This is a genomic window from Pseudomonas sp. GW823-FHT02C05 (assembly GCF_058797595.1).
The window spans coordinates 625,728-680,962 of sequence record NZ_JBXAJU010000005.1 but is presented as its reverse complement, the minus strand read 5'-3'; the positions used below and the strand labels follow the sequence as shown (position 1 = coordinate 680,962).

The following is a 55,235-nucleotide window of genomic DNA, read 5'->3' as shown; positions in this document are numbered from 1 at the left end:
TCAGCAGGCTGACGTTGCCGCCAAAGACCGCACTCTGCCCGTAGAAGAAGGCCATGACCCCGCCGCCGAGCAAGGTCACGATGCACACCGGCTTGCGCCCCCAGCGCTCCACCAGCCAGGCCGCCATGAGGAACCCGGGAATCCCGCCCAGGGAAATCAGCACCGTGTAGTACACCGACTGGGTCACCGCGAAACCGGACTGCTGGAGCAAGGCGCTGAGCCAGGACGTCAGGCCGTAGAAGCCCAGCAGGGCGAAGAACCACAGGCTCCAGATCATCATCGTGCGCTGGCGATAGAGCGGCGACCAGATCTGCTTCAGTGCCGAGAAAAAGTGCCCCGGCGCACTGTCGATACGCGGCAGGCGCAGCGGCTCCGGCAATTGCGCCGTGCCCAGGGAAGCGCGCACCTTGTCTTCGATGCCACACAGCACCCGATCCGCATCGGCGCGGCGCCCGGCCTGTTCCAGCCAGCGCGGTGACTCGGGAATGAAGAAGCGGATCACCAGCACGAACACCGCCGGTATCGCCAGCACCAGGAAGATGTCACGCCAGCCGATCAGCGGCAGGAGGAAATACGAGAGCACCCCCGCGGCGACGAAACCCAGGGGCCAGAAGCCGTCCATCAGGGCGATGTAGCGCCCGCGACGCTGGGCCGGAATCATCTCCGAGAGCATCGACTGGGCGATGGGAAACTCCATGCCCATGCCGATCCCCAGCAGCACCCGGAACAGGGTCAGGCTGTCCACGCTCTGGGCGGTGGAACACAGGTAACTGGCCACGCCCCAGAGCACGATGCTCCACTGGAACACCGGCTTGCGCCCATAGCGGTCGGCAAGCATGCCCGACAGCGAGGCACCCAGCACCATGCCGAAGAAACTGGAGCTGGCCAGCAGGCCGGCCTGGGCCGAACTCAGGCCAAACTCGGTTTTGATCGAACCGAGGAGGAAAGTCATCATCGCCAGGTCCATGGAGTCGAAGAAAAACGCCAGGGCGATGATGATGAAAATCACCCGGTGATAGCCGCTGATGGGTAGCCGTTCCAGGCGCTCTGCGGCGCTGTATTCCTGTATGCCCATGCCCGTTCCCCCCGGTTGAATGCTTGACCGCCCGAGTGTGCGGGATCGAGGCTGGGGCTGATTGCCGAGGGCGACCTGTTCGCGTCCACCAGCGACGCCGAGGGCACGGTGCCCAGGCTCGCCGGCAAGCCGGCTCCTATCGCGGGCGTTGCGCGCTGATCTGCGCGCAACGCTCCTGGAGCAGGTCACGCAGTAGTTTCACCGGTTTGCTCAGGTGCGCCCGGTGGGTGCACAGCAGGTTCAGCGACGCGCCTTCGCAGCGCAGTTCCGGCAGCAGTATCTGCAGGCGGCCGGCCAGCACATCGGCGGCCACATCCAGCCAGGACTTGTAGGCAATCCCCTCACCGGCCACGGCCCAGCGCCGCACCACATCGGCGTCGTCGCTCAGGCGGTCACCACTGACGGTGAGGCTCACCTCGCGCTTGCCGTCATGAAAGCTCCAGAGGTCATGAGCCCGGCTGTCGAGCATGTACAACAGGCAGTTGTGCTGGGCCAGTTGCTCCAGCTGGCGCGGCTCGCCGTAGCGGGCCAGATAACGGGGGGCGGCGCACAGCACCCGGCGGTTGTCCGGAGCCACTGGCAGCGCCACCAGGCTGGAGTCCTCCGGTTCGCCGTAACGCAGGGCAATGTCCACCGGCTGGCGGAACAGGTCGGCAATCCGGTCCCCCAGCAGCAGGCGCACGCTGAGCTTGGGATGTTCACGCTGGAACTCGTCGAGCCAGGGCAACAGCAGATTGCGGCCAAAATCCGAAGGGGCAGAAAGCTGCAACACGCCACTGACCTGATCCTGACCGCTGGCCAGCAGGCGCCGGCCTTCATCCAGGTTGCTCAAGGCCGCCCGGGCGTATTCGAGAAAGCCCTCGCCCTCGGCGGTGAGCCGCAGGCTGCGGGTGGAACGGGCCAGCAGCCGTGCGCCCAGGTGTTCCTCGATGCGCTTGAGGGCAGCGCTGGCCACCGCAGGCGAAAGGTCCATGACCCGGGCCGCCGCCGACAGGCTGCCCAGGTCTGCGGCACGCACGAACAACTGCAGGTCATCGAATCGCAGCATGAGGCTTTCCTGGATTATCAAAAAAATATTGAAAGAGCCTGCTCTTTTAGCCGGTTTTATCCTCGGGAGAAATAGCCAATCATCCCTCCCATCGCCCAGCACCTGAGGAAACCCACATGTCCCAAGCCTTCACCGCGATTGCCACACTGATCGCCAAGCCCCAGCAGCAAGACGTTCTTAAGCGCGAGCTCAGCGCCCTGGTCTCGCCCAGCCGCGAGGAAAGCGGTTGCCAGTACTACGAGCTGCACCAGGATGCCGAGCAACCGGGCACCTTCTACGTGCTGGAGCGCTGGGACGATGAAGCAGCCCTGGAGTTTCACAACAACACCGCGCACTTCCGGCATTTCCTCCATCAGACCCGCGAGGCGATCGAGCACTTCGAGCTCAAGCGCCTGCAGTTGATTGTCTGAGCCTTTTTTCCCTACTCATCATCAGGAACTCAACATGAAAGCCATCGCTTATTACGCTTCCCTGCCCATCGACGATCCCAAGTCCCTGCAAGACATCGAGCTGCCCGAGCCCGTGGCCGGCCCTCGCGATCTGCTGGTGGAGGTCAGGGCCATCTCGGTCAACCCGGTGGACACCAAGGTGCGCCAGAACGTCCAGCCCGAAGGTGGCGCGGCCAAGGTGCTGGGCTGGGACGTGGCCGGGGTGGTCAAGGCCGTGGGCAGCGACGTCAGCCTGTTCAAGGTCGGTGACCGGGTGTTCTACGCCGGCTCCATCGCCCGGGCCGGCGGTAACAGTGAGCTGCACACTGTGGATGAACGGATCGTCGGCCACATGCCCAAGAGCCTGGACTTCGCCGCGGCCGCCGCCCTGCCGCTGACCGCGATCACCGCCTGGGAGCTGCTGTTCGAACGCCTGCAGATCAGCCAGGAGCCGGCTGACAAAGGCCAGAGCCTGCTGATCGTCGGCGCTGCCGGCGGGGTCGGTTCGATCCTCACCCAACTGGCCCGTCAGCTCACCGGCCTCAAGGTGATCGGCAGTGCCTCCCGCGAACAGACCCAGGCCTGGGTCCGCGAGCTGGGCGCCCATGCGGTGGTGGACCACAGCCAGCCACTGAGCGCCGAACTCCAGCGCATTGGCGCAGGCCAGGTGACCCACGTCGCCAGCCTGACCCAGACCGATGCCCACCTCGACCAACTGGTGGAAGCCCTGGCACCCCAGGGCAAACTGGCGCTGATCGACGATCCGAAAAGCCTCGACGTGACCAAGCTCAAGCGCAAGAGCCTGTCGTTGCACTGGGAGTTCATGTACACCCGTTCGCTGTTCGAAACCGCCGACATGCAAGAGCAGCACGTGCTGCTCAACCGGGTCGCCGAACTGATTGACGCCGGCACCTTGAAGACCACGGTGGGTGAGCACTTCGGCCAGATCAACGCAGCCAACCTGCGCCGCGCCCACGCCCTGCTGGAGAGTGGCAAGGCTCGCGGCAAGATCGTCCTCGAAGGTTTCTGAGGCGTTAACGAACGGCAGCCGGCACCGGTAAAAGGTGCTGGCTGCCGTCAGTCCGAGAGTTGATTCCGGTCATATTTGTGACCGTATTCGGGTCTACACTGGGGGCCCTTGCAGCGCAGTCTTTTACCGTTAGGAGGTCAGCAATGAAGATCCTGATAAAAGAATTGGCACACCCCCAGGGCTCTCAATGGCAGGTACGGCTCGACCAGCATGTGGTGACGTTCCGCAGCGAGGCCGAAGCCCGGGCCTTCACCCAGACCCTGCAAAGCCGCCTGCAAGCCCCCCACCCGATTCCCCAGAGCCAGCGCGCCACCGGCTGACTCAGAGCTCGGCAGCCTTCAGCGCCCGGGCATTCTGCAAGCGCCGGGTCATGACCGCCATGCTCACCGCCAGCACACCGCACAGGCTGATGACCATGGCCATCGGCATGGCGCTGCCGTCATGCAGCACACCCACCAGGTACGCCGCCCCTGCCGCCACGCTGAATTGCAGGCAACCGAGCATCGCCGAGGCGCTGCCGGCCCGTGCGCCCTGACCATTCATGGCGCAGGCTGCGGCATTGGGAATGATGCAGCCCAGGCTGGCGATACACACGAACAGCGGCAGCAGCAGCGGCCAGAGCGCACTGGTGTGCAAGGCGCTGACGCCGAGCAGGGTCAGGCCCGCTGCCAGGTAGATCCACACGGTGCGCGCCAGCAGGAACGCCGGGCCACGCTTGGCCAGCAGGCGCGCATTGATCTGCGCCACCAGGATGAAGCCCCCGGCATTGATCCCGAAGAACCAGCCGAAGTGCTCCGCTGGCACGCCGTAGAGTTTGATGAAGACAAAGGGCGAACCGGCAATGTAGGAAAACATCCCGGCAATGGCGATCCCGCCGGTCAAGGCGTGGCCGAGAAATACCCGGTCCGACAGCAGCAGGCCATATTGGCGCAGCGCCCCGGACAGAGGCAGGCGCGGGCGGGTGGCCGGCATGCTTTCCGGCAGGCCCAGCGCCACTGCCAGCCCGGACAGTGCACTGAACACCGTGAGCATGATGAAGATCGACTGCCAGCCGTAGAGGTTGACCAGCAGGCCGCCCAGCATTGGCGCCAGGATCGGGGCCAGGCCCATCACCAGCATCAGTTGGGAGAAGACCTTGGCCGAACCCACCGCATCGCACTTGTCGCTGACCACGGCCCGGGAAATCACCATCCCGGCGCATCCGCCCAGGGCCTGGACAAAGCGTGCGCCGATCAGCCATTCCAGGTTCGGCGCATAGGCGCAGGCCAGGGAGGCCAGCGTGAACAGGCCCACCCCCGCCAGCAGCGGCAGACGCCGGCCAAAACGATCGGCCACCGGGCCATAGGCCAACTGGCCGATGGACAGGCCGAGGAAGTAGGCGGCCAGGGTCAGCTGAACGTGTTTTTCATCGGTGCCGAAAGCCAGGGCCATCGAGGGGAAGGCCGGCAGGTAGAAGTCGATGGCCAGCGGGCCGAAAGCGCTCAGAGCGCCGAGAATCAGGATTGTGCGGAGGTTCATGGCATCCAAACGAGCGTTGGTCAGCGGTCGCACAGTCTAGCCGCGCTTGGACGCCTTGAACATTCCGATAGGTCGCTAACTATATAAAAAGGCTCAGGCAACCTTGACCGCGTAGCCTTCCTCGCTGATCAGGCTGATCACCTCATCGCTGGACAGGCGGCTCTCGACTCCGACTTCCTTGGCCGCCAGATCCACCCGCACGGTGGCCGCCGGGTCCTTGCTTTGCAGCGCCTGGGTGATGGCACGCACACAGTGACCGCAGGACATGCCTTGAACGTTGAATACTTGCATTGCGCTTCTCCTGTATTGGGTTGGAGCAAGTCTTGTCCTTGCCACCGTGGCAAGGTCAAGTTCCGGATTGATCTGCCGGGCTGGAAATCGGCGGCGCGCTCGGCCAAGCTGCACGTCTTACGACATCACAGCGGGAGATTCAGCCATGCGCTGGTCAACTTTCAGCCTCGTCGGCCTCCTGGGCCTGTTCGCGGCAACCCCATCGGCGCTGGCCGCCGGAGAGGACTACGGCGTGCTGATCATTTCCAGGGAGCGGCTGGAAGTCGCCACGTCCTGCGAGATCGGCCTGTACATCCAGGACCAGCTCGCCGGCCGGCTGTTCCAGGAACAGAGCGCCTCGTTCAACCTGCCGCCGGGCAAGGTTTCCCTGCGCCTGAAACTGCTGCCAGGCCAGGCCCCGGGCTGCAATGCCGGGCTGCTTGCCCCGAGTTCCCAGGACATCAGCCTGCGGGCTGGCGATGTGCTGAAGTTCCGCATCGCCATGAACGCCTCGGGCATGTACCTCAAGCCCGCCGCCCTGGAATACTGACACCCCGCCCCCTGCCGAGCTCCCGGGGCCTGCTGTTCGCGCACTGCGAGCAGCCCCTGGGACAAAATGAAGCACCCGTACAATGCCCCCTTGACCTTGCCTGCGTGGCAAGGTTGATCCTGTAGGCAACATTCACAGGGAGCGTCGCCATGCCTGAATCAACCACTTTCGACCTGCCGATTGCCGGCATGACCTGCGCCAGTTGCGCCGGGCGCGTAGAGCGTGCCCTGGGCAAGGTCGCCGGCATTCGCACGGTCAGCGTCAACCTGGCCACGGAACAGGCTCGGGTCGAAGCACCGCAAGACAGCCTGCCGGCCCTGCTGGAAGCCGTGGAAAACGCCGGCTACAGCGTGCCGGTGCAAGCCGTCGAACTGAGCATCGGCGGCATGACCTGCGCCACCTGCGCCGGGCGAGTCGAACGCGCCTTGAACAAACTCCCCGGCGTCCGCAGCGCCAGCGTCAACCTGGCCACCGAGCGTGCCCATGTCGAACTGCTGGGCCAGGTCGACCCGACGCTGCTGGTCAATGCCGTGACCCAGGCCGGCTACTCCGCCAGCCTGTGGCAGGCCGAGCAGAAACAGGGCGACGAGCAACAGCAGAACCTGCGACGCGAGCGCTGGAGCCTGGTGCTGGCCATCCTCCTGGCCCTGCCCCTGGTGCTGCCGATGCTGGTGCAGCCGTTCGGCCTGCACTGGATGCTTCCGGCCTGGGCCCAGTTCGCCCTGGCCACCCCGGTGCAGTTCATCTTCGGTGCACGCTTTTATGTCGCGGCCTGGAAGGCCGTGCGCGCCGGCAGCGGCAACATGGACCTGCTGGTGGCCCTGGGCACCAGCGCCGGCTATGGCCTGAGCCTGTACGAATGGGCCACCGCCGCCGCGGGCAGCATGCCGCACCTGTACTTCGAGGCCTCGGCGGTGGTAATCGCCCTGGTGCTGCTGGGCAAATACCTGGAAAGCCGCGCCAAGCGCCAGACCGCCAGTGCCATCCGCGCCCTGGAAGCCCTGCGTCCGGAACGGGCGATCCAGGTTATCGACGGCCGCGAACAGGAAGTCGCGATCAGCGCCTTGCGCCTGGGTGACCTGGTGCTGGTCAAGCCCGGCGAGCGCTTTCCGGTGGACGGCGAAGTCATCGAAGGCCAGAGCCATGCCGATGAAGCGCTGATCAGCGGCGAGAGCCTGCCCGTGCCCAAGCAACCCGGCGACAAGGTCACCGGTGGCGCCATCAACGGCGAAGGCCGGCTGCTGGTGCGCACCCTGGCCCTGGGGGCGGAAACCGTGCTGGCGCGGATCATTCGCCTGGTGGAAGACGCCCAGGCCGGCAAGGCACCGATCCAGAAACTGGTGGATAAAGTCAGCCAGGTGTTCGTGCCCACTGTCCTGGTACTGGCGCTGATCACGCTGGTGGGCTGGTGGCTGTACGGCGCACCGCTGGAAACCGCGGTGATCAACGCCGTGGCGGTGCTGGTGATCGCCTGCCCTTGCGCCCTGGGGCTGGCCACGCCCACGGCGATCATGGCCGGCACCGGCGTGGCGGCCCGCCACGGCATCCTGATCAAGGATGCCGAAGCCCTGGAGCGGGCCCACGAAGTCAGTTCGGTGGTTTTCGACAAGACCGGCACCCTGACCTCCGGCACCCCGCGCATCGCCCATATGCAGGCGGTGGAAGGCGATGAAAACAGCGTGCTGCAACTGGCCGGTGCCCTGCAGCGCGGCAGTGAGCACCCTCTGGCCAAGGCCGTGCTGGACCTGTGCCAGGAACGCCAACTGCCGGTGGCTGACGTCAGCGCCAGCCAGTCCCTCACCGGGCGAGGCATCGCCGGCACCCTGGAGGGCCGCCAACTGGCCCTGGGCAACCGCCGCCTGCTGGAAGAAAGCGGCCTCAACCCCGGCGACCTGGCCCAGGCGGCCAGGGACTGGGAACACGAAGGCCGGACCCTGTCCTGGCTGATCGAGCAGAGCCCGCAATCCCGGGTGCTGGGCCTGTTCGCCTTTGGCGATACCCTCAAGCCCGGCGCGTTGCAGGCGGTGCAGCAACTCAATGCACGGCATATCAGCAGCCATTTGCTGACCGGCGACAACCGCGGCAGCGCCAAGGTGGTGGCCGACGCCCTGGGCATCACCGACGTGCACGCCGAAGTGCTGCCGGCGGACAAGGCGGCCACGGTGGCCGAGCTGAAAAAGACCGGCGTGGTGGCCATGGTCGGGGATGGTATCAACGACGCCCCGGCCCTCGCGGCGGCGGACATCGGCATCGCCATGGGCGGCGGCACCGACGTGGCCATGCATGCGGCCGGCATCACCCTGATGCGCGGCGATCCACGGTTGATCCCGGCGGCCCTGGAAATCAGCCGCAAGACCTACGCGAAGATCCGTCAGAACCTGTTCTGGGCCTTCGTCTACAACCTGATCGGCATCCCGCTGGCGGCCTTCGGCCTGCTCAACCCGGTGCTCGCCGGGGCGGCCATGGCGCTGTCCAGCGTCAGCGTGGTCAGCAATGCGCTACTGTTGAAAACCTGGAAACCCAAAGACCTGGAGAACGCCGAATGAACATCGGCCAAGCAGCCCGAAAGAGCGGCCTGAGCGCCAAGATGATCCGTTACTACGAGTCCATCGGCCTGCTCAAGCCCGCCCATCGCAGTGACAGCGGCTATCGCCTGTATGGCGATGACGACCTGCACAGCCTGGCCTTCATCAAGCGCTCCCGGGACCTGGGGTTTTCCCTGGAAGAGGTGGGCAAGCTGCTGACCCTGTGGCAGGACCGGCAGCGGGCCAGCGCCGATGTGAAGGCCCTGGCCCGCCAGCATATCGACGAGTTGAACCAGAAGATCCGCGAGCTGGCAGGGCTGCGCGACACCCTGCAGGACCTGGTGGAGCACTGCCAGGGCGACCACCGCCCGGACTGCCCGATCCTCAAGGAACTGGCCTCGGGCAGTTGCTGCGGATCCTGAGCCTGCGACCTGCCGCCCCATGTAGCCGCTGCCGAGCCCTGGGCGAGGCTGCGAAAAGGCCCGCAGGACCTTGCTTGGCCATCTCCCGCCAGACCTCGGCGCCCTCAAGATCCCTGCGTCCCTTCGGGCCGTGCGCAGCCTTCGGCAGCGGCTACAAGGTGCAAGGGGCCAAGGGGCCAAGGGGCCGGGTAGATTGCGGGAATGAAAAATCCGGCCAAGGCCGGATTTTTTTATGGCATCACTGCATCCAGGGCGGAGGCGGTGGTTCTTCGGATTTGCCCGGCGACGCATCATCCGCCGCGCGTACTGCCTGGCGACGCTCCTCGTCCAAGCGCGCCGCTTCGATCTCGCGGATCACGCTGCCGACATCCGCCAGTTCTTCGGGGTCGTCGAACTCGCCGGTCAGCACGCTGCCCGGATGCAAGGTGCCAGCCTCGTACAGGGCCCACATTTCCTTGGCATACCGAGTGCCCTTGAGTTCCGGGGCAAAACGCCCGAAATAGGATGCCATGTTGCCGACGTCACGCTCCAGCATGCTGAAGGCATGGTTGTTGCCGGCAGCATCCACCGCCTGGGGCAGGTCGATGATCACCGGGCCATCCGGAGTCAGCAGCACGTTGAACTCGGAAAGGTCACCGTGCACCAGGCCGGTACACAACATCAGCACGATCTGGGAAATCAGGAAGGCGTGATATTCACGGGCCTGGTCCGGTTCCAGCACCACATCGTTGAGCCGCGGTGCCGCATCGCCGTACTCGTCGGCCACCAACTCCATCAACAGCACACCTTCGAGGAAGTCGAACGGCTTGGGCACCCGCACCCCGGCATTGGCCAGGCGGAACAACGCCGCCACTTCGGCGTTCTGCCAGGCGTCCTCGGTTTCCTTGCGCCCGAACTTCGAGCCCTTGGCCATGGCCCGCGCCTGACGGCTGTTACGAACCTTGCGCCCCTCCTGATACTCCGCCGCCTGACGGAAACTGCGTTTGTTCGCCTCCTTGTAGACCTTGGCGCAACGTAGCTCGTTGCCGCAGCGCACCACATACACAGCTGCCTCTTTACCACTCATGAGTGGGCGCAGCACCTCGTCTACCAGACCGTCTTCGATCAGCGGTTCAATGCGTTTTGGAGTCTTCATCAGCTTTTATTGTGGGTCCCTTGTTACCAAACACGCGAAAGTCACTCGTTATACGGCAATCCTCCCACGACGGGAAAGGGCTGCCGACCACCGAGCGACAGCAATGCACTCAATGTGCCAGATCAATCCATCGACGCCGCCAAGGATCATAGCCGAGACGGCGTCCGCAACCGTCCATCAGTGGCACTCAGGCCAGCCCCTTCGCGGGCCTGCCCGCGGAAGTTTTTTTCTGCCTGCGGCTCAATATTGCCCGGCGCCAGCCGAAGCCCTCAGAGAGACAGGGAGTTTGTCCGACAATCCAATAAAGACGTCAGCCACCGGCCAAGGTTCGATCGCCGCGGGCTCGACTTCACCCCAGGGATGCAATCAGCGTCATCTTTCAAGCTGCCGATAAATCCGCGAGTCGCCTGCACTTCGTGGTCTTACAAAAAACTGGAGCGCGGATGAACATCAAACAGAAATTGACCTGGGCCTTTGCCGTCATCGCCAGCCTGCCCGTGGTGCTGGTAGCCACGCTGGTGGTGATCAACCTGCGCAGCGAGGCCGAAAACACCTTCGTCGACGGCAGCGGCCGCGAGATCCGCCAAGTGGCCAACGCCATGCAGCTGTTCTTCGAAGGCATCAGCCAGAACATCGATTACCTGGCCGCTCAACCCTTGATCACCCAGGCCGGCGACAACCTCAAGACCTGGATGAGCGCCGATGCCGCGAAGGCCCCGGAAGGCGAGCAGGACAAACGAATCTTCGAGCTGTTCGCCGCCATGGCCGCCAGCCATCCTGCCTATTCCTATGTGTCCTATGGCGTGAGCAACGGCGGATACGTCTCCTGGCCCGCCGACCTGAAGCTGGCCAACTACGACCCCCGCGTACGCCCCTGGTACAAGACCGCCCAGGCCAACCCGGGCAAGACCCTGCGCACCGAGGCCTATTACTGGGCCAGCGACGATGCGGTGCTGGTCAGCACCGTGCGCTCGCTGGCCAACCAGTTGGGCCCCCAGGGCGGCGTGGTCGCAGTCGACGTGTCGCTCAAGCAGCTCACCGAGATCGTCAAACAGATCAAGCTGGGCGAATCGGGCTACCTGATGCTGATGGAAAACAACGGCACGGTGCTGGTGGACCCCAAGCAGCCGGAGCACAACTTCAAGGCCCTGGGCAGCCTCGGCGAGGGGTACGCGCAACTGGCCAAGGCCGGCAAAGGCCTGGTGCAGGTGGAACTGGGCGGCGAGCACTACATGGCCAACGTCTGGCCTTCGGAGCAACTGGGCTGGACCTTCATCGGCCTGATCAAGCAGAACGAAGTCATGGGCGCGGCCACCCAGCTGACCTGGATCATTGCCGGTATTGCCGCGATCCTGGCGGTGCTGTTCGCAGTGCTCGGGGCGAGTTTCGCCAGCCTCATCGTGCGGCCGATCCGCGGCGTGGCCAGTGGCCTGGAAGGCATTGCCCAAGGCGAAGGCGATCTGACCCGCAGTCTGAATATCCGTGGCAGCGACGAAACCGCGCAGTTAGCCAACTGGTTCAACCAGTTCCTGGCGGCAATCCGCAACCTGATCCAGAGCATCGGCCAGGCCGCGCAGAAGATCCTCGCCACTTCCCACAGTTCGACCCAGGTCTCCAGCGACATGGCCGAAGCCGCCGGGCGCCAGCGCGAAGCGGTGGACATGGTGTCCACCGCCTTCCACGAAATGGTCGCCACCGCCAACGAAGTGGCCCGCTCCTGCAGCCAGGCCGCCGAGTCGGCGGACAGTGGCCAGCGCCAGGCCCGGGAAGGCCAGCAGCAGATCGATGACGCGGTGCACAGCGTCGATCGCCTGAGCCAGGAGATCGAACAGTCGGCGCAGTCGATGCAGCAACTGGAACGCGACAGCACCGACATCCAGTCGATCCTCGGCACCATCCGCTCGATCGCCGAACAGACCAACCTGCTGGCGCTGAACGCGGCCATCGAGGCCGCCCGGGCCGGGGAGCAGGGTCGCGGTTTTGCCGTGGTGGCCGACGAGGTGCGGGCCCTGGCCAAGCGTACCGCCGACTCCACTGCCGAGATCGACGGGCTGCTGGGCAACCTGGCCAAACGCACCAGCGCCGTGACCCAGCAGATGCACGCCAGCCTGGAAGTGTCCCAGCAGTCGGTGAACCGCATCGGCCTGGCGCGCAACAGCTTCGGGCAGATCCGCGAATCGGTGGACGTGATCCGCGACATGAACACCCAGATCGCCACCGCCGCCGAAGAGCAGCATCAGGTGGCGGAAGACATCAACCGGCACATCAGCCAGATCCATGGCGATGCGCAACTGGTGGCGGAACTGGCGAACTCGGCGCGCCTGGACTCCCAGAGCCTGGCGGGGCTATCCAATGAGCTGGACGCCCTGGTACGGCGCTTCAAGACCTGAAGACGCCTTCGCCGGCAAGCCGGCTCCTACGGATGGGCGGCATTTCTGTGTAGGAGCCTGCGTGCCGGGGAAGGCCACGAACCTCAGCGCTCGATGATCGCCGTCACACCCTGGCCGCCCGCGGCACAGATGGAAATCAGCCCGCGCCCCTGCCCCGCCACACTCAGCAGCTTCGCCAGGTTGGCGACGATGCGCCCGCCGGTGGCGGCAAACGGGTGCCCTGCCGCCAGGGAACTGCCTTTGACGTTGAGCCGGGCGCGATCGACGCTGCCCAGAGGTGCCTCCAGGCCCAGCCTGACCTTGCAGTACTCGGGGTCTTCCCAGGCCTTGAGAGTGCACAGCACCTGGGCGGCGAAGGCTTCGTGGATCTCGTAGTAGTCGAAGTCCTGCAGGCTCAGGCCATTGCGCGCCAGCAAGCGCGGCACGGCGTATACCGGGGCCATCAGCAGCCCCTCTGCGCCGTTGACGAAGTCCACCGCCGCGGCCTCGCCGTCGCGCAGGTAGGCAAGAACCGGCAGGCCCCGCTCCCTGGCCCACGCTTCACTGCCCAACAGCACCAGCGAGGCGCCATCGGTCAGGGGCGTGGAGTTGCCCGCCGTCAGCGTGCCGCTGGCGCTACGGTCGAAGGCCGGCTTGAGGCTGGCGAGCTTTTCCAGGGTCAGGTCCGGGCGCAGGTTGTTGTCCCGGGTCAGGCCGAGGAAGGGAGTGATCAGGTCGTCCTGCCAGCCTTCGGCGTAGGCGGCGGCCATTTTCTGATGGCTTTCCAGGGCCAGTTGATCCTGATCGGCGCGGGCAATGTTCCAGGTCTTGGCCATCTGCTCGCAGTGCTCGCCCATGGACAAGCCGGTGCGCGGCTCGCCATTGCGCGGCAGTTCCGGCTTGAGGTGATGGGGCCGCAGTTGCAGCAGGGTCTTGAGCTTGTCGCCGGTGCTCTTGGCGCGGTTGGCCTGCAACAGGATCTTGCGCAGGCCTTCGTTGACCCCGATCGGCGCATCCGAAGTGGTATCCACCCCGCCGGCGATGCCGCAGTCGATCTGCCCCAGGGCGATCTTGTTGGCCACCAGCAGCGCCGCTTCCAGGCCCGTGCCGCAGGCCTGCTGGATATCGTAGGCCGGGGTGGTGGGCGAAAGCCGCGAGCCGAGGACGCATTCGCGGGTCAGGTTGAAGTCCCGGGAATGCTTGAGCACCGCACCGGCGGCCACCTCGCCAAGGCGCAGGCCGTGCAGGTTGTAGCGCTCGATCAGGCCCTCCAGGGCGGCGGTGAGCATCGCCTGGTTGCTGGCGGTGGCATAGGGGCCGTTGGAACGGGCGAAGGGGATGCGGTTGCCGCCGATAATCGCGACGCGACGCAGCTGTGTCATGGAAAGCTCCCTATTCTGTGAGTGCGACTGCGGTGGGTACCTCCTCCAGCGTAGGAGGGATCTGGCCGATCGAACGACCCAGGGCCATTCATGGTCCACACTTTGAACCCCAACCTTCGGAGTGCGTTCCATGTCTGACCGTTATATCGACTTCGCCAACTCGTCCATCGGCCAGCGCCTGGTCGGGGCTCTTGGCCTGCCGTCGCCGGTACGCCTGGAGCGCTGGCAAGCCGGTCGCCTGCGGCCTATCGAAGGTGCGCTGTTGCTCGGCGGCGGCGCGCTGGCACAACAGGTGGCCGCCCTGGCGCCGCGCCTGACCGATGGCATCTACAGCTATGGCGCCGACCCGTCCCTGGCCACCCCCTGGATTCCCGGCCACGGGCCCAGGCTCAAGGCCGTGGTGTTCGACGCCAGCGAGCTGCTGCACACAGACCAGCTCAAGCAACTGCGGGAATTCTTCCAGCCACTGCTGAGAAACCTCGAGCCCAGCGCCCACCTGGTCATCCTCGGGCGTGCCCCGGAAACCCTTGACGAGCCCTTCGCCGCCAGCGCCCAGCGCGCCCTGGAAGGCTTCAGCCGCTCCCTGGCCAAGGAACTGCGCAACGGCGCCACCCTGCAATTGCTGTATGTGGCAGCCGGAGCGGAAGAACAGCTGGAAGGCGCCTTGCGCTTCTTTCTCTCGCCCAAGAGCGCCTACGTTTCCGGGCAGGTGATCCGCTTGCAGCCCTGCGCGACCCAGGTCCAGGACTGGAGCCGCCCGCTGGCCGGGCGCAAGGCCCTGGTCACCGGCGCCGCCCGCGGCATTGGTGCGGCCATCGCCGAAACCCTGGCCCGGGACGGCGCCCAGGTCCTGCTGCTGGACGTGCCCCAGGCCAAGGCCGATCTGGAAGCCCTGGCGGCCCGTCTCGGCGGCCGCGCCATCTGCCTGGACATCTGCGCCGAAGACGCTCCGGCACAGTTGATCGAGCAACTGCCGGAGGGCATCGACATCCTGGTGCACAACGCCGGCATCACCCGGGACAAGACCCTGGCCAACATGACCCCGGAATACTGGGACGCGGTGCTGGCGGTGAACCTCAATGCGCCCCAGGTGCTGACCCAGGCCCTGCTGGACAGCGCACGCCTGCACGACCATGGCCGGGTGATCCTGCTGGCCTCCATCAGCGGCATCGCCGGCAACCGCGGGCAAACCAACTACGCCGCCAGCAAGGCCGGGCTGATTGGCCTGGCCCAGGCCTGGGCGCCGCTGCTGCACGCCCGGGATATCAGCATCAATGCCGTGGCGCCGGGCTTCATCGAGACCCAGATGACCGCCAAGGTGCCCTTCGCCCTGCGCGAAGCTGGAAGGCGCATGAGTTCCCTGGGCCAGGGCGGCCTGCCCCAGGACGTTGCCGAAGCGGTGGCCTGGCTTGGCCAGCCGGGCAGCGGCGCCGTCAGCGGGCAGGCCCTGCGGGTCTGCGGACAAAGTCTCTTGGGGGCCTGAAAATGACTGCACACTGGCACGAACTGAACCTGCCCGCGTCCCTGCCGCCGCTGTTTCTCAAAGCGGCAATGCGCCGACGGATCAACGGCACGCAGTTACCCGAATACGGCCTGCGCTGCTGGATCAGCCTGACCCCCGGGCAACTGGCGGGCTACCGCAAGGTCTGCGGCTTTGCCGATAACGGCCTGCTGCCCGCGACCTACCCCCATGTACTGGCGTTTCCCTTGCAGATGCAGCTGCTCACTGCCCGGGACTTTCCATTTCCGCTACTGGGGCTGATTCACCTGGGCAACAGGATTCGTGTGTTGCGCCCCATGGGCAATGTCAGCAGCGTTCGAATCGGGGTCCAGGTGTGCAACCTGCAACCCCACGCCAAAGGCGCAACATTCGACCTGGTGACCACAGTGGACGATTTGCTGGGCCCCCTCTGGGAAGCGCAAAGCCGCATGCTCTGCCGTGGAGTCAAGTTGGCGGGAGAACCTTCCAGCCAACACTTGCCCAACGCCGACAACCTCGGCGAAGTCGCCTGCTGGCGCGCCGAGCGCGATATCGGCCGGCGCTACGCCAGGGTTTCCGGCGACTACAACCCGATCCACCTGAGCGCCTGGAGCGCCCGGCTGTTCGGCTTTCCCCAGGCCATCGCCCATGGCCTGTGGAACAAGGCGCGCACCCTGGCAGCCCTGAGCGAGCATCTGCCAGCAGCGAACATCGAAGTGACGGTGCAGTTCATGAAGCCCGTGCTGCTGCCCGGCGAAGTACGCCTGCTGGCCAGTGCCGGGGGTTCAAGCGGAGAACTGCAGTTGCTGGGCAGCGGCGAGTTGCAGCATATGCTGGGCAACTGGCAGCCCATCGCCTGAGGGGCCTCAGCCCCGGCGGATCAACACCACCCCGACGACGATCAGCAGCAATCCGGCAATCTTGCCGAGGCTGACCGGCGCTTCCCGAAACCCTACCCAGCCAAAGTGGTCCAGCGCCAGAGCCATGCTCAACTGGCCGGCCAGCACCAGCGACATGAACAGCAGGGCGCCGACCCGCGGCCCGGCAAAGGCGGCCGTGGTAATGAAGAACGCCCCCAGCAGGCCGCCGCACCAATGCCACCAGGTCAGGCCCTTTAGGGCACCCAGGGTCGGCATTTCGCGCTGCAGCACTACCAGCACCAGCAGCGCCGCGGTGCCTACGAAAAAAGAGATCAGGGCCGCAGCCAGCACCCCGCCGACCTGCTTGGCCAGTTGACCGTTGATTCCGGCTTGCAGGGCGAGAAAGGCTCCGGCAACAAACGGCAGGCACAGCAGCCACCAGACGGGCGTCAGCATATTGAGCTCCAGAGAGTTTTGGGCGGCGCAGTATAAACCAGGCCACCATCCCATCCCCCTGCCAGCCATTAAACGCCAGCGAAAAAGTGCAAGTACCGCGAGCTCAGCACAAAAACTGCCTATTAATTGTGTATATATAACTTTAGTTGAACGAGCACTTTCCAAGGACACTACAAAACATCAAATCATTGTTTTAAAACAATTCATCACACACTAGGAGCGCCAACCAATACTTTGAGACTAGCTACTTGTAAATCAATTAACCGAACAAAATAAGTCATTAATACCAAGTTCATAATTGTTCAATTTATTCCCTGCGCCTTTTATGTAGACAACGGACGAAGGTATCTCCAGCGCAAGAACTGGAGAGCTATCGAAAACAACGAACGTTGTAACAGGTGCAAGGAATACCAGACATGAAAACTCAATTCGGATGGAAAGCGTTAACGGCAATAACCATGATCCTGACCCTCAGCCTGGCAGGCTGCAGCGGCGGTGGTGGCGGTCATAAAAGTGGTGGCAGCAGTTCGCCAGCCAGTGCCAGCGGCGGTACTGACGGCACCGGTGGCACTGGTGGCGGCACCGGCGGAACAGGAGGCACTGGAGGTGGCACTGGTGGTACCGGTGGAGGCACAGGTGGTACCGGCGGCACTGGCGGAGGCACAGGTGGCACAGGTGGCACAGGTGGAACTGGCGGCACCGGAGGAACTGGCGGTACCACCACTCCCCTGACGACCAGCAGCCTGGTCTCGGATCTGGGTACCACCCTCAGTGGCGTCGGTACCGGTGTCAGCGGCCTGGGCACTTCCCTGGCCACCGTACCCGTGGTTGGAGGCGTGGTACAAAGCGCCGTCAACACCACCGGCAACGTGGTGGACACCGTCGGTGACGGCCTGACCAACGGCCTCGGCACTTTGGGCACCGATCCCAAGGCCCTGAGCAAGACCACCGCCACCGTCGGCAACGTGGTCAGCGATGTGGGTACCGGGGTCACCGACCTCAGCGGCAAACTGGCAACCACCACCCAGAGCGTTCCGGTAGTGGGTGGCCTGGTGACCAGGGTGGCTCCGGTAGTCGGCGGCGTAGGCACCCGGGTGACCATGCTCGGTAATACCCTGAGCACCGTCACCAGCAGCGGACCTCTGGGAACACTGACCGACAATGTCGGCGATAAGGTACTGGTTCCAGTGGTCAGCCTGGCGGAAGACGTGACCGGCAATATCGGCGGCGCCACCGGTCTTGGCTCCCCTGTAAAAGGTCTGCTCAATGGCGTAGCTCAGGCCGTGGACAGCACCGGTAACAAGATCACTGACGCTGGCAACGGCAACCCTGTAACAAATCTGTTGGGCAACACCCTGAGCAACGCAAGTACGGCCGTGGGCACTGCCGGCGGCTATGTGAGCAACTCGGGTAGCGGAACCGGGAATGGCAGTGGCCTCGGCGGCAACAACGGCCTGCTGGAAACTGTCGGCGGTGCAGTGGCCAACTTGAGCAACGGCCTGAATGCCGGCAATACCAACGGTACCGTTAGCGCAGGCGGGGTCACCGGAGCGGCAGCCGGCAACCTGATCGCCTCGGTAGGCGGCGCTCTGGGCGGCAGCGGTACCCCTAACCTGGTAGTCACTGCACCATTGGCCAGCGTCGGAGTGAGCCTGGGTTCGGCATTGAACCCCGTCACCAGTTCGGTTGCCGGCCTGACTCAGCAAGTAGGTGCAGCTACCGGCCTGGGTAGCCCGACCAGCAGTCTTCTGGGCCAGGTGGGCGGCGCAGTCAGCAACGTAGGCGCGGGCGTGGCCAGCAATAGTGGCGCCAATCCGATAGGTACCGCCTTGGGCGGCACCCTTGGAGCCGTGGGCAACACCGTGGCTTCGGTTGGCGGCCTGGTCAACGGCGGCACAGCGCCCAGTGGCGGCTTGCTCGGTGGCCTTGGCGTAGGCGCCAACGCCAGCGCCAGTGGCAGCGCCTCTGCCGGTGCGGGCCTCAATGGCGGCCTGGGTGGCGTGCTCGGCGGCCTGACCGGCGCCCTGGGCGGCAACAAGAAATAATTTGCACCTGGCCGATTCGACGGCCTCACCTGCAGCGCCTACGCTTGGTTGAGGGCGAGAGATTCCCATGAGTCTCTCGCCTTTTTGTTTATCCAGAGACAAGCATCCAGAGCCAGATCGTGGCCAAGACCCGAGCGGCAACTGGAGCCAGGAACTTTCTACACCGCTGCGGCTCGACCATGGAGTGTCCTATGCGCACGTTGGCCAGTTTGTTGTTAGTTGGATGCTGTACCTCCGTTTACGCCGACTCCCTTCCGCGCTTTCTCAACAGCAATGACAGCATCAACAACCTGCCCCAACCCAACCTGCCGGTGGATGCCTACCGCCCGGCAACCCCGCAACCGCAACTGCCCGAGCAACCCACTGCGCCGCAAGGCCAGCAGCCGCTGATGATGGGCACCAAGGTCACGGTGCGCCAGGTGCAGATCGAGGGCGGCACGGTCTACCCCCTGGAAGAACTGGCAGCGATCTACCAGCCACTGATCGGCCACGAGGCCAGCTTCGGCCAGTTGATCGAAGCCACGCGCAGCATTACCCGGCGCTATCAGAAGGACGGCTACCTGCTGTCCTACGCCTTCATGCCACAGCAGAACTTCGACCAGGGCGTGCTGCGGGTAGTGCTGGTGGAAGGCTACATCCGGGACTACCAGCTGCAGGGCGACATCGGCCCGGTATCCGCCTACCTGGACAAACTGGTGAGCAAACTCAAGGCCGAGCGCCCGCTGACCCGCAAGACCTTCGAACGCTACACCACACTGATGAGCAAGGTTCCCGGGGTCACCCTGCAGGCGGTAGTGCCGCCACCGGGCACTACCGACGGCGCAACCCAACTGGTGGCCGTGGCCAGCCGCAAGGCCATCGCCACCACCCTCAACAGCACCGACGACAACCGCAACGGCCTGCAGGCCCTGGTGGGCATCACCAGCAACTCGCAGACCGCCTGGGGCGAACAGCTCAGCCTCAGCGGGCTGTTCCCGCCGGGCCACGACAAGGAACACTACTACCGCCTGGACTACAGCCAGTTGCTGGGTTCGGAAGGCACGCAACTGAGCCTCTACGGCGCCCGCTACCGCGCCGACCCACGGAGCAACGTGCAGCTGGACAACGGGATCGAGCTGGAGCCCCATCGGGAGAACGACCGCTTTTCCATCGGCGTCAGCCACCCTTTCATCGCCTCGCCCAATGAAATGCTCACCGCCGGCACACGCCTGTATGCGGTAAATGACAAGACCCGTTACCGGGTCAGCAACAGCCCGCTGACCCTGGAAGAAAAAACCGACATCCGCGCCCTGGCGCTTGAGGCGGACTGGAGCAAGTCCGATCCGCGCCAACTGCGGATTCTCAGCGCCGGCCTGTATCGGGGCCTGGACAGCATGGGCGCCGAGACCAACAACAGCCTCTATGATCTGGATTTCTTCCGCCTGCGCCTGGCCGGGGTACAGAGCGATCGTTTCCTGGACAATTGGCAAGGCGTGCTTTCCGCCGCCTGGTACTGGAGCAAAGACAACCTGCCCGACAGCGAGCGGGCGTCCTTTGGCGGGCAGAACTTCGCTCGCGGCTACCCCGATGACCAGGCGACCGGGGACAAGGGCTGGGGCGTGGCCTACGAAGTGAACTACAGTTTCAACCGCGAGGGGCCCTGGGTGCGTGTGCTGCAGCCCTATGTGGTGCTGGACCGCTCCAAGACCTGGTTCAACCAGCTGCCGGTCAGGGGCAGCAGCCTGTCATCCGCCGCGGTCGGTTTGCGTTTCGGTGATGCCAAGCACTACAACATCGCCCTGGAAGCGGCCAAGCCAATGTCCGATGAAGCCCTCGACACCTACAACCGCAAGCCACGCTATACCTTGAGCTTCAGCTATCAACTTTGAGCATCCGGATGACTGAGACCCGCTTTCGAGCGGGTCTTTTTTTGCCGCCAGGACAGCACCGGCCAACCCTGGGGTCAGGGGCCAACGACATGCAGCCGGGGTTCGGGAAACAGATTGTTGAGGGTTTCCAGCAGGCGCACGTGGTAGATCGGCTTGCGAAACAGGTCCAGGACCTGCAGCCGCAGCAGGTCGCTGACGTCATCCATGTCGGCATGCCCCGACATGACGATCACCGGCAGGTGCTGGCGCGCGGTGTGCTCGCGCAGGCGCTTGATCAGCGACAGGCCGCTTTCCTCGGGCATGCGCAGGTCAGTGATTACCAGGGCGATATCCGGATGCCGGGTGAGGTGGTCCAGGGCAAGTTTCACCGAGGTGGCAGTGAAGCAGCAGAAACCCTCGCCTTCGAGCAGTTCGGCAAGCTCCAGCAATGCATCCTCTTCGTCATCGACCAGAAGAAGTTGCTGACGTGAGGATGGGGAAGTCATGGACGGTACCCTGGTGTGAACTTCATGCAAGTGGGTGAACGCAGCCAATGCACAGCCGGCCGGGCGCAACCCAACCATCAGCAGGCCTTTGGTTAGGCAAACCGCAGGCCTGCACGAGACCCGGAGGGCTGGAAGGTCGGGCGATCACAGCCCAGCGGCTGCTCAGCTGGGCCCCTCCATGCTCAAGGGGTAGGACGGGTGACGGTGGTGCCTCCGAGGTTAGTCAGGATGTTGTTGAAAATGGCCAGAACACGATCGCCCAGGGGGGTGACGAACGCCACGACCACAACGGCCACCATGGCCACGACAATGGCGTACTCGATGGCGGATGCGCCTTCGGTGCGGTCAAAAAACTGGCGCGCCCTGAGCAACAAGTATTGGAAAATCATCCTAGCTCTCCTTGCGCCGCAAGGCGCCGTTGGAACAGCACCGGGCAAATTCCCCGGTGCCACCTGAGCATTGTCAACAAAGACCGGCCCAGCAACTGTAAGAACTGATTAGTCAGTAAGTATTAATTGGAAGGTAGGCGCCAAAAAACCTGCCCATGTGGACAGACTCATCCCTTTGTTAGCTATTTTTGGGTGAGTTAATGGCATTTCGTCCTAGCTCTACTACCTTCACATAGCGAAATAGTTGCATGTTCATAGCTGCCTGATTGCGAAATTAACTCGTTTGGAATCACGGGCTGGTAGTGCAGCAGGAAAGGGAGAGCCTTCATGAACAGTCGCCTCACCATGGGTCTGGCCGGACTTCTTCTGGTAGGTGCGGTGTTTTTCGGTTACTGGGGCCTGGTTCTCAGTCGTAAACCCGAACCAGCACCACCGGTTCAACCCGTGGCGCCCAGTGTCGTCGAACCAGCCACCACCAGCGCAGAAGACCAGACCCGCCAACCGGTGGTCGTGCTGGTGCGCGATGTGCCGCCCTTCGTGCCCCTCGCCGCCGACGATCTGGCGCTGGAAAAACTGCGTACCGCGCCGGCCGGCAGCCTCAGCGCCATCAGCCAGGCGGTGGGCCGTACACCCTGGCGGCAGTTGAATGCCGGCACCTGGCTCAATGAGCAGAGCTTCAGTACCGGCGGTGCCCTGGCGCGGATGATTCACAGTGACGAACGAGCCCTGGCGGTCGCGGTCGACGAGGTGATCGGCGCCGCCGGGCAACTGAGCCCGGGGGACTATGTCGATGTCGTGCTGTTCCTGCGCCAGGACACCAGCAACCCGCAGCAGTCGGCACAGATCGCCGTACCCGCCATGCGCGTGCTGGCTGTGGGCGAACAGCTGGGCCTGGCCAATGACGGGCAGCCCGCCTCCCCCGGGTTGAGCAACGAAGAAAAGCTCAAGCAGGACCAGCGCCGGCTGAATGCGCGCACGGTGGTCCTGGCCGTCCCCGAACAGCTCTTGAGCCGGCTGATGCTCGCCACCCAGGTCGGAGTGCTGCGCCTGGCCGTGCGCAGCAGCGAGGAACAGCGCCTGGCCCATTACTGGGCCGGCAACGAAGAAGCCCGCGAGCACCTCGATGCCGCCAACAGCAACCTGTTCCAGTTCACCCAACTTGCCCTGGGCAGCGCCCCGCGCGCACCGGCCGCCCAAGGTGGCGCCGCACGGTCGGCGGTGGAAGTGATCCGGGGCAACCAAGTCACTCAACAAACTCCCTGATTGAGCAAGGATGCACTACATGCGCAGTCGTTCCATGCCACTGTTCTCCGCACTGCTGACCCTGAGCCTGGGCCCGCTGCTCTGCACCCAGGCCCTGGCTGCGGCGGTGGCAGGCTGTTCGAGCCTGGCACCGTTGCCCGCAGCGCTGGAGATCGGCGAAGGCTTGCAGCAGGAGCTGCAATCTGCTGTGGCCATCACCCGCCTGGCGGTGGGCGACCCGAAGATCGCGGACGTCCAGACCACCGGCAACAAAGCCTTCCTGCTCACCGGCATGGCGCCCGGCGCCACCAGCCTGATGGTCTGGACCGCCTGTGCCAGTACCCCACGCCAGAGCATGGTGTTTGTCCAGGGCCGGGCCACCGCCGACATGAGCACCGGCCGCCTGCCGGCCAGTGACGATCCACTGCTGCCCAGCCAGGTGCAGACCGACATCCGTTTTGTCGAAGTCAGCCGCACCAAGCTCAAGGAGGCCAGCGTTTCGATCTTCGGCCGCGGGCACAACTTCCTGTTCGGCGCGCCCGGCACCGCCCCCGTCACCGGTGGCACCTCCGGCAGCGTGACCCCGACCTTCGGCGGCCGCCGGACCAACATCCCGCTGGACAACGGCACCTTCAACATCGGCTTCGGCAACGGCCGGGTGCTGACCCTGATCAACGCCCTGGAAGGCAGCGGCTTCGCCTATACCCTGGCAAGGCCTTCCCTGGTGGCCCTCAGCGGCCAGAGCGCAAGCTTCCTGGCCGGGGGCGAAATCCCCATCCCGGTGCCCAGCACTGGCAGCAACAGCGTGACCATCGAATACAAGGAGTTCGGTATCCGCCTGACCCTCACGCCCACTATCGTCGATCGCGGGCGTATCTCCCTTAAGGTTGCCCCGGAGGTCAGCGAACTGGACTACAGCAACGCCGTGACCATTGCCGGGACCCAAGTCCCGGCGCTGACCGTACGCCGCACCGATACCAGCATTTCCCTGGCCGACGGCGAAAGCTTCGTCATCAGCGGCCTGATCAGCACCAACAACAGCTCTCAAGTGAACAAGTTTCCAGGGCTGGGGGACATTCCGGTGCTCGGTGCCTTCTTTCGCGACACCACGATCAATCGCGAAGAGCGTGAACTGCTGATGGTAGTGACTCCGCACCTGGTCCAGCCCCTGGCCGCGGACGCCAAGCTGCCGGCCCTGCCCGGCGAACGGCTGCGCAACTACGACCCGAACTTCTACCGCATGTTCTTCCTCGAGAACGGCAACTTCGACAAGCGCAGCGGGTTGTCGCAATGAACCAGGACCTGAGCCAGACGTTTCTCGCCATCACCCGCAACAGCACCGACCTGGAGTGGCTGCAAGGCGCCCTGGCGCCCCTGGGCCAGGTCGTGGGTGCCGATGGCAGTCTCGACGAACTGCTGGCACTGGTGGATGTGACCTTCGCCAACCTGGTGTTCGTCGGCCTCGATCGCGAACACGTGGTGGCCCAGGCGGCCCTGATCGAAGGCGCCCTGGAGGCCAAGCCGATGCTGGCGATCGTCGCCCTCGGTGATGGCATGGACAACCAGCTGGTGCTCAATGCCATGCGCGCCGGCGCCCGCGACTTCGTCGCCTACGGCTCGCGCTCCAGTGAAGTCGCCGGGCTGGTCCGGCGTCTGAGCAAACGCCTGCCGGCAGTGACACCCAACACGCAACTGGGCGGCCTGACCGTGCTCTATGGCGCCCAGGGCGATGGCGACGGCGCCCTCCTGGCCAGCCACCTGGCGCTGGTGGTGCAAAAGAGCGGCCAGCAGACCCTGCTGCTGGACCTGGGCCTGCCCCGGGGCGACAGCCTGGCGCTGCTGGGCCTGGAAAGCTCGTTCCACTTCGGCGACGCCCTGCGCCACCTGCGGCGCCTGGATGCCACGCTGATCGACAGCGCCTTCACCAGCGCCGAGGCGGGCCTGCGGATCCTCGCCTACGCCAGCCACGACGCGCCTCTGGAGCACACCAGCGCGGCGGAGCTGTACATGCTCCTCAGTGCCTTGCGCCAGCACTTCCAGCACATTGTGGTGAACCTTGTCGGCCAGCCGGACAGCGAGGCCCTGCGTACCTTCGTCAGCCATTGCGACAAGCTGCTGTGGTGCACCGACCAGAACGTGCTCGACTGCCGGCGCAACCTGGCCGTACTCAATCACTGGCGTGAAAAAGGCATGAAACTCGAGCATGCGCGCTTGCTGGTCGACCGCTACCTGCGCACCGTGGCACCGGATTCCGAAACCCTGGGCAAGACCTTCGGCCTGGAGGTGATCGCGGTGCTGGCCTACAGCCCCGAGGTGCGCCTGAACGCCAAGAACCAGGGCGTTACCCTGTTCGAACTGGCCCCGCGCGAGGCCCTGACCCAAAGCCTGCGTACCCTGGGCGAGCGGCTGGCGAAACGCTCCCAGGGCCTGCCCAAGCCCAAGGCCGGCTGGCTCAATCGCATCATGGGGGGCAGATGAGCGGCGAAAAACTCTTTGGCGCCCCACCCCGCGCAGGCGCCGGCAACAGCGACCACGAAGGCCTGAAGCTGGTGCTGCATCGCTACATCATCGATGCCATCGAAGAGTCGGGGAAAAACCTGCTGGAAAGCTCCCGGCAGAACCTCTCGCAATTCGTCACCGACAAGGTGGCGGAGTACATCGCGCGCATGCACCTGGCGATCTCGCGCTATGAAATGGAGCGGCTGGCCGAAGAGATCGTCGACGAGCTGACCGGCTTCGGCCCCCTGGAAGTGCTGTTGCGCGATCCGGCGGTGACCGAGATCCTGGTGAACGGCCCGCATCGGGTGTTCGTCGAACGTGAAGGCGTGCTGCACCAGAGCGACCTGCGCTTCATCGACGCCCACCATGTGGAGCGGGTGATGCAGCGGATTCTCGCGCCCCTGGGCCGACGCCTCGACGAGTCCTCGCCGATGGTCGATGCGCGCCTGCCGGACGGCAGCCGGGTCAACGCGATCATCCCGCCCATCGCCCTGGACGGGCCCTGCCTGTCGATTCGAAAGTTTCGCAAGGACATGCTCAAGAGCAGCGACCTGATTGCCATGCAGACCATCGACCTGGCGATCTTCGAATTCATCCAGGAAGCGGTGGGCAAGCGCTGCAACATCCTGATCAGCGGCGGCACCGGCACCGGCAAGACCACCCTGCTGAACATCCTCAGCCAGTTGATCAACCCCCATGAACGGCTGGTCACCATCGAGGACGTGGCCGAACTGCAGCTGGGCCACCCCCACGTGGTCCGCCTGGAAACCCGCCCGCCCAATGCCGAGGGGCACGGCGAGGTGAAGGCTAGCGACCTGATCCGCAACGCCCTGCGGATGCGTCCGGACCGGATCATCCTCGGCGAGATCCGTGGTGTGGAAGTACTGGACGTGCTGACCGCAATGAACACCGGCCACGACGGCTCCATGAGCACCGTGCACGCCAACAACGCCCAGGATGCCCTGCTGCGCCTGGAAACCCTGGTGGGCCTGACCGGCCGCCAGATCGCCGAGCGCACCCTGCGGCAGATGATCTGCGCCGCCCTGGATGTGGTGATCCAGTTGACCCGGATGCCCGATGGCCGGCGTTGCGTTAGCGAAGTCGTGGAAGTGGTGGGCATACGTGACGACATCTACGTCACCAATACCCTGTTCCGCCTGGATCGTCGTACCGGCTTCGGCTTCCTGCGCGAGGCGATGAACCCTGCGGGTGACAAACTGCGCCGCGAAAGCGGGCTGGGCGTCAATTGAACCGGCGAGGTGGCCCATGATCGGTCTGCTGTTTACCTTGATCTGCCTGCTTCTGCTGGGGCTTTCCGGCTGGCTGTTCTACCACGGCGTGCACAAGACCGAGCGGGAACGAGTGCTCAACCGCCTGGCCGAAGGGCAGCCCGACCTGACGCCGCAACGCACCTCCTGGGGTGGCCTGGAGCGCGCGTTCGCCCGGGCCGGCCTCGGCCAGCCCAGCGAGCGCCTGGGCCTGTGGCTGGCGGTGTGGGTGGTGCTGGTGCTGCTGGGCTATGTGCTGGCGAGCTGGCTCGGCCTGTTGGGCGGCATCCTCCTGCCACCCCTGCTGCTGCGGCTGTATATCGCCTGGCTGTATCAGCGCCGGCTCAAGCGCATGATCGAACAACTGCCGGCCTTGCTCGATCACAGCGTGCGCAGCCTGAAGTCCGGGCGCACCCTGGCGGACGCCGTGCTGGGTGCCATCGAGGCCAGCAACGACCCGCTGAAGAACGCCATGGGCCGCATCCAGCGCAACGTGCAACTGGGGGTCAACCTGCCGGACGCGGTCAGCGATTTTGCCGAGTTCTACGAGCAGGACGAACTGCGCATGTTCGCCCTGGGCCTGAAGGTCAATCATCGCTACGGCGGCAACGCCAGCGAGTTGCTGGAAAACCTGATCAAGCTGATCCGCGAGCGCGAGCAAGGGGCGCGGCAACTGAGCGCGATGACCGGGGAAACCCGCATGACCGCCTGGGTCCTGGGGACCCTGCCGCTGTTGCTGGTGGGCTACTTCATGCTGACCAACCCGGGCTACATGCTGGGCATGTGGCACGACTCCGCGGGGCAGAAAATGCTGATCACCGCGGTGTGCCTGCAGATCTTCGGCTGCCTGGCCCTTTGGCGCATGTTGAGGAGCATCTGAAATGCTGGTTCTGGCCGCTGCACTGATGTTTCTCGGGGCGTTGCTGCTGCTTGGCAACGGTGTGCTGGAACAGCGCCGGCGCGAGCGCCAGATCGCCCAGCGCTTGCAGGGCAACATGACTCGCGACAGCCGCCTGGGCAACTGGCTGCGACTGCTGGGCGACAGCCGCTTCGGGCAGCGCGCGGTGAGCATGGACAGTGAAACCCAGACCCTGCTCAACCGTCTGGGCTGGCGCCGCGCCAGAGAGCGCTCACTGTTCGCCGCCAGCCAGATCGCCACGCCGGTGCTGGCCGTGTGCCTGGTGATCTTCATCCAGGAAGTGGCCTTTGCCCAGGCCCAGAGCAAGTGGCTGGTACCCATGCTGGCACTCGGTGCCGGCTACCTGCTACCCAAGCGCGCGCTGGCCTACGCCGCCAAGCGCCGGCAGAAGCACATCGCCCTGGAGATCTCGACCTTCATTCCCCTGCTGCGCATCCTGTTCGAGTCGGGCATGGCAGTGGAACAGGCGTTACGCGTACTGAGCAGCGAAGCGCAAAAGCTGCTGCCGGAACTGACCCAGGAACTGCGCCTGATCCTGGCCCGTGTCGACTCGGGGCTGGAGCTGGGCCATGAACTCAACCAGACCGCCACCCTGCTGGCGGTGGACGAGTTCACCGACACCTGCGTGATTCTCCAGCAACTGATCCTGCAGGGCGGCGGGGCAATGAAATCGCTGCAGGCGCTCAAACAACTGCTGGACGACCGGCGCCTGACCCGCCTGCAGGAATACATCTCGAAAATGTCCGCAAAAATGTCGGTGGTGATGATGCTGTTTCTCTTCCCCGCCCTGTTGATCGTGCTGGCCGGGCCAGGCTTCACCGCCATCGCCCGGGCCTTCGCTTCCTAAGAGGGAACCTGATGAAAGCCATGATTGCCGTTGCCAGCCTGTTGCTGCTCGGAGGATGCGCCAGCAACGGCCAGACGCCCTGGGCGGCCCTGACCAACTCCAGCAGTTGCGCCAAGCTCAGCTCCGAGCAGGAACTGGCAGTGAACCTCGCCGACGAAATGGCCACCGATGGCAAGCTGCACGCCAGCCTGGCCAACCTGCAGAACCTGCCGGACAACCTCGCCGAGGTGCGCGTACGCAAGGCGCGAGTCTATCGGTTGCTGGGCCGCAGTGAGGCCGAACCCTTGTACCGCAGCCTGCTGGGCTCGTGCCTGGCCGCCGAAGGCGAGCACGGCCTGGGGCAGTTGGCGGCGGCCAGGGGCGACAACGGCCAGGCCCAGGCGCACCTGCAACGGGCCGCGCGCCTGGCGCCGACCAATGAAAGAATCCGCAATGACCTGGGGGTGGTCTACCTCAACCAGTTGCGCATCGAGGATGCGCGCTTCGAGTTCCTCACCGCCATCGAACTCAAGCAGTCCGAGCCCCTGGCGGCCATCAACCTGGTGACCCTGTTGCTCTACCAGGACAACTGGCAGCAGGCCGCGCAAGTGGTCAGCCAGGCGAGCCTGAACCCGCAGCAGTTCGCCCAGGCCCAGGCCCGCGCCGAAGAGCTCAAGGCCCCGACCGCCCCACGCGCCAAGGTGACCCAGGTCGCCAGTGGCGCTACCACCTTGCAGCCAGACGCCGCACCCGCCAAGGAGCGCTGATGATGAAACTGCCGATGTTCTATTGCACTGCCCTGCTGGCGCTGCCCCTGGCCGCCCAGGCCATCGAGGCCGGCCCTGCTTCACCCCAGCAACAGGAAACCGAAGCCTGGCTACTGTTGCAGAACCGCAACCTGGCGTCCTCGCCCCAGCCTCAGACGGCCACGCCCACCGAACGCGAGCTGGCGCTGCAGCGCTGGCTGAAGAAATACAAATACGAGATCCCGGACCTGTACGACCCGGACGCCGGCGGCAAGGTGGAAACCAAGTAGGAGAAAGCCCGCAACCGGCGGCGAACGGCTCGCCGCCGCAGGCTCAGTGGGCAGTCACCCGCTGGCGCAGCCCGGAATTGCTCGGCGACAGGGCCAGGGCCAGCTGTGTGCGGTTATGCATGTGGGTCAGGCGCAGTACCTGGGAGACATACAGCTTGACGGTGTTTTCGGTGATCCCCAGCTCGCAGGCAATCTGGTAGTTGGTCTGGCCCTTGCCCACCAGTCGGGCCACATCCAGCTGCCGTGGCGACAGCTGGTTGAAGATGGCCGGGATCTCGATGGCATCCCCTTCGCCGGCGCCTTCGCCCCGGGCCTCTTCGCTGCGGCTGGTAGCCGGGCTGCGCCGGACCTTGTCCAGGTCCTGGTACAGGTCATCGATGGATTCGGAAAGAAACTGCAGCTTCTGGTTGAGGTGCCCCAGGTGCAGGTTCTTCTGCCGTTCCTGCAAGGCGACCTCCTGACGCTGCAGGCCTTCGAGGAGCTCGTCCAGGTCGATGGGCTTCTGGTAGTAGTCGGCGATGCCGGCGCGCAGGGCCTTGATCACGTCCTGCTTGTCGGACTGCCCGGTGAGCATGATGGCTTCGAACACCCGCTGCTTGCCGGCCATCCGTTGCAGTTCCTGGACCAGCTGAATGCCGTCCATATCGGGCATGTGCAGATCGCAGAGCACCAGGGAAATTTCCGGGTCCCTGTTGAAGCACTCCAGCGCCTGGCGGCTGGATTGGCAAGGGACACAACGGTAACCGCTGCTTTCGAGGAACTCGCAAAGCTCTTCGACAATCAGGGGCTGATCGTCGACCACGAGCACCTTCATCTGTGAGGTGAGCTTGTTCACGTGCTACTCCGTGCGGGCCAATCGCCGATTGGCCACTCCTGTGCTGCCACGCATGATCCGGGCAGCCACGACTTAAAACCTAGACCTACTTTCCGACTATGTACATAGCATTAATGGGTCCGGCGACTAGTGGATCACGCTCACAGTTAAGACCATTCCAGCCAGGACAAAGGGGGCAAAAGGGTATTTTTTTGACCCCCTCCCAACGCGCCCTGCCACGGGGGTATCAAGTGCTTGTTTCTGCTGGGGCCAGAGCCTGAGCACAAGCAGCCAGAGCAGGCTGCACAGACCGGCGGCGATGAACGTCCCCAGCAGATACAGGGGGCCGGAGGCCAGCCCCAGGGCCGCCATCAACTTGACGTCGCCGGCGCCCATCCGTCCGCTGGCGTAGCCGGGCAAGGTGAACAGCAACGCCAGCAACAACGCCCAACCGCCCTGGCTCGCGCCGGCCCCCAGCCAGGTCGTGCCGCTCCACAGCAGGTAGACCGTCGCCAAGAGCGCGGCGCCAAGAGTCAAGCCATTGGCAATATGCCGCTGACGCAAATCCTGCAGCGCACAGATTGCCAACCAGACCCACAAAACCCAGAAATGCATCAGCCAGAACGGTCCCTTTTGCCGGAATGGTCCTATGCTCAATGGACATAGTGGTTGTCAGGGTAGACGCACTCATGAAACCGGGCCTCCCTAGAAAGCAGAAAGGCGCTGTGGCGATCGAATTCGCCGCGGTGTTCGTGATCTTTTTCGCGGTGTTCTACGGTCTTGTCAGCTACAGCCTGCCGCTGCTGATGATGCAGTCGTTCCACCAGGCCACTGCCGAAGCGGTGCGGCGCGCGGTGATGGTCGACCCCAATACCCCGAACTACGCCACCACCGTGCAGAACCTCGCCAACAGCGTGGTGCAGACCCAGACCCAGTGGATTCCCCCGCCCTTCAACTTCGCCGCCACCGACTACAGTGCGGTGTACAGCGCCGGGGTGCTGACGGTCTCGGTGAACTACCCCACCAGCAAGCTGAACCAGGTGCTGCCGCGGCTGGTGCTGCCGGGAATCGGCCCGGTACCCAGCCTGCCCACCACCCTGACCGCTAGCTCGAGTCTGCAATTTTGACCTCTGGCGACAAGCTGCTCGGACGTCTACTGGGCCGCCAGGCGCTTCCCGCCGCACAGCCGCACAGCCCGCTGCCGCCCCAGGCGGTGGGCCTGCAACTGGTGCTCGATCAACAGGGGCGCATCCTCAGCAGCCACGGCCCGCTGCGCCACAGCCTGATCCAGCTGCCCCCCTCCCGGGAGCCACCGCACCTGCTGGACTACGTATTGCCCGGCAGCGTCCTGGCCCTTGAGGGCGGCCCTGCCGACTGGAGCGGCCAGGTGCTGGACCTGGACCTGCGCGGCGCCGGCGGCCAGCCCCTGCACCTGCGCGGCTGGGTCCAGCGCTGTGGGCAGGAATGGCACCTGCAACTGCTGGATATCGGCGACCTGGTCCAGCAGCGGCAACAGGCCCTGGGGCGCGAGCAGTGCCGGGTGTTTGCCGCCCAGGCCAGCGAACAGTTGCGCCTGTGCAACCTGACCCGCCTGCCGGACGTGCTCCACGACCAACTCACCGACCTGGCCCGCTATTGGCACATTCCCTGTCTCGGCCTTGCCCTGCTCGACGAGCAGGAGCAGGGCTGGGTGATCCACAGCTGCTACAGCGCCCATGACGCCCCGCGCCTGTGGCAGGAAGGCCAGGCCCTGGGGGCCGGCCTGGACAGCCTGAGCGGCAACACCCCGCAGCACCTGAACCAGATCCAGGGCCTCAACGAACACCCGCGACTGCAAGGCATCTTCGGCCATCGCGAAGGCTTCCTGGTGCCGTATCGGGATGATCACGGCGTCGCCGCCTGGCTCTTGTGCGGCTGCTACGCGGTCCAGCAGCATGCCCCGTACCTGCTGGATCGCGACTGGCTGATGCTCGCCGCAGCCCTCGCCGGGCCCTTGCTCAGTCGCTTGCGGGAGCATCGCCATCACCTGCATCTGGAACGCCTGGAGGCCCTCCAAGGGCTGCTGGGCGCCGGCTGGTGGGAGCTGTGCCCGGACACCGCCGAAGTAGTGCTGGCCAGCCGCCTGGCCGCCAGCCTGCACCTGCCCGAGGATGGCGCTCGCCTGAACGTGCAAGCCTGGCTGGAACTGATTCATCCCGCCGACCGCGGTGAACTCAGCAGCCGCCTGCAGGAACTGAAACTGGGCAAGCCGCTGCTGCTCAATGTGCGCCTGCACGAGCCCGACCCCAGCGCCCCCCAGCGCTGGTATCGCTTGCAGGGCCAGGCCCTGGGCCGAGGGGAAAGCCAACGCCTGGTGGGTTTCATGCTGGACATCAGCGACATCAAGAACCAACAGCAGCAGGCCGCCGCCGCCCATGCCCGGCTGGACAACCTGATCGCCAGTTCACCGGCGGTGATCTACGTCCAGCGTTACCAGGAAGGCGCCTTGCAGCCGAGCTTTTTCAGCGCCAGCCTGCAACCCATGCTGGGCTGGAGCCTGGCGGACTGCACGGCGCAGCCCCTGGCGGAGTGGGTGCACCCCGACGACCGCGACCTGTATTTCCAGCGCTGCCGCCAGTTGCTGCGCGAAGGCAGTGTGCATACCCGCTATCGGCTGCGCGATTGCCACGGGGCATACCACTGGGTGCTGGACGAAGCCAAGCTGCTGCGCGACGACCTGGGGTTGCCGGTGGAAGCCGTCGGCCTGTGGCTGGACGTCACCGAGGCAACCCTGGCCGCCGAACAGGTGCGCCAGAGCGAAGAGCGCTATCGGATCCTGGTGGAAGATTCGCCGGCGATGATCTGCCGCTATCGCCCGGACCTGACCCTGACCTTTGGCAACCGGCCGCTGGCGGCCTACCTGGAATGCGCCCCCAAGGAACTGCCGGGCAGCAACCTGGGGCAGTGGCTGTCCGCCGAACAGCGTGAAGGCTTCGAGCGCCGGCTCAAGCTGTTGAGCCCGGAATATCCCGTGAGCACCGCCGAGATCAACCTGCAATTGCCCGGGCGCGAACATGCCTGGTGGGTGTGGTCGGATCGCGGAGTGTTCGATGAACAGGGGCAACTGCTGGAAATCCAGGCCGTGGGCCGCGACAACACCGAAGTCCGGCGCGCCCAGCAGCAGCTCACGCAAAGCGCGAAAATGGCCACCCTGGGGGAAATGGCCACCGGGCTTGCCCACGAGATCAACCAGCCGCTCAACGTGATGCGCATGGCCATTGTCAACGTGCTCAAGCGCCTGGGCAATGGCGACGTGCAGATCGACTACCTCACCGACAAGCTCAAGCGCATCGACGCCCAGGTCCAGCGTGCGGCCCGGGTGGTGGACCACATGCGGGTGTTCGGCCGACGCTCGGAAGTGGAACAGCAGCCGTTCAACCCGGCCCACGCCATCGAAGGCACCCTCTCGCTGCTGGCCGAAGGCATGCGTGGCAAGGGTCTGGAGTTGCGGATCAGCGAGCTGGGGTTCGAGGTCCAGGTGCTGGGGTTTGTCGACCAGTTGGAGCAGGTATTGATCAACCTGCTGGTCAATGCCCGGGACGCCCTGCTGGGCAAACAGGAAAAGCAGCACGACTTCAAACCCTGGATCGCCGTGTACGGCCAGCGCGACGAGCAGTGGGTACGCCTGTGGGTCGAGGACAATGGTGGCGGCATCGACCCGCGCCTGCTGGAGCGGATCTTCGAGCCGTTCTTCACCACCAAGCCGGTGGGCATCGGCACCGGGCTCGGGCTGTCGGTGAGCTATGGCATCGTGCAGAACATGGGGGGCCGCCTGAGCGTCAGCAACAGCCAGGACGGCGCACGCTTCTGCATCGAACTGCCGATCGCCGAGGCGGATCAGATCACCAGGTAGGCCTTGCCGGTCTGCCCGCAGGTGAGGTTGGCCCCCACTTCCACGTCCATCAGGTTGATCCCCAGCCCCGACAGCAGGTTATTCAGCAGAGGGTCCAGCAGCGGGCTCAGGAGCCCGGTGATCAACGGCGTGAGCAGGTTGCTGACCCCGCTGATGGCCGAAGCCAGCCCCGTGACAATGGCTCCCAGCGGGTTGTTGTTGACCGGCTTGTAGACGATCAGGTTGATGCCGGCCAGGGTGCCCGCCAGGCTGTTGACGATGTTCGTGGTCGGGGCCGCCGTCTGGTAAGTCGGGGTCTGGTTGACGTTGGGCGGTATCGGAAACGGCGACGCCGAGCTGGAGAACACCAGGTCCTGGGTATTCTGCGCCACGCTGGTGTTGACCATCACCGCGATGCCGCCGCCCGCGTAGTGCACCACCGGGTCGCAGCGCCCCGGCAGGACCAGGAACTGGTAGCAGGTGCGTATGCCCAGGTCCACCAGCGGCAACGGCTTCACCACGGGCTCGGCGGCAGACGAAAAGGCATTGGCCGGGTCGATCTGGCCGACCTTCAAGTCGGCGATGGAACTGATGGCATGGGCGGTCAGGCTTTTGCTCCCGCTATTGTTCACCGGGCAGCTGTAGTCGGTGACATAGGCAATCGCGCCCCCCGCGTCCAGGCTCAGGTCGATCTCCGATGAGGAGGCGATGGCCGGGTATAGCTGTTCGCACCCCGCCCCCAGCAGGCATAACGCCGAACCCAGGGTCGCCACCAGGTTCAGGCTCAGCAGGCTGTTCAACACCGGGGTCAGCGGCGCCACCAGGTTGCCCACCGCGGTGCTCAACCCGGAAACCAGCGGCAGGGACAGATTGACCCGCACCAGGGTCCGTACCTGCGCAGTGCGCACATAGATCCGATTGGCGCCCGTGGGATCGGCCTTGGCCAGCGCCGGATTGCCGATGGCCGACAACTGCGGCGGCTCGATGACCTTGGCCTGCACCGTGATATTGGCCAGCCCCAGCACGTTGATCGGCAAGGTCGCCGCCACCGCGCTGTTGCTGTTGGACAACTGGATCACCGCCTGCAACAACTGGAACAGTTGCAGGTTGGCATCCAGGGCGGTGCTGGGCAGGCCGGTCTGCAACTGCAGGATATCTCCCAGCTTCAAGGGCGCGGCATTGATCGCGGCAACCTGCAGGTTGCCCAGGGCGGTCAGGATGTCGGCGGTGGCGCCATTGGCCTGGACCACGGTGATCGCCGCCTGGATCAGTTGTGTCACGCTGGTGGTGGTGTTGAGCAACTGGGTGTAATTGCCAGCGGCCACACCCAGATTGATCGCCAGTTGGTTGAGGTAGCTCAGCAGGTTGATGTTGGTGTTGAGCAAGCCGTTCCAGCCCACTGCGCTGAGGCTCAGGCTGCCCCCCAGCATCCCGCCCACCAGTGGGTTGAGAATGCTCGATTGCGCGGTACTGACGGTGCCCAGGGTGCTGCGAATGCTCAACTGCGCCACGGTGGGCGTCGGCGCCGCGGCAACGGCCGTGGCGCTGAGCTGGGTGGTGAGGTTGATCGGCCCCGGTGTGAACAGGGCCGCCACCCCCGATGCCACGCTGATGGGCACGGTATGGGTGGCGATCACCCGTATCGCCACCGCTTGTGCAGGGTTGGCAGTGAAGGTCCGCAGGCCGTTGGCCCCGGTGGTCAGGGAACCGCAGGAAGTGCTCAGGCTACTGCCGGTGGCTACGGTGAAGCCGTTGCGGGTGGCGTTCTGGCCGGCGTAGGCAGCGGCCGTCAGGCCGGCCTGGCAGGTGCCGCCACGGCTGACGGCCTCCAGCGCGGCGTTGTCCGCCACGCGCTGCAATTTGCGCTGTTCCATGTAGAGCCGGCCGCTGTCCACTACCAGCAACATCAGCAACAACGCCAGGCCGAAGGTCACCGCCGCCATCAGGCCAATGGCCCCGCGCTGACGGGCCGGGCCGTAAAACCGCTTCAGGGGAGACATCGGGGCACTCCTTTACCGGCTCGCAGCCGAGCGCTATCTCCATCGATGAAAGCAGTGTAGTCAAAGGCCGTGGCAGACGCCGGCCGGGGCGCAGGGGCGCCGGACTGGCGGCATCAGGCAGGGCCGCACAACCTGTGCCGCCCTGCCCGGTCGAAGGTTTCAGTGGGGCGGGTAGTTCTGCAGGATGCGCATCACCGTAGTGCGAACCGCGGCGCTGCGATCTGCCGGGTTGGGCGAGCTGCTGAGCATCTGCTCGTCGCTGCCGCGCCACACCAGCTTGCCGTCCTTGCCGTCCAGTAGGTCGATCTGGATGGTTGCCACCTTATAGGTGATGTTGCGGGTTTCGTTGTACATCGGCCCGCCCCAGTAGCCATTCCACGGGCCGCCCCAACCGCCGCCATAGTTGGTGGTGACCTGCTGCTGGCGGTCCTCGACGATCAGGTACGCCTGCACATTCAGGTCGGCCCGGGCACCGCCCTGGGCCGGACGCAGGCCGCGCTGGTCCAGTTGCTCGGCCACCGCCTGGCGGATGCGCTGTTCGGTCAAGTCGCTCTTGATCCGTGGATCATCCGGGCGGTATTGCAGGGCGGGTTCTTTCCAGTTCCAACTGCGGTAGGCACCAAAGTCCCGGCTGGCGTCGAAGTCATGATTGACCTGGTTGGCGGCGCAGGCACTGAGCAAGGCGGCACACACCAGTAGAGCGATTCGATGGAACATGCTGTTTCTCCGCTTGAAGACAAAAACCGGGGGCGATCCTAACTGGGAGGATAGGCCGCCATTGCCTTTTGCACCGCCTCACGCAAGGCATCGGCCCGCTCGCCGAGGCTGCCGCGGCTGCTGGTCTCGGCGCTGGCGCTCCAGACCGGCTGGCCGCTGGCGCCGTCATACAGGTTGACCCGCACCACCACCACTTCCACCTCGTAGGTGCGCACCACCGGCACGCTGCCGTACATGCCGTAGCCCGGGCCATAACGGTTATAGCCGCCGTAACCGCCATACCCGTAGTCGTCCTGGACCTGGCGCAGGCGCTTTTCCAGGTGCAGGTCGGCGCTGACCCACAGGTCCGCCGGCCGGTTGTCATGCACAGGGCGCAAACCCTGCTGATCCAGGGCATTGCTGACCGCCTCGGCAATCTGCGCCGAGTCGGCCCAGGCCGAACCGCTGGGCAGGCGGCCATTGAGCCAGGCCCAGTTGCGGTAGCGGCCATAGTCCCGTTGCGGCGCCGGGTAGGCGCTGCGGTCAAAGGTGTTGGCCGCTTGCGGCGGGGCCGGCGGCAGCGGGTTGGAGCTGGCGACATAGGGGTTGCTGCCCTGACAGGCGGCAAGCCCCGAACACAGGAGGATCAGACCCAGGCGGTGTTTCATTGCACACTCCGTTAGACCGGCCGGCACAGCCAATGCAGATAACGCCCAAGCCCGGCGAAACTTGGGTGTCGACGGTGAGCCAGCTCCATTTCCAGCAGATCCGTCAGCTCGGCACGGGCCTGGAACTCCACCGGCATGTAATCGTGGAAAACCCGCACTCCGCTCTGGCTTTCGACTCGCCACAGGCCCTCAAGTTGCGCCGCCAGCTCGCGAGGATCAAGGGGCTGTTGCGGGGTCAGGCTCTGTTTCTCGCCGGCCATGTCGTTCTTGCGCATCTTGCGGAAGTGGCCCTTGAGCAGGTTGCGGTAGACCAGTGCGTCGCGGTTGTAGAAGGCCAGGGACAGCCAGCCATCAGCGGCGGTCAACTGATGCAGCACCGGCAGGATCGCGTGGGGTTCGGCCAGCCATTCCAGCACCGCGTGGCACAGCACCAGGTCGTAGGGTTCGGTCAGTTGCCCCAGCAGTTCCTGCCAGGGCGCCTGGATGAAGGTTGCCTGCTGCCCGGCGTCGGCAAAGCGCTGGCGGGCGCCTTCAAGCATCGGCGCGGCAGGCTCGGCCAGGGTGACCTGGTGCCCGCGCTCGGCCAGCCACAAGGACATGTGCCCCAACCCGGCGCCGATATCCAGCACCCGCAGTGGCCGCTCGGGCAGCGCTTCCTTGAGATCGGCCTGGAGCACCGCCAGGCGGATCGCGCCTTTGGCGCCGCCATAGATCTTCTCGGCGAAACGGGTCGCCAACTGGTCGAAATGCCGGTCGCTCATGAGCAGAACCGCCGTTCGCTGTCCGCCAGCTTGCTGCGTACCACCTGGTCCATGTCCAACCCCAGCTCGCTGCACAGCAACAGCAGGTAGAGGACGATATCCCCCACTTCCTGGCCGGCATGGGCCAGCTTGTCTGCTGGCAGTTGCCGCGACTGGTCCTCGCTCAGCCACTGGAAGATTTCCACCAGCTCGGCCATTTCGACGCTGGCGGCCATGGCCAGGTTCTTCGGGCTGTGAAATTGCCGCCAATCGTTGCGGTCACGAATGGCGTGCAGGCGTTGGGTCAGTTGCTCTAGGTTCATCGGGGTCTCCTGAAGGCGTATAGCTTCCGGGGGATGGGCGTGGGACGCAAGAGCGCTTTCGCTGGCCAGCCGGCTCCTCCAGAATGCGCAACCCCCGGCAGCTTCTATGCTTAACAGGGAACTCGCCACGGGTGTTCATGGCCCAAGCTTGAGCTCGGGCACTCGGCCCATCTTTCATCAGGACGCGCACATGCAGGTAGAAAGTTTCTTCGAATGGCTCGGCCAGGCCATCGGCTCGGTGATCCGCTTTATCGTCGACCTGCTCAGCGGGTTGTTCAATACCCTGACCCACGCCGGGGGCAACTTTGTCGACGGCCTGTCCCGCGCTCTGGGCATGGACACCTCGATCGTCAGCATCATTGCCCTGATCATCGGCCTGATGTTCCTGTACTCGGCGATCCGCGCCTTCATGCGAGCCTCGATCATCCTCGGCATCATCTGGCTGGTGCTCGGCCTCTGGCTGCTGAGCTGGATCATCCACTGATCCCCCCGCACTAACCCCCGGCGCCCGCGGGCGCCGGGTACAATGCCCGCTCTCGCAAGGAGCCTGCATGCCCCCCCTGATTTCCGATTGGCGTCACCGCCCCACCCATCGCCGCGTCTGGGCCCTGGCCGCGCCGATGATCCTGTCGAACATTTCCGTGCCCCTGGTAGCGCTGGTGGACAGCACGGTGATCGGCCACCTGCCCCATGCCCACCAGCTGGGCGCCGTGGCGGTCGGTGCCAGCCTCTATACCTTCCTGGCCTGGGCCATGGGCTTCCTGCGCATGGGCGCCACCGGCTTCGCCGCCCAGGCCGCCGGGCGCGGCGACGGGGCGGCGCTGCGGCAGATCCTGCTCCAGGGCTTGATACTGGCCATGGGGCTGGCGCTGCTGCTGGGCGCCATAGGCGTGCCCCTGAGCGGCGCGGCGCTGCACCTGATGCAGCCCTCGGCGGAGCTGGACCAGATGACCCGGAGTTTTTTCCACACCCGCCTGCTGGGCCTGCCCGCGGCCCTGGCCAGTTTCGCCCTGGTGGGCTGGTTTCTCGGTACCCAGAACGCCCGGGCACCGCTGGCCATCCTGCTCAGCACCAACATGCTGAACATCGCCCTCAACCTGTGGTTCGTCCTCGGCCTGGACTGGGGCGTGGTGGGCTCGGCCCGGGCTTCGGTGATCGCCGAATGGAGCGGCGCGCTGGTCGGCCTGGCCATGACCCGGCCGGCCCTGCGGGCCTATCCGGGGCAAATCGCCTGGGCGGCATTGCGCCGCTGGCAGAGCTGGCGCCCGCTGCTGGCGGTCAATCGTGACATCTTCATCCGCAGCCTGGCCCTGCAATCGGTGTTCTTCCTGATCACCGTGCAAGGCGCCCGTCTGGGCGATGCCACAGTGGCGGCCAATGCCCTGCTGCTCAACGGCCTGCTGCTTACCGCCCATGCCCTGGATGGCCTGGCCCACGCAGTGGAGGCCCTGTGCGGCCACGCCATCGGCGCCCATGACCGCCCGGCCCTGCGCCGCTCGCTGGTGGTAGCCGGTGGCTGGTCGCTGCTGGCCAGCCTGGGGTTCGCCGTGCTGTTCCTGCTGGGCGGCCACCTGTTCATCGAAATGCAGACCGATATTCCCGACGTGCGCCAGACCGCCTTTACCTACCTGCCCTACCTCGCCGTACTGCCGTTGATTGCGGTCTGGAGCTACCTGCTGGACGGCCTGTTCATCGGCGCCACCCGGGCCCGGGAAATGCGCAACGGCATGTTGCTGACCGTGCTCCTGCTGCTGCCTTTTGCCTGGGCGCTGCAAGGCCTGGGCAACCACGGCCTGTGGCTGACGTTCCTGCTGTTCATGTTCCTGCGCAGCCTGACCCTGGGCGCCTTCGCCTGGCACCTGCAGCGCCGCGACCGCTGGTTCGCCGAGGCTCGCTGAACCTCGTGCCCGCAGGCCGTACAGCCTGAATTGCGGGCAAAAAAAACCCACCGCAAGCGGTGGGTTTCCAGGGTTCGCCGGGGCTGTCAGGAAGACAGGTAGGACGAACGGGTCAGGCCCAGGCGCAATGCGTCAAGGAACTGGGTACGCTCGGCCGCGCTGATCTTGGCGCTGGCCACCTTGTCGCGGTAGTGGGTCATCAACTCCTCCGGCGACAGGTGCACGTAGCGCAGCATGTCTTCGATGGTGTCGTGGGTCTCGATCCCGGCGTGGTACACGCTGCCATTGGCCCGCTGGTAGATGTTCACCGAGTCGGTGTCGCCGAACAGGTTGTGCATGTCACCAAGGATTTCCTGGTAGGCGCCCACCAGGAAGATCCCCAGCAGGTAGTCCTCGCCCTCGTTGAGGCCGTGTACCGGCAGGCTGGTCTCGATGCTCTGCTCGTCGACGTACTGCTTGATCTTGCCGTCGGAGTCGCAGGTCAGGTCCTGCAGCACCGCGCGGCGCAGCGGCTCTTCGTCGAGGCGGTGCAGCGGCAAGATCGGCAGGACCTGGCCGATGGCCCAGGTGTCCGGCAGGCTCTGGAATACCGAGAAGTTGCAGATGTACTTGTCGGCCAGCTTGTCGTTGAGTTCGTCCAGCACCTGGCGGTGGGAACGCTGGCGCGCCTTGAGCGAGTTGTGCAGGCGCCGGCATACGGCGAAGTAGCACTGCTCGGCCAGGGCTTTCTCGGCCAGGGTCAGCTTGCCGTCGGCGTACTGGGCCGCCACGTCGCTCATGTAGTGAGTGGCGCGCCAGTAGGTTTCGGTGACCATTTCAATGTCGGTCGGGCCCAGCAGGTCCACCAGCCATTGCACGGTTTCCGGCAGCTCCTGCTTGTTGTCGATCTGCGGCACGTCGTCGTTGTGCTTCTCGACGTCGGTGACCTGCACCACCAGCATGGCGTGGTGGGCGGTCAGGGAGCGGCCGCTCTCGGAGAAGATGTGCGGGTGCGGCAGGCTCTGCGCGTCGCAGAATTCCTTGAGCATGCCCACCACCACGCCGGCGTAGTCGTCCATGTCGTAGTTGATCGAACTGGCGTTGCGCGAGTGGGTGCCGTCGTAGTCCACACCCAGGCCGCCGCCGACGTCGATGTGGTCCACCGGCAGGCCGAGGTTGCGCAGCTCGCCGTAGTAGCGGATCGCTTCCTTGAAGCCGTGCTGGTAGTCCGCCAGGTTGGCGATCTGCGAGCCCATGTGGAAGTGCAGCAGGCGGATGCCCTGGTCCAGGCCGGCGGCGCGGAAACGCTCCACCACCGACAGCAGTTGCGCCGCCGACAGGCCGAACTTGGACTTTTCACCACCGGTGTCGGCCCACTTGCTCGAAGCCAGGGACGACAGGCGCACCCGCAGGCCCACCTGTGGCTTGACCTTGAGGGACGCCGCTTCCTCGATCACCAGGCCCACTTCGGACTCTTTCTCGATGACGATGAACACGTTGTGGCCCAGCTTCTGGCCCATCAGCGCCAGGCGGATGAATTCGCGGTCCTTGTAGCCGTTGCAGACAATGGTGCCGCCCTTGGGCGCCAGGGCCAGTACCGCCAGCAGCTCCGGCTTGGAGCCGGCTTCCAGGCCGATGGAAACATTCTGGGTGGCGATGATGTTCTCGATCACCGCTTCTTGCTGGTTGACCTTGATCGGGTACAGGGCGGTGTACTTGCTCTGGTATTCCAGGCGCCCGATGTTGGCATCGAAGGCACCGGTCAGCTGGCGCACGCGGTCCTGGAGGATGTCCGGGAAGCGCACCAGCAACGGCAGGGACAAGCCGCTCTTGCGCAGCTCCTCGACCTGCTCGAACAGATCGATGGGCAAGCTGCTCGGGCCGTTCGGACGAACTTCGACGCGACCGGCGTCATTGATCGCGAAATACCCGGCCCCCCAATGGCGAATCCCGTAGACACTGCGGCTGTCCGCAACTGTCCATTGGCTGCCATCGTCTTTACGTGTGCGTCGTACGGACATCGAAGTCCCCTATAAAGAAGTCATAGAGCGCCGCCCCACTCCAGGGCTGGCGCAGTCTAAAGAATGAAAATGACGATTAGCCTGCAAGCGCAATAGACCGCGCCCGCCGTGCCGAGTTTAGAAACCGTTCATGAACAGGCTCTGTGAAAACCATGGAGACGACGCCGGTGTCCTGAGCGAATCAAGACAAGGTCCAGTCACAGGTGGTTTTCACAGAGGCTGCTAGCCGCCGGACTTCTTCGCCTTGAAACCGTGCTTGACCAGTTCCGCCAAGAGTAGCTCGACATGGTCGCCCTGGATTTCGATGACGCCGTCTTTCAGGGCGCCGCCGGTGCCACAGCGCTTCTTCAGCGTCGTGGCCAGCTCCTTGAGGGCATCTTCGGCCAGGGGCACGCCGGTGATGGTGGTCACCGTCTTGCCGCCACGGCCCTTGCTTTCGCGGCGCACGCGGGCAATGCCGTCGCCGGCCGGGATCACGGTTTGTTTGCAGATACAGGCGGCTACCGGCTGGCTACAGTCCGGGCAATGTCGACCTGCGTCGGTGGAAAATACCAGGCCACCAAGGGCGGCGAAGGATGCGGCTTTTTTGGCCACCGGCAATCCTCTTGGGAGGACAAAGACTGGTCGAAGCACATGGCGGTGCCATCGACCGCGAAGCCCCACTCAGGCAGGGGCAGCGCTACTGAACCAGGGCAGCCTGGTTCAGCTTGAAAAGTCGCGCAGTGTAACGGCAAAAAGCCCGGTTGCTAAGAGCCAATCAGCGCCAATTTATGCAACTTTAGCGACGCCGTGCCAGATAGCGCTGCAGGGCAGCCAGGGAGTCCGGGCAATAGGGCTTTTCGTGGATTTCCCGCAGCACCTGATCCAGTGGCATGAAGTGCGCTTCGAGGACTTCTTCCGGCTGCAGGCGCAGCGGGCCGTCCCACACCGCACAGAACGCCGAGCACCAGAGGCGGTTGCCGGTGTCCTCGAAGAAGAAATGATCGTGGGCGACCAGTTCCACCCCGCTCACCCCCAGTTCCTCCTCCAGTTCCCGGGCAGCCGACTCGGCGTAGCTCTCGCTGGCCAGGACCATGCCGCCGGCAGCGACGTCCCAGTAGCCCGGGTAGATGGCCTTGCTCAGGGTTCGCCGGTGCACGCACAGCTCACCGGCGGAGTTGAACAGCATGATGTAGGTGCCACGCCCGATCAGGCCGCGCTCGCGCAACTCGGAACGGACCATGGCACCCAGCAACTGGTCTTCGCCATCGACCCAGGCAATCTGTTCTGCATCGGAGGCGGCGCGGTGGGCCGCCTCTTTGTCGGTTGCGACCATGGATCAGCCTTGATTGAGCAATTGACGCAAGTCGATGACCGCCGCGTTGGCCCGGGAAATATAGTTGGCCATCACCAGCGAGTGGTTGGCCAGCACGCCGAAGCCGCTGCCATTGAGAATCATCGGGCTCCAGACCGGCTCCTGGGACGCTTCCAGTTCGCGAATGATCTGGCGCACGCTGACGGTGGCGTTCTTCTTCGCCAGCACATCGGCGAAGTCCACCTCGATGGCCCGCAGCAGGTGCGACAGCGCCCAGGCCTGGCCACGGGCTTCGTAGAACACGTTGTCGATCTGCATCCACGGGGTTTCCACCACTTCTTCATCAACCTGCGGGCCCTGGCCCGGGGCCGGCACTTCGGTCTTCAGAGCAGTATTGAGCTTGACCCGACCGACGCTGGCCGACAGGCGCTGGGACAGCGAGCCCAGGCGCGTGCCAACGTCACCCAGCCAGTTGTTGAGATTGTCGGCGCGGGCATAGAACTGCGCGGTCTTCTGGTTCGGATCGGACAGACGCGCCTGGTAGCGGCTCAGGGAGTTGATGCCTTCCTGGTATTCCGATTCGCTGGACGGCAGGATCCAGCTCTTGTTGTCGAAGTTGAAGCGCGGCTCGGCCTTGGCCAGGTCGGCGTCTTCTGCGGACTGCGACTGGGAACGGGCGAAGTCCTTGCGCAGGGCACGGGTCAGGTCGCGGACCTGGACCAGCACGCCGTATTCCCAGCTCGGCATGTTGTCCATCCACAGCCCCGGTGGAAAACGGTCGTTGGAAATGTAGCCACCCGGCTTGTCCAGCAGGGTGCCGACCACGGTCTTCAGGGTTTCCACGGTGGTGTAGCCCACCACCATCTGTCGGCCTTCCTTCTCGGCGGCGATCTGGGCGTTCTGCTGGACCGGGAACAGCGCCGGCTCCTGGCTCCAGTACCAGCCCAGGGCACCGGTGACCAGCAGATACAGGCCCAGCAAGGTGGCCAGGGCACGACTGAACAGCAGGCCACCGAAATAGCTGCGTGTCGCCGACTTGGGTTCGGCAGCACGATCCGGCGCGCTGCCTGCGCGATTCTTCCAATCCAGCATGGCTATGTCCTTTCAATCACTTGAGTTCATCGGTTCGACCACAACCCTACTCCATCGTGCCTTGCCTTGACGGGATAAATCTTCCGGCAAATGCGCGCCGCGCAATGATTGCGAATCAGCTGGCCACTATAAATGAAGCACAGTCCGGAGCCTACGCGACCAGTCGGTCAGGAACTGAATAACGTCGCTTTGCACATTATTGACGTACGACACTCATGGGACACAAAAGTGGTGCTAGCATAGAGCCACCAGTCGATCTCAGCATGCACCCTAACTAGTAGTCAGGATATGACCGAGCCAGAAGACCCCAGCCGTGAGCGCCTCAAGCACCACTTTGCCCAGCGGGTAATTCATCAGGCACGTCAGATTCTTGAGATATGGCAACGTCTGCAACGCAGCGAATGGTCGACCACCGACATGTCGGAGCTGTGCGAGGCCAACCTGCGCCTGCTTCGCTTCGCCGAACGTTTCGAACAACCCGAACATACCCAGCTGGCCCGCAGCATCAGCCAGTCCCTGGAAGCGGTGGACGCCAACCGTGGCCGCCTCAGCAGCAACCTGATCACCGACCTCAACCGCCTGATGCAGCGCCTGTCGCGCACCGGGCTGCGCCACGGCGACCAACTGGAACAGACCTTCCTGCCGCCCCTGCGCAAGCCGATCTACGTGATGCTGCAGGACCACGACCGGGCCGAGCGCCTGGCCAAGCAGTTGGAATTCTTCGGCCTCAGCGCCCAGTCCCTGGACAGCATTCCGGCCTTTCGTTCGTCCATGGTCGAACGCCTGCCGGCGGCCATCGTCATCGATGTGGATTTCTGCGGTGCCGGCATGGGCCTGACCCTGGCCGCCGAGGCCCAGGTCGGCCTGGAGCAGAAACTCCCGCTGCTGTTCTTCAGCCTGCATGAAACCGACACCCCGACGCGCCTGGCCGCAGTGCGCGCCGGCGGCCAGGAATTCCTCACCGGCACCCTGGAAGCCTCCAGCCTGCTGGAAAAAATCGAAGTACTGACCTGCGTCGCCCAGTACGAACCTTATAAAGTGCTGATCATCGACGACTCCCGGGCCCAGGCCCTGCACACCGAGCGCCTGCTCAACAGTGCCGGGATCGTCACCCGCACCCTGATCGAACCGATCCAAGCCATGGCCGAGCTGGCGGACTTCCAGCCGGACCTGATCATTCTCGACATGTACATGCCGGCCTGCACCGGCACCGAGCTGGCCAAGGTAATCCGCCACAACGACCGCTACGTCAGCGTGCCGATCATCTACCTGTCCGCCGAGGACGACCTGGACAAGCAGCTGGACGCCATGAGCGAAGGCGGCGACGACTTCCTCACCAAGCCGATCAAGCCCCGGCACCTGATCACCACCGTGCGCAACCGCGCGGCCCGGGCGCGCAACCTCAAGGCGCGGATGGTCCGCGACAGCCTCACCGGCCTGTACAACCACACCCATATCCTGCAACTGCTGGAAGACTGCAGTTTCCGCGCCCGTCGCGAGGGCAAGCCGCTGAGCTTCGCCATGCTGGATATCGACCACTTCAAGCGGGTCAACGACAGCCACGGCCACCCCATGGGCGACCGGGTGATCAAGAGCCTGGCGCTGTTTCTCAAACAGCGCCTGCGCAAGACCGACTTCATCGGCCGCTACGGCGGCGAAGAATTTGCCATTGTCATGCCCGACACCGACCAGGACGCCGCGTGCAAGGTTCTGGACGAAATCCGCCAGCGCTTTGCCGAGATCCACTACCCGGCCCAGCCCCAGGACCTGTGGTGCACCTTCAGCGCCGGGGTGGTGGAAATGCAGGAGGATTCCGACAGCCTGATGATGGCCAGCCAGGCCGACGAAGCCCTGTACCGGGCCAAGCATGGCGGGCGCAATCGGGTCCAGGCCGCGCGATCAAGTCAAAGTGCCATCTTTTCATCCGAATCCACCGATTCGGTCATAACCTTGTAATACAAACGCAATAAATTCAGGCGCTTACCATTTAAGCCGTTGGTAGAGCCCCGATGCGCCTGAAGCTGCTGACCAATCTCAATACCCTGCTGCTCGTTGCCGTTTGCCTCGCCCTGGGGGCGACGCTGTGGTGGTCGCAACGGGCCCTGGAACGCCCCTATCTATTGATGGAGCGCTACCTGGGGCTGTCCCAGCAGTTTCAGAACCAGGTGGCGCGCAATATCGAAGACTACCTGGCCAGCGGCGATGCCCTGCGCCTGAGCAGTGCGGCCCAGGCCCTGGAAACCCTGCAGGGCGAGCTGGGCGAACTGCCGCCACCGCTGGCGCAAAGCCTGCGCCCGAGCCTGGCCAGCCTCGACGACTTCAGCAAGACCGACCTGCTGGCCGCCGGCAAGTTGGCAGGCGATCCCCAGGCCCTGCTGTTGCAGGCCGAACGCGAGCTGGGCGCCAACCTGGAGCAGCTCAGCCAGTACGCCAGCGGGGCCAGGAGCGCGGAAGCGGCGAACTACCTGCCTTTATTGCTCACCGCCTCCCAGCACCTGGGCAAGCTCTCCCTGGCCCGGGACAAGCTGGTGAGCAGTGGCCGCAGCGAGCTGGCCGCCGATGTGGAACGGGAAGTGAACAGCATCCGCGCCCAGGCCGATCAGCTCGAAGCCCTGCCTTTATTGGGCGTGGCCGCCAGCAGCGAATCGGGCACCGATGATTTCGCCGCCATGATGGGCCTGGAAAACACCGAGAAAGCCGCCGCCGAAGATGCCGGCATAGGCTTCAAGCGTGAACTCAACAGCCTGCTCAGCCGTTATCCGGCAGAACTGCAGCGCACCCGCGAGCAGATCCAGAAGCGCGCCGACCTGAGCGCCGCAACCCTGCTGAAGATCAACGCCGTGCGCCAGGCCATCGCCGAACTGGAACCGGCGGTACGGGCCCAGCACGGGCAGATCCAGGGCGAAGTGCGGCTGATGCAGGGGCTGATGATCGGCCTGATCCTGTTGATCGCCCTGGTGATCGACACCTTGCAGCGCAAGCTGGCGCGGGTTCTGACCAACCTCGCCCCGGCGCTGTCGACCTGGGCCGAAGGCGACTTCAGCCGACCGATCCAGCTGGGCAAGACCAACCGCGAGCTGCATGACATCGAGGAATCCCTGAACCGCCTGCGCGCCTACCTGGTGGACCTGGTGGGCACCATCCGCCAGAACGCCGAACAAGTGGCCGGCAGCAGCCGCGCCCTGGCCGACCTGAGCAGCGGCCTGCACAGCGGCGCCGAGCGCCAGGCCGGCGACACCGCACAGATCCGCGATGCCCTGGGCGAACTGGAAGCCACCATCCAGCAGGTCGCCGGGGACGCCAGCCAGGCCGCCGACGCCAGCCGCAGTGCTGGCCTCGCCGTGCAGCAGGGGCAGAAAGTCATAGGCCTGAGCCTCACCGGGCTGCACGCCCTTGTCGGGGAAGTCCAGGGCAACGCGCAGATGATCGAACACCTGGCGCAGGAATCCGCCACCATCGGCGGCGTGCTGACGGTGATCCGCTCCATCGCCGACCAGACCAACCTGCTGGCCCTCAACGCAGCCATCGAAGCCGCCCGCGCCGGGGAAATGGGCCGCGGTTTTGCCGTGGTCGCCGAAGAAGTGCGCTCCCTGGCCCAGCGCACCGCCGGGGCCACCGCGGAGATCCAGACCCTGATCGCCGGCCTGCAGGCCGCCGCCCAGCAATCGGTACAAGGCATGCGCGCCCAGGTCGAACACGCCGAGGCCACCGCCGGCCAGGCCCAGGCCGCCGATGGCGCCCTGGACGAAATCGTCGGGGCGATCCAGACCATCGCCGATACCGCCGTGCGGATCGCCGATGTCACTGCCCAGCAGAGCGGCGCGGTGAGCGAAATCCGCGATCACAGCGAACGCATCCACCAGTTGGGCGGCGACAACCTGCTGCGCATCGGCGAAGGCCGGGCCCAGGGCGAAAACCTGCTGGACCTGGGCGGGCAATTGCATACGGCAGTCCAAGCGTTCCGCGTCTAGGCTCTGAAACGGGCGCGCAAACCACAACCCACCGCCATCAGCGACGAAACGGGCGACAAGAAGCACGCCCCCCTTCTTGAGGGCAAATGACCGGATTTAACCTGTCGGTCACATATTTTGCGCAAACATCGGTCATCGTGCTGGCTATTGCAGAGAACTGGACAGTCATAAAGTCTTTCCGGCATAGTCGCCGGGTTCTGACAACAGCCCCCGATAACAAGGAACAACCGATGGCCACCCTACTGGTTCTTCACGGACCCAACCTGAACCTGCTCGGCACCCGTGAACCGGGGGTCTACGGTGCAACCACCCTGGCCCAGATCAACCAGGACCTGGAGCAACGGGCCCGTGATGCCGGGCACCATCTGCAGTACCTGCAGAGCAATGCCGAGTACGAATTGATCGAGCGCATCCATGCCGCCCGCGATGAAGGCGTGGATTTCATTTTGATCAATCCAGCAGCTTTTACGCATACAAGCGTCGCATTACGTGACGCGCTGCTGGCGGTGAGCATCCCATTCATCGAAGTGCATTTGTCCAACGTGCACAAACGCGAACCTTTCCGTCATCACTCCTACTTCTCCGATGTTGCGGTGGGAGTGATCTGCGGCCTTGGCGCCAGCGGTTACCGACTGGCCCTGGAGGCCGCCCTAGAACAGCTTGAACGTCAGGCAAACGCTTGAACGACAAGCGATAAACGCCCCTGACCGACCCTTGGGAGTTGATGATTCATGGATATCCGTAAAGTTAAGAAACTGATCGAACTGCTGGAAGAGTCCGGCATCGACGAGCTGGAGATCAAGGAAGGCGAAGAGTCCGTACGCATCAGCCGCCACAGCAAGACTCCAGCCCAGCAGTACTACGCTCCGGCTCCGGTTGCCGCTCCAGTGGCTGCGCCTGCCGCTGCCGCTCCTGCTGCTGCCGCCGCTCCTGCAGCACCGGCCGCACCCGCGCTGAACGGCACCGTGGCCCGTTCGCCGATGGTCGGTACTTTCTACCGCAAGTCTTCGCCTACCTCGCCAGCCTTCGTTGAAGTCGGCCAGAGCGTGAAGAAGGGCGACACCCTGTGCATCGTCGAAGCGATGAAGATGATGAACCACATCGAAGCTGAAACCAGCGGTGTGATCGAGTCCATTCTTGTCGAAGACGGCCAGCCGGTTGAGTACGACCAACCGCTGTTCACCATCGTTTGAACCGCGGAGAGTCTTTGATGTTGAAGCCTGCGAAGTTGGAAAAAGTCCTGATCGCCAACCGCGGCGAAATCGCCCTGCGGATCCTGCGTGCCTGCAAGGAAATGGGGATCAAGACCGTCGCCGTCTACTCCAAGGCCGACAAGGAGCTGATGCACCTGGGCCTGGCGGACGAATCCGTCTGCATCGGGCCTGCGCAAGCCGCGCAGTCCTACCTGCACATCCCGGCCATCATCGCGGCCGCTGAAGTCACTGGCGCTACGGCAATCCACCCTGGCTACGGCTTCCTCGCGGAAAACGCCGACTTCGCCGAACAGGTGGAAAACTCCGGCTTCGCCTTCATCGGCCCGAAAGCTGACACCATCCGCCTGATGGGCGACAAGGTTTCCGCCAAGCACGCCATGATCGCTGCCGGCGTACCGACGGTTCCAGGTTCCGACGGCCCGCTGCCGGAAGACGAGGAAACCGCCCTGCGCATCGGCCGTGAAGTCGGCTACCCGGTGATCATCAAGGCCGCCGGTGGCGGTGGTGGTCGCGGCATGCGCGTAGTGCACAAGGAAGAAGACCTGATCGCCTCGGCGAAGCTGACCCGCTCCGAAGCCGGCGCGGCGTTCGGCAACCCGATGGTCTACCTGGAAAAGTTCCTGACCAACCCACGTCACGTGGAAGTTCAGGTGCTGTCCGACGGCCAGGGCAACGCCATCCATCTGGGTGACCGCGACTGCTCGCTGCAGCGTCGTCACCAGAAGGTCCTCGAAGAAGCGCCGGCACCGGGCATCGACGAGACCGCCCGCCAGGAAGTCTTCGCCCGCTGCGTCAAGGCGTGCATCGACATCGGCTACCGCGGTGCCGGTACGTTCGAGTTCCTCTACGAGAACGGCCGCTTCTACTTCATCGAGATGAACACTCGCGTGCAGGTAGAGCACCCGGTATCGGAAATGGTGACCGGTATCGACATCGTCAAGGAAATGCTCAGCATTGCCGCCGGCAACAAGCTGTCGTTCACCCAGGACGACGTCGTGATCCGCGGCCACGCGCTGGAATGCCGGATCAACGCCGAAGACCCGAAAACCTTCATGCCAAGCCCAGGCACGGTCAAGCATTTCCATGCCCCGGGCGGCAACGGCGTGCGCGTCGACTCGCACCTGTACAGCGGTTACGCGGTTCCACCGAACTACGATTCGTTGATCGGCAAGCTGATCACCTACGGGGCCACCCGTGACGAAGCCATGGCGCGCATGCGCAATGCGCTGGACGAAATCGTCGTCGACGGGATCAAGACCAACATCCCGCTGCACCGCGACCTGACCCGTGACGAAGGCTTCTGCAAAGGGGGCGTGAACATTCACTACCTCGAGCACAAGCTGGCCGAGCAACACTGATCGGCACCCGCCACACCGACAAGGCCGCTTTCGAGCGGCCTTGTCGTATCCGCCGCCCTGCAGGAGCGAGCCCGCTCGCGAACCGCGCAGCGGCCATTCCCTGATCAACCGTCCTTGCGACCAAGCACAGGGCATCCCCCTCGCTCCCAAGGGGCGTCTCGCGTAAACTTGCGCGCTTCTCGCGGCCCACTAGGCTGCACATCACATATTTTCAAAGGTGCCCGCCATGCCTTGGCTGCAAGTCCGTCTCGCCATCAGCCCAGAACAAGCCGAAACCTACGAAGACGCTTTTCTTGAAGTCGGTGCCGTCTCGGTCACCTTCATGGACGCCGAGGATCAGCCGATCTTCGAACCTGAACTGAACACCACCCCGCTCTGGTCCCACACCCATCTGCTGGCCCTGTTCGAGGGCGGCACCGAAGCCGCCAGCGTACTCGCCCACATGGAGCTGCTGACCGGCGGCCCGCTGCCCGAGCATCACAGCGAAGTCATCGAAGACCAGGATTGGGAGCGCAGCTGGATGGACAACTTCCAGCCCATGCGTTTCGGCCAGCGCCTGTGGATCGTTCCCAGCTGGCACGCCGCACCGGAGCCCGAGGCCGTGAACCTGCTACTGGACCCGGGCCTGGCCTTCGGCACCGGCACCCACCCGACCACCGCCCTGTGCCTGGAATGGCTGGACGGCCAGGACCTGAAGGACTGCAACGTGCTGGACTTCGGCTGCGGCTCGGGGATCCTGGCCATTGCCGCCCTGTTGCTGGGCGCCAAACAGGCGGTGGGCACCGACATCGACGTGCAAGCCCTGGAAGCCTCCCGTGACAACGCCGGGCGCAACGGCATTGCCGACGAGCTGTTCCCGCTCTACCTGCCCGAGCAGCTGCCCCAGGTGCAAGCCGATGTACTGGTGGCCAACATCCTGGCCGGGCCACTGGTGGCCCTGGCGCCGCAGCTTTCGGGGCTGGTCAAGTCCGGCGGGCGCCTGGCGCTTTCCGGCATCCTTGCCGAACAGGGCGAGGAAGTCGCCGCGGCTTATGCCCAGGACTTCGATCTGGACCCGATCGCCACCCTTGATGGCTGGGTGCGCATCACCGGCCGTCGGCGCTAGAATGGCCGCCTGCATAATCCGGATGGCCGCATGACCGACAGTTTCGTCACCCAGTGCCCGCATTGCCAAACCCGCTTCCGTGTCAGCCACGCCCAGTTGAGCGTGGCCCGTGGAGTGGTTCGCTGTGGCTCCTGCCTGCAGGTGTTCAACGCCGCACGGCAATTGCTCGAGCAGCGCGCGGCCAAGGAAGCTGCCACCTCGAAAGCCGCTGCCAAACCCGTAGCGCCACCGGCTGCTCCCGCAGCGACCGTGGCGCCGGCACCGGCGGCACCCGAGCCGGATCTGCCCCCCCCCGCGGCCCCTGCCGCTCCTCAGCGCGCCATCAGCCAGAAGCAATGGTCGGCCGCCGAGATGGACCTGGATCACCTGGACCTCGATGAGGAACTGGCCAAGCTCGAACAGCGCGAAATCCAGCCAGCCAAGGCCTTTGGCCAGGAACGCGAGCACAAGGAAGGTAGCCTCAGCGCCCGGCGCGACACCCAGGACGCCGACGAGGCACACTGGCCGGACGGACTGTTCGGCAGCGCCGCCGAACGGGACGACAGCGAGCCTTCGCCCCCCAAGGTGCAACCGGACGACGCCGAACCCAGCGCCGAACCACCCAAGCCCAGCCGCACCGAACCGTCGCTGTCGTTCAACCTCGCGGACCTGGACGACGAACCCCAGGCGCCCAGGTTGCGCCTGGACGATGACCTGGAACCTCACTCGCCTGCCAACCCGGACGACCAGGACGACGAGCCCGCCGTCTCCGGCAAGAAGCGCCGCGAGCGCAACGAGCCCGGGGTCAAGGAAGAGGTGCTGCTGGACCTGGTGGACGACCCGCTCCACCTCGACTGGCAGAAGCGCCGCTCGCCCTGGGGCAAGCGCCTGCTCTGGCTGCTGCTGATCCTGCTGGCCGCCGGCGGCCTGGTGGGACAATACGTCGCCTATCACTTTGATGAGCTGGCCCGCCAGGACCAGTACCGCCCCTGGTTCCAGCAACTGTGCCCGGAATTCGGCTGCACGGTACCTTCCCGGGTCGACATCGCCCGGATCAAGAGCAGCAACCTGGTGGTACGCAGCCATCCGGAATTCAGCGGCGCCCTGGTGGTGGACGCCATCATCTATAACCGCGCGCCCTTCTCCCAACCCTTCCCGCTGCTTGAGCTGCGCTTCGCCGACCTCAACGGCCACCTGATCGCCAGCCGCAGCTTCAAGCCCGGGGAATACCTGGGCGGTGACTTGCAGGATGCGGCGGAAATGCCGCCGCAGACCCCGATTCACATCGCCCTGGATATTCTTGACCCCGGCCCGAAAGCGGTGAACTACAGTCTGAGTTTCCACTCGCCTGAGTGAATCGGCTGCACAAGTTCACGGACGACTCTGGATTAACGACAGTTTTATGACTGTTTCGCCTGGATTGCTCCCAGGACGTTACAGAAGAACTGTTCAGATTTTATCCAATTCAGCCTTTATCCGGTCATCGAGAGCGGGTATCATGCCAACCCTTTTTCGAACTCTCATGATCCGGCCCCACAACAGGGAAGTCCTATGTCGGCGGTACGCATCGGCCCATATACAGTGCACAACGGTTTGATTCTCGCCCCGATGGCGGGGGTTACAGACCAGCCCTTTCGTCAGCTTTGCAAGCAATTGGGCGCGGGCCTTGTAGTCTCGGAAATGGTCACCAGCGACATGAGCTTGTGGAACAGCCGCAAATCGCGGTTGCGCATGATCCACGAAGGCGATCCCGAGCCCCGCTCGGTGCAGATTGCCGGGGGTGATGCACAGATGCTGGCAGACGCCGCCCGCGCCAACGTCGAGTTGGGCGCACAGATTATTGATATCAACATGGGTTGCCCGGCCAAGAAGGTCTGCAACAAGGCCGCCGGCTCCGCGTTGCTGAAGGACGAAGCCCTGGTCAACGAGATTCTCCAGGCAGTAGTGGCCGCTGTGGATGTACCGGTCACCCTGAAGATCCGCACCGGCTGGGACCGGGAGAACAAGAACGGCCTGACGGTGGCGAAGATCGCCGAGCAGGCCGGCATCACGGCACTGGCGGTCCATGGTCGGACCCGGGCCGACCTGTACACCGGTGAAGCCGAGTACGACACCATTGCCGCGATCAAGCAGGCGGTGTCGATCCCGGTCTTTGCCAATGGCGATATCGACTCGCCGAAAAAGGCCCGGCGGGTGTTGCACGCCACCGGCGCCGACGGGCTGTTGATCGGCCGGGCCGCCCAGGGGCGGCCATGGATTTTTCGTGAGATCGAACACTTCCTCAGTACCGGTGAAACCCTCCCGGCACCGGAGCTGTTCGAGGTGGAACGTATTCTGCTAGAGCACCTGGCCGCGCTGCATGCCTTCTATGGAGAGGTCATGGGCGTACGCATTGCGCGCAAGCATGTGGGCTGGTATCTCGCAACCCTGCCGGGCGCCAGGGAGTTTCGCGCCCACTTCAATCGTTTGGAAGATACGGAAGCACAATGCGCCAACGTTCGTGAGTTCTTTGCCGGACGTTACAAGAGCCTGGAAACAGGGGACGGAGAGGGGGTGGCCGCATGACGATGATGACCGAGACTTTAGTGAGTGGAACAACACCCGTGAGCGACAACGTGAATTTGAAACAGCACCTCAATACACCCAGCGAAGAAGGCCAGACCCTTCGCGGGAGTGTCGAGAAGGCGCTGCACAATTATTTCGCCCACCTTGAGGGCGCTGCCGTCACGGACGTGTACAACCTGGTGCTCTCCGAAGTCGAGGCTCCGTTGCTCGAAAGCGTGATGAACTACGTCAAGGGCAACCAGACCAAGGCCAGCGAACTCCTGGGTCTGAACCGCGGTACCCTGCGCAAGAAACTCAAGCAGTACGATTTGCTGTAAGCATTCAATCAAACCAGAAAGGCGCCCGCGTAAAAAACGGTCGCCTTTTTTGCTGACTCCTTTGCTTTTGATGGAAATTGAGATGACCGACCAGACTACCCGCCTGCCGATCCGCCGCGCCTTGATCAGTGTTTCCGACAAGACCGGGATCCTCGAATTCGCCAAGGAGCTGGAAGCCCTTGGTGTGGAGATCCTCTCCACCGGC

General features: G+C 64.6%; 53 protein-coding genes and 1 pseudogene (2 of these 54 cut by a window edge). 34 read left to right on the top strand and 20 right to left on the bottom strand.

The annotated features are described in order from the left end of the window. Both AC1RGE_RS28235 and vimR read right to left on the bottom strand, forming a co-directional pair. A protein-coding gene (locus AC1RGE_RS28235; RefSeq protein ID WP_492585410.1) for an MFS transporter crosses the window boundary here: on the bottom strand, positions 1-1,075 show its 5' portion. The gene continues 302 nt to the left of window position 1, outside the view; only the first 1,075 of its 1,377 coding nucleotides appear in the window; it begins with the start codon at positions 1,073-1,075; its stop codon lies off the left edge, out of view. Between the two features lie 136 nt (positions 1,076-1,211). Further along, entirely contained in the window at positions 1,212-2,123 is a 912-nt protein-coding gene (gene vimR / locus AC1RGE_RS28230; protein ID WP_011059086.1) for a transcription regulator VimR, read from the bottom strand. Between the two features lie 116 nt (positions 2,124-2,239). On the opposite strand from vimR, the gene AC1RGE_RS28225 reads away from it, so the two are divergent. From AC1RGE_RS28225 to AC1RGE_RS28215, 3 genes are all read left to right on the top strand, one after another. After that, complete coding sequence (locus tag AC1RGE_RS28225) at positions 2,240-2,533, top strand: putative quinol monooxygenase (protein WP_015634025.1); 294 nt, start codon at positions 2,240-2,242, stop codon at positions 2,531-2,533. A 34-nt stretch (positions 2,534-2,567) separates the two neighbouring features. Next, entirely contained in the window at positions 2,568-3,581 is a 1,014-nt protein-coding gene (locus tag AC1RGE_RS28220; protein ID WP_011059084.1) for a zinc-binding alcohol dehydrogenase family protein, read from the top strand. Between the two features lie 143 nt (positions 3,582-3,724). Beyond that, complete coding sequence (locus tag AC1RGE_RS28215; protein WP_015634024.1) at positions 3,725-3,901, top strand: hypothetical protein; 177 nt, start codon at positions 3,725-3,727, stop codon at positions 3,899-3,901. 1 nt (position 3,902) lies between these two features. Here AC1RGE_RS28215 and AC1RGE_RS28210 read toward each other — a convergent pair whose 3' ends face one another. Then, positions 3,903-5,099 carry a multidrug effflux MFS transporter gene (locus tag AC1RGE_RS28210; RefSeq protein WP_011059082.1) on the bottom strand — a complete coding sequence of 399 codons (1,197 nt, stop codon included), beginning with the start codon at positions 5,097-5,099 and terminating at the stop codon, positions 3,903-3,905. Between the two features lie 93 nt (positions 5,100-5,192). Next, positions 5,193-5,390, bottom strand: a complete 198-nt coding sequence (locus AC1RGE_RS28205) for a heavy-metal-associated domain-containing protein (protein WP_011059081.1) — start codon at positions 5,388-5,390, stop codon at positions 5,193-5,195. Between the two features lie 145 nt (positions 5,391-5,535). On the opposite strand from AC1RGE_RS28205, the gene AC1RGE_RS28200 reads away from it, so the two are divergent. The 3 genes from AC1RGE_RS28200 (at position 5,536) to cueR (ending at position 8,866) form a co-directional block, all read left to right on the top strand. Beyond that, positions 5,536-5,919, top strand: coding sequence for a hypothetical protein (locus tag AC1RGE_RS28200; RefSeq protein WP_011059080.1), 384 nt, complete (start codon positions 5,536-5,538; stop codon positions 5,917-5,919). A gap of 149 nt (positions 5,920-6,068) precedes the next feature. Then, entirely contained in the window at positions 6,069-8,465 is a 2,397-nt protein-coding gene (locus tag AC1RGE_RS28195; protein WP_015634022.1) for a heavy metal translocating P-type ATPase, read from the top strand. Then, a complete protein-coding gene (cueR, locus tag AC1RGE_RS28190) occupies positions 8,462-8,866 on the top strand; it encodes a Cu(I)-responsive transcriptional regulator (protein ID WP_011059078.1) in 405 nt (134 codons plus the stop codon). The genes AC1RGE_RS28195 and cueR overlap by 4 nt, the downstream gene beginning before the upstream one ends. Positions 8,867-9,104: 238 nt before the next feature. Here the strand turns inward: cueR and AC1RGE_RS28185 are convergent, their stop codons facing one another. Next, the gene (locus AC1RGE_RS28185) at positions 9,105-10,001 is read right to left on the bottom strand and encodes a PA4780 family RIO1-like protein kinase (RefSeq protein WP_492585408.1); all 897 of its coding nucleotides are present in this window, start codon (positions 9,999-10,001) and stop codon (positions 9,105-9,107) included. Positions 10,002-10,444: 443 nt separating this feature from the next. Between AC1RGE_RS28185 and AC1RGE_RS28180 the strand changes: the two are divergent. After that, positions 10,445-11,533 (top strand): annotated as a pseudogene (locus AC1RGE_RS28180) (cache domain-containing protein); the annotation flags it as partial. Between the two features lie 90 nt (positions 11,534-11,623). Beyond that, positions 11,624-12,391 (top strand): methyl-accepting chemotaxis protein, encoded by a 768-nt coding sequence (locus AC1RGE_RS28175; RefSeq protein WP_370059466.1) that lies wholly within the window; start codon positions 11,624-11,626, stop codon positions 12,389-12,391. An 83-nt stretch (positions 12,392-12,474) separates the two neighbouring features. Here the strand turns inward: AC1RGE_RS28175 and AC1RGE_RS28170 are convergent, their stop codons facing one another. Then, positions 12,475-13,752 carry an acetyl-CoA C-acetyltransferase gene (locus AC1RGE_RS28170; protein WP_492585406.1) on the bottom strand — a complete coding sequence of 426 codons (1,278 nt, stop codon included), beginning with the start codon at positions 13,750-13,752 and terminating at the stop codon, positions 12,475-12,477. A gap of 130 nt (positions 13,753-13,882) precedes the next feature. Here AC1RGE_RS28170 and AC1RGE_RS28165 point away from each other — a divergent pair, with 130 nt between their 5' ends. Beyond that, complete coding sequence (locus AC1RGE_RS28165; protein ID WP_011059074.1) at positions 13,883-15,235, top strand: 3-oxoacyl-ACP reductase; 1,353 nt, start codon at positions 13,883-13,885, stop codon at positions 15,233-15,235. A gap of 2 nt (positions 15,236-15,237) precedes the next feature. Continuing rightward, positions 15,238-16,092 carry a MaoC family dehydratase gene (locus tag AC1RGE_RS28160; protein ID WP_103290395.1) on the top strand — a complete coding sequence of 285 codons (855 nt, stop codon included), beginning with the start codon at positions 15,238-15,240 and terminating at the stop codon, positions 16,090-16,092. Positions 16,093-16,098: 6 nt separating this feature from the next. Here AC1RGE_RS28160 and AC1RGE_RS28155 read toward each other — a convergent pair whose 3' ends face one another. Then, a complete protein-coding gene (locus AC1RGE_RS28155) occupies positions 16,099-16,548 on the bottom strand; it encodes a DMT family transporter (RefSeq protein ID WP_011059072.1) in 450 nt (149 codons plus the stop codon). Positions 16,549-16,964: 416 nt separating this feature from the next. Between AC1RGE_RS28155 and AC1RGE_RS28150 the strand changes: the two genes are divergently transcribed. Beyond that, positions 16,965-18,593: a collagen-like triple helix repeat-containing protein gene (locus AC1RGE_RS28150; protein WP_103290397.1), complete on the top strand. Its 1,629-nt coding sequence runs from the start codon at positions 16,965-16,967 to the stop codon at positions 18,591-18,593. A gap of 191 nt (positions 18,594-18,784) precedes the next feature. Next, the gene (locus AC1RGE_RS28145; protein ID WP_492585404.1) at positions 18,785-20,461 is read left to right on the top strand and encodes a ShlB/FhaC/HecB family hemolysin secretion/activation protein; all 1,677 of its coding nucleotides are present in this window, start codon (positions 18,785-18,787) and stop codon (positions 20,459-20,461) included. Positions 20,462-20,535: 74 nt separating this feature from the next. On the opposite strand, the gene AC1RGE_RS28140 is transcribed toward AC1RGE_RS28145, so the two are convergent. Together AC1RGE_RS28140 and AC1RGE_RS28135 are read right to left on the bottom strand one after the other, a co-directional pair. After that, positions 20,536-20,946, bottom strand: coding sequence for a response regulator (locus AC1RGE_RS28140; protein WP_015634016.1), 411 nt, complete (start codon positions 20,944-20,946; stop codon positions 20,536-20,538). Positions 20,947-21,128: 182 nt separating this feature from the next. Next, positions 21,129-21,335, bottom strand: a complete 207-nt coding sequence (locus AC1RGE_RS28135; RefSeq protein WP_011059068.1) for a Flp family type IVb pilin — start codon at positions 21,333-21,335, stop codon at positions 21,129-21,131. Between the two features lie 327 nt (positions 21,336-21,662). On the opposite strand from AC1RGE_RS28135, the gene cpaB reads away from it, so the two are divergent. From cpaB to AC1RGE_RS28095, 8 genes are read left to right on the top strand one after another with little or no spacing between them, the layout of a single operon-like run. Beyond that, complete coding sequence (gene cpaB / locus AC1RGE_RS28130; RefSeq protein WP_401021013.1) at positions 21,663-22,598, top strand: Flp pilus assembly protein CpaB; 936 nt, start codon at positions 21,663-21,665, stop codon at positions 22,596-22,598. A gap of 19 nt (positions 22,599-22,617) precedes the next feature. Further along, entirely contained in the window at positions 22,618-23,871 is a 1,254-nt protein-coding gene (locus AC1RGE_RS28125) for a type II and III secretion system protein family protein (RefSeq protein WP_011059066.1), read from the top strand. Then, positions 23,868-25,055 carry a CpaE/TadZ family protein gene (locus AC1RGE_RS28120; protein WP_011059065.1) on the top strand — a complete coding sequence of 396 codons (1,188 nt, stop codon included), beginning with the start codon at positions 23,868-23,870 and terminating at the stop codon, positions 25,053-25,055. Before AC1RGE_RS28125 ends, AC1RGE_RS28120 begins: the two co-directional genes overlap by 4 nt. Beyond that, positions 25,052-26,326: a TadA family conjugal transfer-associated ATPase gene (locus AC1RGE_RS28115; protein ID WP_011059064.1), complete on the top strand. Its 1,275-nt coding sequence runs from the start codon at positions 25,052-25,054 to the stop codon at positions 26,324-26,326. The genes AC1RGE_RS28120 and AC1RGE_RS28115 overlap by 4 nt, the downstream gene beginning before the upstream one ends. 16 nt (positions 26,327-26,342) lie before the next feature. Next, positions 26,343-27,224 (top strand): type II secretion system F family protein, encoded by an 882-nt coding sequence (locus AC1RGE_RS28110; RefSeq protein WP_492585402.1) that lies wholly within the window; start codon positions 26,343-26,345, stop codon positions 27,222-27,224. Between the two features lies 1 nt (position 27,225). Then, complete coding sequence (locus AC1RGE_RS28105) at positions 27,226-28,110, top strand: type II secretion system F family protein (RefSeq protein ID WP_011059062.1); 885 nt, start codon at positions 27,226-27,228, stop codon at positions 28,108-28,110. A gap of 11 nt (positions 28,111-28,121) precedes the next feature. Continuing rightward, positions 28,122-28,856 (top strand): tetratricopeptide repeat protein, encoded by a 735-nt coding sequence (locus AC1RGE_RS28100; RefSeq protein ID WP_053148881.1) that lies wholly within the window; start codon positions 28,122-28,124, stop codon positions 28,854-28,856. Beyond that, a complete protein-coding gene (locus tag AC1RGE_RS28095) occupies positions 28,856-29,125 on the top strand; it encodes a DUF3613 domain-containing protein (protein ID WP_015634009.1) in 270 nt (89 codons plus the stop codon). Before AC1RGE_RS28100 ends, AC1RGE_RS28095 begins: the two co-directional genes overlap by 1 nt. 43 nt (positions 29,126-29,168) lie before the next feature. Here AC1RGE_RS28095 and AC1RGE_RS28090 read toward each other — a convergent pair whose 3' ends face one another. Both AC1RGE_RS28090 and AC1RGE_RS28085 read right to left on the bottom strand, forming a co-directional pair. After that, positions 29,169-29,960, bottom strand: a complete 792-nt coding sequence (locus AC1RGE_RS28090; RefSeq protein WP_065364925.1) for a response regulator transcription factor — start codon at positions 29,958-29,960, stop codon at positions 29,169-29,171. Between the two features lie 126 nt (positions 29,961-30,086). Beyond that, positions 30,087-30,554, bottom strand: coding sequence for an A24 family peptidase (locus AC1RGE_RS28085; protein ID WP_053156241.1), 468 nt, complete (start codon positions 30,552-30,554; stop codon positions 30,087-30,089). A 74-nt stretch (positions 30,555-30,628) separates the two neighbouring features. On the opposite strand from AC1RGE_RS28085, the gene AC1RGE_RS28080 reads away from it, so the two are divergent. Then, complete coding sequence (locus tag AC1RGE_RS28080; RefSeq protein ID WP_011059057.1) at positions 30,629-31,066, top strand: TadE/TadG family type IV pilus assembly protein; 438 nt, start codon at positions 30,629-30,631, stop codon at positions 31,064-31,066. Next, positions 31,063-33,831, top strand: a complete 2,769-nt coding sequence (locus AC1RGE_RS28075) for an ATP-binding protein (RefSeq protein WP_492585400.1) — start codon at positions 31,063-31,065, stop codon at positions 33,829-33,831. Before AC1RGE_RS28080 ends, AC1RGE_RS28075 begins: the two co-directional genes overlap by 4 nt. On the opposite strand, the gene AC1RGE_RS28070 is transcribed toward AC1RGE_RS28075, so the two are convergent. The 5 genes from AC1RGE_RS28070 to AC1RGE_RS28050 all read right to left on the bottom strand — a co-directional run bounded on the left by AC1RGE_RS28070 (position 33,816) and on the right by AC1RGE_RS28050 (position 38,237). Continuing rightward, positions 33,816-35,810, bottom strand: coding sequence for a pilus assembly protein TadG-related protein (locus AC1RGE_RS28070; RefSeq protein ID WP_103290410.1), 1,995 nt, complete (start codon positions 35,808-35,810; stop codon positions 33,816-33,818). The genes AC1RGE_RS28075 and AC1RGE_RS28070 overlap by 16 nt on opposite strands. 159 nt (positions 35,811-35,969) lie before the next feature. Beyond that, positions 35,970-36,527 carry a DUF4136 domain-containing protein gene (locus AC1RGE_RS28065; RefSeq protein WP_011059054.1) on the bottom strand — a complete coding sequence of 186 codons (558 nt, stop codon included), beginning with the start codon at positions 36,525-36,527 and terminating at the stop codon, positions 35,970-35,972. Positions 36,528-36,565: 38 nt separating this feature from the next. Next, positions 36,566-37,174, bottom strand: coding sequence for a DUF4136 domain-containing protein (locus AC1RGE_RS28060; RefSeq protein WP_019095460.1), 609 nt, complete (start codon positions 37,172-37,174; stop codon positions 36,566-36,568). An 11-nt stretch (positions 37,175-37,185) separates the two neighbouring features. Beyond that, a complete protein-coding gene (locus AC1RGE_RS28055) occupies positions 37,186-37,935 on the bottom strand; it encodes a methyltransferase (protein WP_011059052.1) in 750 nt (249 codons plus the stop codon). After that, positions 37,932-38,237, bottom strand: coding sequence for a MazG-like family protein (locus tag AC1RGE_RS28050; protein ID WP_011059051.1), 306 nt, complete (start codon positions 38,235-38,237; stop codon positions 37,932-37,934). The genes AC1RGE_RS28055 and AC1RGE_RS28050 overlap by 4 nt, the downstream gene beginning before the upstream one ends. Before the next feature lie 190 nt (positions 38,238-38,427). On the opposite strand from AC1RGE_RS28050, the gene AC1RGE_RS28045 reads away from it, so the two are divergent. Further along, positions 38,428-38,721 carry a hypothetical protein gene (locus tag AC1RGE_RS28045; protein ID WP_011059050.1) on the top strand — a complete coding sequence of 98 codons (294 nt, stop codon included), beginning with the start codon at positions 38,428-38,430 and terminating at the stop codon, positions 38,719-38,721. 67 nt (positions 38,722-38,788) lie between these two features. Beyond that, positions 38,789-40,135 (top strand): MATE family efflux transporter, encoded by a 1,347-nt coding sequence (locus AC1RGE_RS28040; protein WP_041115728.1) that lies wholly within the window; start codon positions 38,789-38,791, stop codon positions 40,133-40,135. A gap of 86 nt (positions 40,136-40,221) precedes the next feature. Here the strand turns inward: AC1RGE_RS28040 and speA are convergent, their stop codons facing one another. The 4 genes from speA to AC1RGE_RS28020 form a co-directional block, all read right to left on the bottom strand. After that, positions 40,222-42,135 (bottom strand): arginine decarboxylase, encoded by a 1,914-nt coding sequence (gene speA / locus AC1RGE_RS28035; RefSeq protein WP_011059048.1) that lies wholly within the window; start codon positions 42,133-42,135, stop codon positions 40,222-40,224. A gap of 222 nt (positions 42,136-42,357) precedes the next feature. Continuing rightward, on the bottom strand, positions 42,358-42,729 hold the full coding sequence (locus AC1RGE_RS28030; protein ID WP_015634001.1) for a translation initiation factor Sui1: 372 nt from the start codon (positions 42,727-42,729) through the stop codon (positions 42,358-42,360). 184 nt (positions 42,730-42,913) lie between these two features. Continuing rightward, complete coding sequence (locus AC1RGE_RS28025) at positions 42,914-43,450, bottom strand: NUDIX hydrolase (protein ID WP_011059046.1); 537 nt, start codon at positions 43,448-43,450, stop codon at positions 42,914-42,916. A gap of 3 nt (positions 43,451-43,453) precedes the next feature. Further along, the gene (locus tag AC1RGE_RS28020; protein WP_011059045.1) at positions 43,454-44,521 is read right to left on the bottom strand and encodes a DUF2333 family protein; all 1,068 of its coding nucleotides are present in this window, start codon (positions 44,519-44,521) and stop codon (positions 43,454-43,456) included. A 288-nt stretch (positions 44,522-44,809) separates the two neighbouring features. On the opposite strand from AC1RGE_RS28020, the gene gcbA reads away from it, so the two are divergent. The 10 genes from gcbA to purH all read left to right on the top strand — a co-directional run. Continuing rightward, positions 44,810-46,477 carry a diguanylate cyclase GcbA gene (gcbA, locus tag AC1RGE_RS28015; RefSeq protein WP_015634000.1) on the top strand — a complete coding sequence of 556 codons (1,668 nt, stop codon included), beginning with the start codon at positions 44,810-44,812 and terminating at the stop codon, positions 46,475-46,477. 53 nt (positions 46,478-46,530) lie between these two features. Beyond that, positions 46,531-48,492, top strand: a complete 1,962-nt coding sequence (locus tag AC1RGE_RS28010) for a methyl-accepting chemotaxis protein (RefSeq protein WP_011059043.1) — start codon at positions 46,531-46,533, stop codon at positions 48,490-48,492. A 230-nt stretch (positions 48,493-48,722) separates the two neighbouring features. Beyond that, entirely contained in the window at positions 48,723-49,175 is a 453-nt protein-coding gene (gene aroQ, locus AC1RGE_RS28005) for a type II 3-dehydroquinate dehydratase (protein WP_011059042.1), read from the top strand. Between the two features lie 48 nt (positions 49,176-49,223). Next, positions 49,224-49,685: an acetyl-CoA carboxylase biotin carboxyl carrier protein gene (accB, locus tag AC1RGE_RS28000; RefSeq protein WP_015633997.1), complete on the top strand. Its 462-nt coding sequence runs from the start codon at positions 49,224-49,226 to the stop codon at positions 49,683-49,685. Positions 49,686-49,702: 17 nt separating this feature from the next. Next, a complete protein-coding gene (gene accC, locus AC1RGE_RS27995) occupies positions 49,703-51,064 on the top strand; it encodes an acetyl-CoA carboxylase biotin carboxylase subunit (RefSeq protein ID WP_123726009.1) in 1,362 nt (453 codons plus the stop codon). Between the two features lie 226 nt (positions 51,065-51,290). Next, a complete protein-coding gene (gene prmA, locus AC1RGE_RS27990) occupies positions 51,291-52,169 on the top strand; it encodes a 50S ribosomal protein L11 methyltransferase (RefSeq protein ID WP_011059039.1) in 879 nt (292 codons plus the stop codon). Positions 52,170-52,199: 30 nt separating this feature from the next. Beyond that, positions 52,200-53,504: a DUF3426 domain-containing protein gene (locus AC1RGE_RS27985; RefSeq protein ID WP_053148860.1), complete on the top strand. Its 1,305-nt coding sequence runs from the start codon at positions 52,200-52,202 to the stop codon at positions 53,502-53,504. 195 nt (positions 53,505-53,699) lie between these two features. Further along, positions 53,700-54,713: a tRNA dihydrouridine synthase DusB gene (dusB, locus tag AC1RGE_RS27980; RefSeq protein WP_492585398.1), complete on the top strand. Its 1,014-nt coding sequence runs from the start codon at positions 53,700-53,702 to the stop codon at positions 54,711-54,713. Then, a complete protein-coding gene (gene fis / locus AC1RGE_RS27975; protein WP_003186237.1) occupies positions 54,710-55,030 on the top strand; it encodes a DNA-binding transcriptional regulator Fis in 321 nt (106 codons plus the stop codon). Before dusB ends, fis begins: the two co-directional genes overlap by 4 nt. An 82-nt stretch (positions 55,031-55,112) precedes the next feature. Beyond that, positions 55,113-55,235, top strand: the 5' end (the start) of a protein-coding gene (gene purH / locus AC1RGE_RS27970) for a bifunctional phosphoribosylaminoimidazolecarboxamide formyltransferase/IMP cyclohydrolase (RefSeq protein ID WP_011059036.1). The gene runs 1,485 nt beyond the window's last position; 123 of the gene's 1,608 nt are visible here — the first part of the coding sequence; the start codon lies at positions 55,113-55,115; the stop codon falls past the right edge of the window.

Bases quoted from the DNA above. Each gene is read 5' to 3' on its own strand.
- vimR (WP_011059086.1), bottom strand. From the start codon at position 2,123: ATGCTGCGATTCGATGACCTGCAGTTGTTCGTGCGTGCCGCAGACCTG.
- AC1RGE_RS28225 (WP_015634025.1), top strand. From the start codon at position 2,240: ATGTCCCAAGCCTTCACCGCGATTGCCACACTGATCGCCAAGCCCCAG.
- AC1RGE_RS28220 (WP_011059084.1), top strand. From the start codon at position 2,568: ATGAAAGCCATCGCTTATTACGCTTCCCTGCCCATCGACGATCCCAAG.
- AC1RGE_RS28215 (WP_015634024.1), top strand. From the start codon at position 3,725: ATGAAGATCCTGATAAAAGAATTGGCACACCCCCAGGGCTCTCAATGG.
- AC1RGE_RS28210 (WP_011059082.1), bottom strand. From the start codon at position 5,099: ATGAACCTCCGCACAATCCTGATTCTCGGCGCTCTGAGCGCTTTCGGC.
- AC1RGE_RS28205 (WP_011059081.1), bottom strand. From the start codon at position 5,390: ATGCAAGTATTCAACGTTCAAGGCATGTCCTGCGGTCACTGTGTGCGT.
- AC1RGE_RS28200 (WP_011059080.1), top strand. From the start codon at position 5,536: ATGCGCTGGTCAACTTTCAGCCTCGTCGGCCTCCTGGGCCTGTTCGCG.
- AC1RGE_RS28195 (WP_015634022.1), top strand. From the start codon at position 6,069: ATGCCTGAATCAACCACTTTCGACCTGCCGATTGCCGGCATGACCTGC.
- cueR (WP_011059078.1), top strand. From the start codon at position 8,462: ATGAACATCGGCCAAGCAGCCCGAAAGAGCGGCCTGAGCGCCAAGATG.
- AC1RGE_RS28185 (WP_492585408.1), bottom strand. From the start codon at position 10,001: ATGAAGACTCCAAAACGCATTGAACCGCTGATCGAAGACGGTCTGGTA.
- AC1RGE_RS28175 (WP_370059466.1), top strand. From the start codon at position 11,624: ATGGCCGAAGCCGCCGGGCGCCAGCGCGAAGCGGTGGACATGGTGTCC.
- AC1RGE_RS28170 (WP_492585406.1), bottom strand. From the start codon at position 13,752: ATGACACAGCTGCGTCGCGTCGCGATTATCGGCGGCAACCGCATCCCC.
- AC1RGE_RS28165 (WP_011059074.1), top strand. From the start codon at position 13,883: ATGTCTGACCGTTATATCGACTTCGCCAACTCGTCCATCGGCCAGCGC.
- AC1RGE_RS28160 (WP_103290395.1), top strand. From the start codon at position 15,238: ATGACTGCACACTGGCACGAACTGAACCTGCCCGCGTCCCTGCCGCCG.
- AC1RGE_RS28155 (WP_011059072.1), bottom strand. From the start codon at position 16,548: ATGCTGACGCCCGTCTGGTGGCTGCTGTGCCTGCCGTTTGTTGCCGGA.
- AC1RGE_RS28150 (WP_103290397.1), top strand. From the start codon at position 16,965: ATGAAAACTCAATTCGGATGGAAAGCGTTAACGGCAATAACCATGATC.
- AC1RGE_RS28145 (WP_492585404.1), top strand. From the start codon at position 18,785: ATGCGCACGTTGGCCAGTTTGTTGTTAGTTGGATGCTGTACCTCCGTT.
- AC1RGE_RS28140 (WP_015634016.1), bottom strand. From the start codon at position 20,946: ATGACTTCCCCATCCTCACGTCAGCAACTTCTTCTGGTCGATGACGAA.
- AC1RGE_RS28135 (WP_011059068.1), bottom strand. From the start codon at position 21,335: ATGATTTTCCAATACTTGTTGCTCAGGGCGCGCCAGTTTTTTGACCGC.
- cpaB (WP_401021013.1), top strand. From the start codon at position 21,663: ATGAACAGTCGCCTCACCATGGGTCTGGCCGGACTTCTTCTGGTAGGT.
- AC1RGE_RS28125 (WP_011059066.1), top strand. From the start codon at position 22,618: ATGCGCAGTCGTTCCATGCCACTGTTCTCCGCACTGCTGACCCTGAGC.
- AC1RGE_RS28120 (WP_011059065.1), top strand. From the start codon at position 23,868: ATGAACCAGGACCTGAGCCAGACGTTTCTCGCCATCACCCGCAACAGC.
- AC1RGE_RS28115 (WP_011059064.1), top strand. From the start codon at position 25,052: ATGAGCGGCGAAAAACTCTTTGGCGCCCCACCCCGCGCAGGCGCCGGC.
- AC1RGE_RS28110 (WP_492585402.1), top strand. From the start codon at position 26,343: ATGATCGGTCTGCTGTTTACCTTGATCTGCCTGCTTCTGCTGGGGCTT.
- AC1RGE_RS28105 (WP_011059062.1), top strand. From the start codon at position 27,226: ATGCTGGTTCTGGCCGCTGCACTGATGTTTCTCGGGGCGTTGCTGCTG.
- AC1RGE_RS28100 (WP_053148881.1), top strand. From the start codon at position 28,122: ATGAAAGCCATGATTGCCGTTGCCAGCCTGTTGCTGCTCGGAGGATGC.
- AC1RGE_RS28095 (WP_015634009.1), top strand. From the start codon at position 28,856: ATGATGAAACTGCCGATGTTCTATTGCACTGCCCTGCTGGCGCTGCCC.
- AC1RGE_RS28085 (WP_053156241.1), bottom strand. From the start codon at position 30,554: ATGCATTTCTGGGTTTTGTGGGTCTGGTTGGCAATCTGTGCGCTGCAG.
- AC1RGE_RS28080 (WP_011059057.1), top strand. From the start codon at position 30,629: ATGAAACCGGGCCTCCCTAGAAAGCAGAAAGGCGCTGTGGCGATCGAA.
- AC1RGE_RS28070 (WP_103290410.1), bottom strand. From the start codon at position 35,810: ATGTCTCCCCTGAAGCGGTTTTACGGCCCGGCCCGTCAGCGCGGGGCC.
- AC1RGE_RS28065 (WP_011059054.1), bottom strand. From the start codon at position 36,527: ATGTTCCATCGAATCGCTCTACTGGTGTGTGCCGCCTTGCTCAGTGCC.
- AC1RGE_RS28060 (WP_019095460.1), bottom strand. From the start codon at position 37,174: ATGAAACACCGCCTGGGTCTGATCCTCCTGTGTTCGGGGCTTGCCGCC.
- AC1RGE_RS28055 (WP_011059052.1), bottom strand. From the start codon at position 37,935: ATGAGCGACCGGCATTTCGACCAGTTGGCGACCCGTTTCGCCGAGAAG.
- AC1RGE_RS28050 (WP_011059051.1), bottom strand. From the start codon at position 38,237: ATGAACCTAGAGCAACTGACCCAACGCCTGCACGCCATTCGTGACCGC.
- AC1RGE_RS28045 (WP_011059050.1), top strand. From the start codon at position 38,428: ATGCAGGTAGAAAGTTTCTTCGAATGGCTCGGCCAGGCCATCGGCTCG.
- AC1RGE_RS28040 (WP_041115728.1), top strand. From the start codon at position 38,789: ATGCCCCCCCTGATTTCCGATTGGCGTCACCGCCCCACCCATCGCCGC.
- speA (WP_011059048.1), bottom strand. From the start codon at position 42,135: ATGTCCGTACGACGCACACGTAAAGACGATGGCAGCCAATGGACAGTT.
- AC1RGE_RS28025 (WP_011059046.1), bottom strand. From the start codon at position 43,450: ATGGTCGCAACCGACAAAGAGGCGGCCCACCGCGCCGCCTCCGATGCA.
- AC1RGE_RS28020 (WP_011059045.1), bottom strand. From the start codon at position 44,521: ATGCTGGATTGGAAGAATCGCGCAGGCAGCGCGCCGGATCGTGCTGCC.
- gcbA (WP_015634000.1), top strand. From the start codon at position 44,810: ATGACCGAGCCAGAAGACCCCAGCCGTGAGCGCCTCAAGCACCACTTT.
- AC1RGE_RS28010 (WP_011059043.1), top strand. From the start codon at position 46,531: ATGCGCCTGAAGCTGCTGACCAATCTCAATACCCTGCTGCTCGTTGCC.
- aroQ (WP_011059042.1), top strand. From the start codon at position 48,723: ATGGCCACCCTACTGGTTCTTCACGGACCCAACCTGAACCTGCTCGGC.
- accB (WP_015633997.1), top strand. From the start codon at position 49,224: ATGGATATCCGTAAAGTTAAGAAACTGATCGAACTGCTGGAAGAGTCC.
- accC (WP_123726009.1), top strand. From the start codon at position 49,703: ATGTTGAAGCCTGCGAAGTTGGAAAAAGTCCTGATCGCCAACCGCGGC.
- prmA (WP_011059039.1), top strand. From the start codon at position 51,291: ATGCCTTGGCTGCAAGTCCGTCTCGCCATCAGCCCAGAACAAGCCGAA.
- AC1RGE_RS27985 (WP_053148860.1), top strand. From the start codon at position 52,200: ATGACCGACAGTTTCGTCACCCAGTGCCCGCATTGCCAAACCCGCTTC.
- dusB (WP_492585398.1), top strand. From the start codon at position 53,700: ATGTCGGCGGTACGCATCGGCCCATATACAGTGCACAACGGTTTGATT.
- fis (WP_003186237.1), top strand. From the start codon at position 54,710: ATGACGATGATGACCGAGACTTTAGTGAGTGGAACAACACCCGTGAGC.